This is a genomic window from Sphaerisporangium sp. B11E5, from assembly GCF_039871875.1.
Lineage (GTDB): Bacteria > Actinomycetota > Actinomycetes > Streptosporangiales > Streptosporangiaceae > Sphaerisporangium.
On record NZ_JBDPMD010000060.1, the window covers coordinates 1 to 51991 of the forward strand.

The 51991-nt window shown below is 70.9% G+C and carries 44 protein-coding genes and 1 pseudogene; 26 read left to right on the plus strand and 19 right to left on the minus strand.

Annotation, left to right across the window (positions count from 1 at the left end; genetic code table 11):
* A pseudogene (locus ABGB17_RS34155) lies at positions 1 to 1017 on the plus strand (hypothetical protein); the annotation flags it as partial.
* On the opposite strand, the gene ABGB17_RS34160 reads toward ABGB17_RS34155, so the two are convergent.
* Positions 1014 to 1520 (minus strand): GNAT family N-acetyltransferase, encoded by a 507-nt coding sequence (locus tag ABGB17_RS34160; RefSeq protein ID WP_347637601.1) that lies wholly within the window; start codon positions 1518 to 1520, stop codon positions 1014 to 1016. The pseudogene ABGB17_RS34155 and the gene ABGB17_RS34160 sit on opposite strands and share 4 nt — an antisense overlap.
* 145 nt (positions 1521 to 1665) lie before the next feature.
* Positions 1666 to 4974: a S8 family serine peptidase gene (locus ABGB17_RS34165; RefSeq protein ID WP_347637603.1), complete on the minus strand. Its 3309-nt coding sequence runs from the start codon at positions 4972 to 4974 to the stop codon at positions 1666 to 1668.
* A gap of 360 nt (positions 4975 to 5334) precedes the next feature.
* Between ABGB17_RS34165 and ABGB17_RS34170 the strand changes: the two genes are divergently transcribed.
* Both ABGB17_RS34170 and ABGB17_RS34175 read left to right on the plus strand, forming a co-directional pair.
* Positions 5335 to 5589 carry a Smr/MutS family protein gene (locus ABGB17_RS34170; RefSeq protein ID WP_347637605.1) on the plus strand — a complete coding sequence of 85 codons (255 nt, stop codon included), beginning with the start codon at positions 5335 to 5337 and terminating at the stop codon, positions 5587 to 5589.
* A gap of 132 nt (positions 5590 to 5721) precedes the next feature.
* Positions 5722 to 6330, plus strand: coding sequence for a pyridoxamine 5'-phosphate oxidase family protein (locus ABGB17_RS34175; RefSeq protein ID WP_347637689.1), 609 nt, complete (start codon positions 5722 to 5724; stop codon positions 6328 to 6330).
* Between the two features lie 170 nt (positions 6331 to 6500).
* Here the strand turns inward: ABGB17_RS34175 and dhaM are convergent, their stop codons facing one another.
* The 3 genes from dhaM to dhaK are packed head-to-tail and all read right to left on the minus strand — an operon-like array spanning position 6501 to position 8536.
* The gene (gene dhaM, locus ABGB17_RS34180; protein ID WP_347637607.1) at positions 6501 to 6878 is read right to left on the minus strand and encodes a dihydroxyacetone kinase phosphoryl donor subunit DhaM; all 378 of its coding nucleotides are present in this window, start codon (positions 6876 to 6878) and stop codon (positions 6501 to 6503) included.
* Positions 6875 to 7534: a dihydroxyacetone kinase subunit DhaL gene (gene dhaL, locus ABGB17_RS34185; RefSeq protein WP_347637609.1), complete on the minus strand. Its 660-nt coding sequence runs from the start codon at positions 7532 to 7534 to the stop codon at positions 6875 to 6877. Before dhaL ends, dhaM begins: the two co-directional genes overlap by 4 nt.
* Positions 7535 to 7540: 6 nt before the next feature.
* Positions 7541 to 8536 (minus strand): dihydroxyacetone kinase subunit DhaK, encoded by a 996-nt coding sequence (gene dhaK, locus ABGB17_RS34190; protein WP_347637611.1) that lies wholly within the window; start codon positions 8534 to 8536, stop codon positions 7541 to 7543.
* Positions 8537 to 8748: 212 nt separating this feature from the next.
* Here dhaK and ABGB17_RS34195 point away from each other — a divergent pair, with 212 nt between their 5' ends.
* Both ABGB17_RS34195 and ABGB17_RS34200 read left to right on the plus strand, forming a co-directional pair.
* Positions 8749 to 9522, plus strand: a complete 774-nt coding sequence (locus ABGB17_RS34195) for a cyclase family protein (RefSeq protein ID WP_347637613.1) — start codon at positions 8749 to 8751, stop codon at positions 9520 to 9522.
* Complete coding sequence (locus tag ABGB17_RS34200) at positions 9519 to 11243, plus strand: thiamine pyrophosphate-binding protein (protein ID WP_347637615.1); 1725 nt, start codon at positions 9519 to 9521, stop codon at positions 11241 to 11243. The genes ABGB17_RS34195 and ABGB17_RS34200 overlap by 4 nt, the downstream gene beginning before the upstream one ends.
* Before the next feature lie 11 nt (positions 11244 to 11254).
* On the opposite strand, the gene pruA is transcribed toward ABGB17_RS34200, so the two are convergent.
* Together pruA and ABGB17_RS34210 are read right to left on the minus strand one after the other, a co-directional pair.
* Positions 11255 to 12892, minus strand: coding sequence for an L-glutamate gamma-semialdehyde dehydrogenase (gene pruA, locus ABGB17_RS34205; protein ID WP_347637617.1), 1638 nt, complete (start codon positions 12890 to 12892; stop codon positions 11255 to 11257).
* 23 nt (positions 12893 to 12915) lie between these two features.
* On the minus strand, positions 12916 to 13833 hold the full coding sequence (locus ABGB17_RS34210) for a proline dehydrogenase family protein (RefSeq protein WP_347637619.1): 918 nt from the start codon (positions 13831 to 13833) through the stop codon (positions 12916 to 12918).
* A gap of 94 nt (positions 13834 to 13927) precedes the next feature.
* On the opposite strand from ABGB17_RS34210, the gene ABGB17_RS34215 reads away from it, so the two are divergent.
* Positions 13928 to 15001, plus strand: coding sequence for a helix-turn-helix domain-containing protein (locus ABGB17_RS34215; RefSeq protein ID WP_347637621.1), 1074 nt, complete (start codon positions 13928 to 13930; stop codon positions 14999 to 15001).
* A 69-nt stretch (positions 15002 to 15070) separates the two neighbouring features.
* On the opposite strand, the gene ABGB17_RS34220 is transcribed toward ABGB17_RS34215, so the two are convergent.
* Entirely contained in the window at positions 15071 to 16144 is a 1074-nt protein-coding gene (locus ABGB17_RS34220; protein WP_347637623.1) for a glycoside hydrolase family 16 protein, read from the minus strand.
* A 172-nt stretch (positions 16145 to 16316) separates the two neighbouring features.
* Here ABGB17_RS34220 and sthA point away from each other — a divergent pair, with 172 nt between their 5' ends.
* Positions 16317 to 17720 (plus strand): Si-specific NAD(P)(+) transhydrogenase, encoded by a 1404-nt coding sequence (sthA, locus tag ABGB17_RS34225; RefSeq protein WP_347637625.1) that lies wholly within the window; start codon positions 16317 to 16319, stop codon positions 17718 to 17720.
* 82 nt (positions 17721 to 17802) lie between these two features.
* On the opposite strand, the gene ABGB17_RS34230 is transcribed toward sthA, so the two are convergent.
* Together ABGB17_RS34230 and ABGB17_RS34235 are read right to left on the minus strand one after the other, a co-directional pair.
* Positions 17803 to 18987, minus strand: a complete 1185-nt coding sequence (locus ABGB17_RS34230; protein WP_347637627.1) for a glycosyltransferase — start codon at positions 18985 to 18987, stop codon at positions 17803 to 17805.
* A 154-nt stretch (positions 18988 to 19141) separates the two neighbouring features.
* Positions 19142 to 21028 carry a SpoIIE family protein phosphatase gene (locus tag ABGB17_RS34235; RefSeq protein WP_347637629.1) on the minus strand — a complete coding sequence of 629 codons (1887 nt, stop codon included), beginning with the start codon at positions 21026 to 21028 and terminating at the stop codon, positions 19142 to 19144.
* Positions 21029 to 21173: 145 nt separating this feature from the next.
* On the opposite strand from ABGB17_RS34235, the gene ABGB17_RS34240 reads away from it, so the two are divergent.
* Positions 21174 to 21890: a GAF and ANTAR domain-containing protein gene (locus ABGB17_RS34240; protein WP_347637631.1), complete on the plus strand. Its 717-nt coding sequence runs from the start codon at positions 21174 to 21176 to the stop codon at positions 21888 to 21890.
* Positions 21891 to 21924: 34 nt separating this feature from the next.
* On the opposite strand, the gene ABGB17_RS34245 is transcribed toward ABGB17_RS34240, so the two are convergent.
* Positions 21925 to 22293 (minus strand): STAS domain-containing protein, encoded by a 369-nt coding sequence (locus ABGB17_RS34245; RefSeq protein WP_347637633.1) that lies wholly within the window; start codon positions 22291 to 22293, stop codon positions 21925 to 21927.
* A gap of 226 nt (positions 22294 to 22519) precedes the next feature.
* Between ABGB17_RS34245 and ABGB17_RS34250 the strand changes: the two genes are divergently transcribed.
* Together ABGB17_RS34250 and ABGB17_RS34255 are read left to right on the plus strand one after the other, a co-directional pair.
* Positions 22520 to 23299: a SigB/SigF/SigG family RNA polymerase sigma factor gene (locus ABGB17_RS34250; RefSeq protein ID WP_347637635.1), complete on the plus strand. Its 780-nt coding sequence runs from the start codon at positions 22520 to 22522 to the stop codon at positions 23297 to 23299.
* A gap of 326 nt (positions 23300 to 23625) precedes the next feature.
* Positions 23626 to 23988 carry an ATP-binding protein gene (locus ABGB17_RS34255; protein ID WP_347637637.1) on the plus strand — a complete coding sequence of 121 codons (363 nt, stop codon included), beginning with the start codon at positions 23626 to 23628 and terminating at the stop codon, positions 23986 to 23988.
* Positions 23989 to 24400: 412 nt separating this feature from the next.
* Here ABGB17_RS34255 and ABGB17_RS34260 read toward each other — a convergent pair whose 3' ends face one another.
* From ABGB17_RS34260 to ABGB17_RS34270, 3 genes are all read right to left on the minus strand, one after another.
* On the minus strand, positions 24401 to 24592 hold the full coding sequence (locus ABGB17_RS34260; RefSeq protein ID WP_347637639.1) for a hypothetical protein: 192 nt from the start codon (positions 24590 to 24592) through the stop codon (positions 24401 to 24403).
* 2 nt (positions 24593 to 24594) lie between these two features.
* Complete coding sequence (locus ABGB17_RS34265) at positions 24595 to 25341, minus strand: hypothetical protein (RefSeq protein ID WP_347637643.1); 747 nt, start codon at positions 25339 to 25341, stop codon at positions 24595 to 24597.
* Between the two features lie 65 nt (positions 25342 to 25406).
* A complete protein-coding gene (locus tag ABGB17_RS34270; RefSeq protein ID WP_347637645.1) occupies positions 25407 to 26069 on the minus strand; it encodes a hypothetical protein in 663 nt (220 codons plus the stop codon).
* Positions 26070 to 26507: 438 nt separating this feature from the next.
* On the opposite strand from ABGB17_RS34270, the gene ABGB17_RS34275 reads away from it, so the two are divergent.
* The 5 genes from ABGB17_RS34275 to ABGB17_RS34295 all read left to right on the plus strand — a co-directional run bounded on the left by ABGB17_RS34275 (position 26508) and on the right by ABGB17_RS34295 (position 31067).
* Positions 26508 to 26861 carry a hypothetical protein gene (locus ABGB17_RS34275; RefSeq protein ID WP_347637647.1) on the plus strand — a complete coding sequence of 118 codons (354 nt, stop codon included), beginning with the start codon at positions 26508 to 26510 and terminating at the stop codon, positions 26859 to 26861.
* Positions 26862 to 27013: 152 nt separating this feature from the next.
* Complete coding sequence (locus ABGB17_RS34280; RefSeq protein ID WP_347637649.1) at positions 27014 to 27229, plus strand: hypothetical protein; 216 nt, start codon at positions 27014 to 27016, stop codon at positions 27227 to 27229.
* Between the two features lie 152 nt (positions 27230 to 27381).
* Positions 27382 to 29232 carry an ABC transporter ATP-binding protein gene (locus ABGB17_RS34285; protein ID WP_347637651.1) on the plus strand — a complete coding sequence of 617 codons (1851 nt, stop codon included), beginning with the start codon at positions 27382 to 27384 and terminating at the stop codon, positions 29230 to 29232.
* Positions 29233 to 29307: 75 nt separating this feature from the next.
* Entirely contained in the window at positions 29308 to 30012 is a 705-nt protein-coding gene (locus ABGB17_RS34290) for a ThuA domain-containing protein (RefSeq protein WP_347637653.1), read from the plus strand.
* Complete coding sequence (locus tag ABGB17_RS34295; protein ID WP_347637655.1) at positions 29997 to 31067, plus strand: Gfo/Idh/MocA family oxidoreductase; 1071 nt, start codon at positions 29997 to 29999, stop codon at positions 31065 to 31067. The genes ABGB17_RS34290 and ABGB17_RS34295 overlap by 16 nt, the downstream gene beginning before the upstream one ends.
* 331 nt (positions 31068 to 31398) lie before the next feature.
* Here the strand turns inward: ABGB17_RS34295 and ABGB17_RS34300 are convergent, their stop codons facing one another.
* On the minus strand, positions 31399 to 31542 hold the full coding sequence (locus tag ABGB17_RS34300; RefSeq protein WP_347637657.1) for a hypothetical protein: 144 nt from the start codon (positions 31540 to 31542) through the stop codon (positions 31399 to 31401).
* A 78-nt stretch (positions 31543 to 31620) separates the two neighbouring features.
* Complete coding sequence (locus tag ABGB17_RS34305) at positions 31621 to 31764, minus strand: hypothetical protein (protein WP_347637659.1); 144 nt, start codon at positions 31762 to 31764, stop codon at positions 31621 to 31623.
* 414 nt (positions 31765 to 32178) lie between these two features.
* Here ABGB17_RS34305 and ABGB17_RS34310 point away from each other — a divergent pair, with 414 nt between their 5' ends.
* Entirely contained in the window at positions 32179 to 32868 is a 690-nt protein-coding gene (locus tag ABGB17_RS34310; RefSeq protein ID WP_347637661.1) for a histidine kinase, read from the plus strand.
* A gap of 36 nt (positions 32869 to 32904) precedes the next feature.
* Here the strand turns inward: ABGB17_RS34310 and ABGB17_RS34315 are convergent, their stop codons facing one another.
* Genes ABGB17_RS34315 through ABGB17_RS34325 form a run of 3 tightly spaced genes read right to left on the minus strand, consistent with a single transcriptional unit; the run spans position 32905 to position 37194 of the window.
* On the minus strand, positions 32905 to 33096 hold the full coding sequence (locus ABGB17_RS34315) for a hypothetical protein (RefSeq protein ID WP_347637663.1): 192 nt from the start codon (positions 33094 to 33096) through the stop codon (positions 32905 to 32907).
* A gap of 41 nt (positions 33097 to 33137) precedes the next feature.
* The gene (locus ABGB17_RS34320; protein WP_347637665.1) at positions 33138 to 34865 is read right to left on the minus strand and encodes a glycosyltransferase; all 1728 of its coding nucleotides are present in this window, start codon (positions 34863 to 34865) and stop codon (positions 33138 to 33140) included.
* 49 nt (positions 34866 to 34914) lie between these two features.
* Positions 34915 to 37194 (minus strand): aminotransferase class III-fold pyridoxal phosphate-dependent enzyme, encoded by a 2280-nt coding sequence (locus ABGB17_RS34325; RefSeq protein ID WP_347637667.1) that lies wholly within the window; start codon positions 37192 to 37194, stop codon positions 34915 to 34917.
* A gap of 659 nt (positions 37195 to 37853) precedes the next feature.
* Here ABGB17_RS34325 and ABGB17_RS34330 point away from each other — a divergent pair.
* From ABGB17_RS34330 to ABGB17_RS34375, 10 genes are all read left to right on the plus strand, one after another.
* A complete protein-coding gene (locus ABGB17_RS34330) occupies positions 37854 to 38876 on the plus strand; it encodes a LacI family DNA-binding transcriptional regulator (RefSeq protein WP_347637669.1) in 1023 nt (340 codons plus the stop codon).
* 181 nt (positions 38877 to 39057) lie between these two features.
* Positions 39058 to 41190: an alpha/beta hydrolase-fold protein gene (locus tag ABGB17_RS34335; RefSeq protein ID WP_347637671.1), complete on the plus strand. Its 2133-nt coding sequence runs from the start codon at positions 39058 to 39060 to the stop codon at positions 41188 to 41190.
* Positions 41191 to 41394: 204 nt separating this feature from the next.
* A complete protein-coding gene (locus ABGB17_RS34340; protein ID WP_347637673.1) occupies positions 41395 to 42783 on the plus strand; it encodes an extracellular solute-binding protein in 1389 nt (462 codons plus the stop codon).
* Positions 42784 to 42859: 76 nt separating this feature from the next.
* The gene (locus ABGB17_RS34345; RefSeq protein ID WP_347637675.1) at positions 42860 to 43801 is read left to right on the plus strand and encodes a sugar ABC transporter permease; all 942 of its coding nucleotides are present in this window, start codon (positions 42860 to 42862) and stop codon (positions 43799 to 43801) included.
* A complete protein-coding gene (locus ABGB17_RS34350; protein ID WP_347637677.1) occupies positions 43801 to 44682 on the plus strand; it encodes a carbohydrate ABC transporter permease in 882 nt (293 codons plus the stop codon). Before ABGB17_RS34345 ends, ABGB17_RS34350 begins: the two co-directional genes overlap by 1 nt.
* Positions 44683 to 45474: 792 nt before the next feature.
* Positions 45475 to 46617 carry a lectin gene (locus ABGB17_RS34355; protein ID WP_347637679.1) on the plus strand — a complete coding sequence of 381 codons (1143 nt, stop codon included), beginning with the start codon at positions 45475 to 45477 and terminating at the stop codon, positions 46615 to 46617.
* A 33-nt stretch (positions 46618 to 46650) separates the two neighbouring features.
* Positions 46651 to 48072, plus strand: a complete 1422-nt coding sequence (locus ABGB17_RS34360) for a PHB depolymerase family esterase (protein ID WP_347637681.1) — start codon at positions 46651 to 46653, stop codon at positions 48070 to 48072.
* Positions 48069 to 49643: a ricin-type beta-trefoil lectin domain protein gene (locus tag ABGB17_RS34365; RefSeq protein WP_347637683.1), complete on the plus strand. Its 1575-nt coding sequence runs from the start codon at positions 48069 to 48071 to the stop codon at positions 49641 to 49643. Before ABGB17_RS34360 ends, ABGB17_RS34365 begins: the two co-directional genes overlap by 4 nt.
* Before the next feature lie 158 nt (positions 49644 to 49801).
* A complete protein-coding gene (locus tag ABGB17_RS34370) occupies positions 49802 to 50635 on the plus strand; it encodes an SAM-dependent methyltransferase (protein WP_347637685.1) in 834 nt (277 codons plus the stop codon).
* Positions 50636 to 50842: 207 nt separating this feature from the next.
* Positions 50843 to 51763: a PHB depolymerase family esterase gene (locus ABGB17_RS34375; protein ID WP_347637687.1), complete on the plus strand. Its 921-nt coding sequence runs from the start codon at positions 50843 to 50845 to the stop codon at positions 51761 to 51763.
* Positions 51764 to 51991: the final 228 nt, after the last annotated feature.

Here is a 51991-nt window from a genome sequence, read left to right on the forward strand (position 1 = left end):
GAGGCCAGTACGGCGGCGGTGCTGACGGTGTACCCCGGGGGCGGGGTGTCGGTGGCGCGGGCGTGGCGGGGGAGGGTGGCGGCGGGGTCCAGTGGGAACGGGCCGGCGCTGCTGGGGCTCAAGGCGGGGTGGGAGGGGACGTTGACGGTGTCGTACGCGTTGCGGTTCGACGAGGACATGGCGCCGCGGCAGCTCAGTGTGGTGACCGAGACGCGGGCGGGGGACGTGCTGACGCAGACGACGCGCATCCTCGATCTGCGGCGGCCTCGGAACGCGGCGTTGCTGGAGGCGGCGTGGCCGGAGTTGCTGGTGAGCCCGTTCCCGGCGGTGGCGCACGGCGCGGGGATCTTCCTGACGTCGGCGTCGGCGGCGTTGTGGCGGCGGATGGAGACGGCGGGGACGACGGTGCGGGCCGTGTACGCGCTGACGGGGGACGATCGCGAGTACGCCCTGGCTTACGGGTTCTTCGGCGGTTCACTGCAGACCGGGACGCTGGACAGCAGACTCCAGTCGCTCCGCATCACGCGGGCGGGGGTGGTCGTCCCGCAGCAGTGCGTCGTGGTCCCGGCGCCGCCGCGTCCTCCTCTCAAGCACCCGGCGCGGCTTCTGGTCCTGCCGCCCGCCTGCCTCCCGCCGCCCGTCCCCGCGCCCGCCCCGTCTCCTGGAAGCCTCCCCACAGCGGACGGCACCCCTGGAGCGGTCCCTGGCCCGGGAGCGACGCCGGCCCCGGACGTGACCCTGGCCCCGGATGTGACGCCGAGCGGTGACGCCGCCACGGACCCCGCCACCGGGCAGGGCTGCGGTCAGGTGACCTCGCCGTCGCCGCAGGACTCCCCGACCCCCACGGACACGCCGACCCCCACGGACACCCCCACGCCGACGGACACCCCCACGCCGACGGACACCCCCACGCCGACGGACACCCCGACGCCGAGCCCGTCGGTCACGGACACCCCGGGCCCGGGGGTCACGACGGCCGGGCCCACCGTGCCGTCGCCGCTCCCGGCCTCCGGCTAGGCGTCGGGCAGCCGTTTCTCGAAAAGTGTGACCGGGTACCGGGAGCCCAGGGACAACGGTTGCTCGCCGACCTCGGTGTAGCCGGCGTCGATGTAGTACCGCCGCAGGCGGGGGTTGCCCGCGGCGCAGTCGAGGCGGGCCAGAGGTCTCCCCGATTCGGTGATGCGTCTCTCCGCGGCGGCGAGCAGGACCCGCCCCGAGCCCGGGGGAGCGGACGAGCGGTCGATCATGAGGCGGTGGATGTAGCCGGCGGACGGTGGCTGAGGGCCCCACGTCAGGGGGTCGTCCCACCACAGTTCCCAGGCACCGACCGGCACATCCTGCCCGGTGAGCGCCAGCCACACCTCCCCGAGCCGCATCCGCTCACGGAAGTGGTCCGCCCCCATGTCGCCGGGCCGCCACTGCGCGACCCCCCGGGCGGACTGCCAGCGCGCGGCCTGGTCGCGCAGGGCGACCAGCGCCTCGGCGTCCCCCTCACCGGCACGTCTGAACCACAACGACACGGCTCGGTACCTTACCGGGCGGGTGGTACCGGACGAACCAGTCGTGGCTGAAACGGAGAACGGGTCCCGCGGAATGACTCCGCGGGACCCGTTCCCGTCACGCCGGTCACTCCCGGGCCGGTGGCTCACCGGCCCGGGAGGTGACTCACTGGACGGTGATCTTGTCCACTTCCAGGGTGATGCCCTTCACCTGGTCCGTGGACGTGGCGGTGGTGACGGAGCCGACGCCGGTGGAGACGCCCTTCACCTTCATGGTGTAGGTGAGGGTGCCGCCGGGGGCGCCGGGGGTGCTGGTGACGCGGTAGTCCTCGACCGGCGGGCCGCTGATCTGGTCACCGGCCGAGCCCTCGGCGTTCTCGGCGCCGACGGTCAGGCCGTAGGCGGCGCCGGGGTCGCCGGGGAGGTTGCCCGGGTCGTAGGCGTAGGTGATGTCCTCGGCGCCGTTGACGCCGATCCACTGCTGGAAGACCTTCAGGTTGCTGGTGCCCCACAGGTTCACCCGCCACTCCAGGACGAGCCACGTGTCGACGCCGTCGGTCAGCGTCGCCGCGTAGATGCCGGGTGTCCCGGTGCCGTCCAGGTCGGTCCAGTACGCCGCGAGCGTGTTGTTCGGCGGCGTCGCGTCCGGCAGCGTCTGCGGGAGGTAGTCGACGTCCGCCGAGCTCGTCGTCCCGCCCACGACCGAGTAGCCGTTGGAGGTGACGCCGATCCGGTTGTACGTCTGGCCCGCGTACACGTAACCGGGGACGTTGAAGTTGAGCGCCTGCTCGTCCCCGATGGCCGCCGGGGTGATGCCGAACGCGTCCAGCGGCAGGTAGCCCGCCGGGCCGGTGCCAGGGTTGATCTCCGGCCGGTCCGGCTCGCGGCCGGGCAGGTCGGCGGTGACGGTCGCGATCTGCGTGCCGACCTTGGTGGCCCCGGTGACGCTGTTGAGGCGCAGCTTGCTGTCCAGGGTGGACAGCGCGGTCACCTTGGTGTCGTTCAGCGTGGAGTTCTGAACGGTGACGGTGCAGGTCGACTCACCGGTGTTCTTGGGGATGGTGGCCGGGGCGCAGGTCTGGTCGACCGGCACCACGCCCTCCTTCCGGAAGAACGCGACCGGCAGGTGCAGGTCGCGGCTGCCGCCGATCTGCTTGAGGTCCACCTGCCCGAAGTACTGCCCGTCGGGCAGTTCCGGCGCGGTGATCGCCACGGTGAGCTCGACGGTCTTGCCGGGCTTCACGGTGAACAGCGGAGGCAGCACCGTGACGTTGGCCCCGCTCGGCGCCTTGCCCGTGGCGGTGTAGGTGAGCGTCTTGTCGGTGACGTTCTTGACCTTGCGCTTGGCGGTGATGATGCCCGGCATGACCGGCGCGTTCACCGACGGCACGTTCAGGTCGATGCGGTTCAGCGGGTCGGCCGCCGAGGCCGCGTAGTTGGCGGCGGTCTCGTCCAGCGTCAGGCCGGGGTCGCCCGCCTTGGTGAGGTCGATGCGGCCGCCGCCGTGGTCGAACGGGTCGGCCGGGGTGACCCGGTCCTGCTTCTTGACGCCGGTGTTCTTGGCGGTGGTCTCCAGCGCCGACTTGACCTGGCCCGGCGTCCAGTCCGGGTGCAGGGCGAACAGCAGGGCGCCGGCGCCGGCGACGTGCGGCGCGGACATCGAGGTGCCCGCGATCGCCTGGTAGAGGTTCCCCGGCGGGCCTTCGACCGGGGACTCCGGCGTCGGGGTGGTGCCAGCGAGGATGTGCAGGCCCGGCGCGGTGACGTCCGGCTTGAGGAAGTCGCCGGCGGGGCCGCGCGAGGAGAACGAGGTGATGACGTCGCCCTGCCACGTCGTCTTGGTGCCCTGGGGGAACTTCGCGGTGGCGCCCGGGTTGGCGGCGAGGAAGTTCAGCAGGGTGGTGCTGTCCGGCTGGTCGATGTGCACCGTCGGCAGCCAGTGGTTGTCGGTCATGATGTCGAGCGGCGTGGAGTTGTACAGGATCATGCCGGCCGCGCCGCCCTGCTTGACCGAGAAGCCCTTCAGCACGCGGTTCGGGCCGCGCTGGCAGGCGACGATCTTGCCGGTGAACAGGCCGGGCGGTGCCGGGGTGAGGCACAGCGCGTCGTTGTACGGCGCCGCCGCGGCCGACACGATCGGCAGCGGCGAGGCGACGCCCGCGGTGATGGTGGCGCCGGACACGGTGGCCGTGGCGCCGCCGCTGCCGGCGAGCGTCACCGTGGAGCGGAACGTGCGGCTCTGGGTGGAGGCCGCGACGGTGGTGACCCACGGGCTGTGGTGGTCGGTGGTCGCCGCGCCGGGGCCGGAGTTGCCGGCGGAGGCCGAGACGAACACGCCGGCCGCGTAGGCGTCGAGGAACGCCAGCTCGACCGGGTCGCTGTAGGGGTCGCTGCCGCCGGAGATCGAGAAGTTGATCACCCGGACGCCGTCCAGGATGGCCCGGGCGACGGCCGCCGCGGAGTCGGACGGGAAGCAGCCCTCGGCGCCGCAGACCTTGTACACCGAGACCATCGCGGCCGGCGCGATGCCGGCGATGGGGCCGCGGTCGATGCCGAGCGGGTTGGCGTTGGCCACCGGCCCGCCCGCCGCGGTGCTCGCGGTGTGCGTGCCGTGGCCGTTGGAGTCACGTGCGCTGTCGGGGTACACCTCGCCGCCGAACACGGCGTTGTAGGTGTCGAGGAACGGCGCGCCGCCGATGAGCTTGCGGTTGCAGACGAAGACGTCGGCGGCCGGCGTCAGCGGGTTGTCGCCGAAGTCGCAGACGCGGGGCGTGCCGTCCTTGGTCGGCGGGACCGCGGGCAGGCCGCCCGGGTCGGCGAACGACGGGTGCTCGGGCCAGGCGCCGGAGTCCAAGCTGCCGAAGATGATGCCCTTGCCGGAGTTGGCCTTGCCGCCGAGCTTGCTGTAGATGGCGGGAGCGCCGATGAAGTCTCCGCTGGAGTCGGTGAGCGGCTTCTGGAGCTTGTCCTCCTGCACCGCGGCCACACCGGGCATCTTCAGCAGCTCGGCCGCCTTGTTGGCGGGCAGCCGCACCGCGACGCCGCCGAAGACGGTGCGCAGCTTCTGGCCCACCCGCGCGCCGGGCACCCGCTTGCCCAGCTCGCCGAGGAACTTGCTCTCGACGCCTTCGATGTACTTGGTGTACTCCTTGGCGGCGGTGCTCTTGAGGTCGAGGTTCTTGCCGGTCGCCTGGGGGCTGGTGGGTGCGAGGCCGTCCAGGCCGCCCTTGTATCCGGCGAGGGAGTCGTAGTCGAGCTTGACCACGACGTTCACCGGGTTGGCCGAGGTGGCCTTGAACAAAGCCGTGTCGCTCTTCGCGAGCTTGCCGCTCGGGGACTTGGCCCCCTGGACGACGTCGGCCACGCTGAGCGGGGTCGCCTTCCACTTGCTGGTCGAGGCGGTCGCGGGACCCGGGGTCGGTTCCGCGGACGCCGGTACGGCCGGGCTCATCACGCCGACGACCGCGAGACTCACGCCCACCGCCGCCACGCGGCGCGTTCGGGATAACAGGGTGGGCAAGGGCTTGCTTGGCACGACACCTCCTGGAGAGCCGCTGGGACTCGCCGCCGCCAGGGCATGGAGGAGTCGCGTCACCCGTCGACGGGCACAGGAGTGGACCCCGCCCTCCCCGTCGGGCGACACTGCGCCGAGCAGCCCTCTCCAAGGCGACCCGGCACGTGAGGGAGTCTAGATGCGATGCCACCTGCCGCCTAGATCAAGACAAGGACGGAACTGCGGCAATATGTGACTAAAAATGGACCCTTTCCGGTAAATCGGTGTCGTCGGCGCAGTTAGGAGAACGTTCCAAATCCGGAGGTGCGTACAATCGGCCGCGTGAAGCTGAAGCTCGATCTCCACGACATCTACAACAAGGGCGGCCAGATCGACCGCGCCCTCCACGGGATCATCCAGGAGGCCGTCCGGGTCAAGGCCACCGAGGTCGAGATCATCCCCGGCAAGGGCTCGGGCCAGTTGAAGAAGAAGGTCCTGCGCTTCCTGGACCAGAAGGAGATCAAGGCCCTGTACCACCGCATCGACAAGGACGCCAAGAACCACGGCCGCCTGTTCGTCTATTTCCGCTGGAAGTGACCACGGCGGCCGCTGCCGTCCAGAGGGCCCCGGTTAGGATTGTTGACAGTTTCTCGCCCCTAGCCGAGGAGACGTGCAGTGACCGTCACCCCCGAGATCGCCGAGATCACCTGTCAGGCCGAGCTGCGCGAGATGATCGGCGCCCCCGTCCCCCGTGCGGTCACCAAGGAGCGCGTCGCGCTGCACGAGCGCGACAAGGAATGGCTGTCGCTGTCCCCCTTCTGCCTCATCGCCACCGCCGCGGCCGACGGCACCTGTGACGTCTCCCCGAAGGGCGACCCGCCGGGCTTCACCCTGGTGCTCGACGACACCACCATCGCCATCCCGGACCGCCCCGGCAACCGCCGCGCGGACGGCTTCTTCAACATCCTGGAGAACCCGCACGTCGGGCTGATCTACCTGATCCCCGGCCGCACCGAGACCCTGCGCGTCAACGGCCGCGCGCGCCTGGTCCGCGACGCCCCGTTCTTCGACCGCATGATCGTGAAGAACCACCGTCCCCGCCTGGCGCTGGTCGTGGAGATCGAGCAGATCTTCTTCCACTGCGCCAAGGCGTTCATGCGTTCCGGCCTCTGGGCGCCCGAGACCTGGGAGCCCGACGCGCTGCCGTCCCACGCGCAGATCCTCAAGAGCCTGGCGCAGACCACGGAGTCGCTGGCCGAGCTGGAGCGCTACTACGGCCCCGACTACGCCAAGCAGCTCTACGCCCAGCCGGAGCGCCTGCCGCTGCCGGGCGACTGACCCGGGACACAAGGCGAGGAAGCGGTCGGCCGTGCGCAGCACCCGCCTCTGCGGTGCCGGCCGCTGCGCGGCACCCGCGGGTCGAAGGCGTTCAGGCGTTCGATCGCTTCCTCCTCCTTATGGTAACGCCCGGCCGGCCGGGCACACCGGGTCACCCCGCGGGGCCGGGGTCAGAACTTGGACCGCGTCCGGGTGTCCTCGGCGGCGGCGAGCACCTCCGTCAGGTCGGCGCCGGTGGCGGCGATGACGGCCGCGCTGACGGCGCCCTCGACGAACGGGACGTCGGCGACCACCACGGTGCCGGGTTCCTCCAGGACCCGGGCGGTGAGGACGGCGCTGCCGAGGTCGGGGATGAGCAGGACGCCGGCGCCGCGGTCCACGGCGCGGACGGCGGCGGCGATCTTGTCCACGCTGGTGCCGAGCCGGCCGTCGTCGGTGCCGCCCGCGGCGGCGAGCGGCACATCGGGGCCGCCGAACCGCGCGGCCATCGCCACCGCCGCGTCCGCCAGCTCCGCGCTGTGCGAGATCAGCACGATGCCGACCGTCATGCCGGGCCCGCCGGGCCTGAGCCGGCTCCTGGCGAGCCGGGGCCGCAGGCCGCGCGCAGGGCCGCCAGCAGCAGGGACGTCGAGGCGGCGCCGGGGTCCATGTGGCCCACGCTGCGTTCGCCGAGGTAGCTGGCTCTGCCCTTCCTGGCCCGCAGGGGGACGGTCGCCTTGGCACCCGCCTCGGCGGCGGACATCGCCGCGTCCAGTGCCGCCTCGGGACTCGCGCCGGCCCGTACGGCCTCGGTGAGGGCCCGCGCGGCGGGGGCCAGGGCGTCCACCATGGTCTTGTCGCCCTCGGCGGCGCCGCCGAGCCGGCGCACGCCGTCCACCCCGGCGGTCAGCGCCTCCGCCAGGTCGGCGAGGGAGACCTCGGGCGTGTCGGGCAGCGCGGCGCCCATGCGGCGCAGCGCGGTGCCGTACAGGGGGCCGGACGCGCCGCCGACCTTGCGGATCAGGGTGGTGCCCGCCGCGGTGAGCACCTCGCGGGGGGTGGCGGCGGCGGGCGGCGACTCGGTGACGGCGGTGAAGCCGCGGTCGAGGTTGGTGCCGTGGTCGGCGTCACCGATCGCGGCGTCCAGCCGGGTCAGCTCGTCGCGGGCGGCGGCGACGGCGTGGGCCGTCTCGGTCATCCAGGCGGCGAAGAAGCGGGCGTCCATGGGCGGTCAGCGGCCCCAGCGCAGCGCGGCGGTCTCCACCGGCGCGTCCCAGAGCCGTTTGAGGTCGTCGGTGAGCAGGCACGCCGTCACCGAGAAGCCCTGCATGTCCAGGCTGGTCACGTAGTTGCCGACCAGGCTGCGCTCGGGTGTGGCGCCCTTGCGCGCCAGGTACTCGGCGACCTCGCCGAACACGCCGTACAGCTCGATGAGCGGCGTGCCGCCCATGCCGTTCACCATCACCAGCACCTCGCCGGACAGCGGCATGTCCTCGTGCAGCGCGTCCATGGCGGTCCGCACCACCTCGCGCATCGGCGCGGCGGGCACGCGGCTGCGGCCGGGCTCGCCGTGGATGCCGATGCCGAGCTCGATCTCCGACTCGCCGAGGTCGAACGTCGGCTTGCCCGCCGCGGGCACCGTGCACGCCGCCAGCGCCACGCCGAACGACCGGCTGCGCGTGTTGACCTGGCCCGCGAGCCGGGCGACCTCGCCGAGCGACGCGCCCCACTCGGCGAGCGCGCCCGCGATCTTCTCCACGAACACCGTGGCGCCGGTGCCGCGCCGCCCGGCCGTGTACAGCGAGTCCTTGACGGCCACGTCGTCGTTGACGAGCACGGTGGCCACCTCGATGCCGTCCTCGGCGCACAGCTCGGCGGCCATCTCGAAGTTCAGCACGTCGCCGGTGTAGTTCTTCACGACGTGCAGCACCCCGGCGCCGCCGTCCGCCCGGTTGGTCGCCTCGATGATCTGGTCGGGCACCGGGGAGGTGAAGATCTCGCCGGGGCAGGCGGCGCCCAGCATGCCGTACCCCACGAACCCGGCGTGCAGCGGCTCGTGCCCCGAGCCGCCCCCGGACACCAGGCCCACCTTGCCGGGTGTGGCGCCCTGGCGGCGGTAGACGACCCTGGTGGCGAGGTCGACGCCGAGCAGGCGGGGGTGGGCCACGGCCAGCCCTGCCAGCGCGTCGGTGACGACGGCGTCCGCGTCGTTGATGAGCTTCTTCATGACCTCGCCTTCGGGGTGAGTGCTCCTTTCGGCCAATCTCTCCCCGTTCGCCGCGTCCCGCAAGCGCGGCGGGTGTCACCGTCCCCGGTGTCCGGAAGAGGGCGGATGCGGCCGCGGTGGGGCCGATGATGCCGGAGTGACACCGGATGGTGGCGGGAATCCCCCCGGCGCGGGAAGATCTGTGCGGGTCACCACGAAGCGGAGGCGGGCACATGTCGGTGTTGAGCGATCTCGTCCAGGGCATCCGGAGCGGCGCGATCGAGGTGATCGACCTCACGGCGCCGTTGAGCGAGGCGACGCCGATCCTGAGGCTGCCCGAGCCGTTCGGCAACACCGTGCCGTTCCGGCTCACCGAGATCAGCCGGTACGACGACCGCGGCCCGGCGTGGTACTGGAACGACATCACCACCGGCGAGCACACCGGCACCCACTTCGACGCGCCGGTCCACTGGGTGACCGGCCGGGACGGCGAGGACGTCTCCCAGGTGCCGCCCGCCCGCCTCGTCGCCCCCGCGGTCGTGCTGGACCACGCCGCCGAGGCCGCGGCCGACCCTGACTTCCTTCTCCAGATCGAGCACGTCAAGGAGTGGGAGAGCACCCACGGGCCGCTGCCCGAGGGCGGCTGGCTGCTGTACCGCACCGGCTGGGACACCCGGGCGCACGACCAGGCCGAGTTCCTCAACGCCGACGCGACCGGGCCGCACACGCCTGGCGTGTCGGTGGAGTGCGCCAGGTGGCTGGCGGAGGAGACGCCGATCGCGGGGCTCGGCGTGGAGACGGTCGGCACCGACGCCGGGACCGCCCACTCGTTCGACCCGGCGTTCCCGTGCCACTCGTTCCTGCTCGGCGCGGGCAAGTACGGCCTGACCCAGTTGCGCAACCTCGACCGGCTGCCGGTCACGGGCGCCGTCGTGGTGGCGCCGCCGCTGCCCATCGTGGGCGGCTCGGGCAGCCCGGTCCGGGTGCTCGCGCTCGTCGAGCGATGATCGTCGCACGTGCCGTGGGGGCCGCCCTCGCCGGCCTGGGCGTCCGCACGGTGTTCGGCCTGGTCGGCAGCGGCAACTTCCACGTCACCGGCGCCCTCGCCGAGCACGGCGCCAGGTTCGTCGCCGCCCGGCACGAGGGCGGCGCCGCCACCATGGCCGACGCCTACGCCCGGCTGAGCGGCGAGGTCGGCGTGCTCACCGTCCACCAGGGCCCCGGCCTGACCAACGCGCTGACCGGCATCACCGAGGCCGCCAAGAGCCGCACCCCTCTGCTGGTGCTGGCCGCCGAGGCGGACGAGCCCCGCTCCAACTTCCACATCGCCCAGAGCGCCCTCGCCGAGGCGGTCGGCGCGATCCCCGCCCGCCTGGAGTCCGCCGGGACGGCCGTCGCCGACGCCATCCACGCCTACCGCCTGGCCGCCCGCGAACGCCGCACCGTCCTGCTGAACCTCCCCCTCGCCCTGCAAGGCAGGGAAGCCGGGGACCGGCCCGGCGCGACGGCAGCGGCCCTGTCCGGGGTGTCCGGTGTCCGGGAAGCGGCCCTGTCCGGAGTGCCCGGCGGCGCGCTTGGGCCATCCACCGTGCCGGACATATCCGGCATGGCAGGTATGCCTGCTGCTCCCGAACCGTCCGCCGCGTCCGTGCGGGCGCTGGCGGAGGTGCTGGCGGGGGCGCGGCGGCCGGTGTTCATCGCGGGGCGGGGGGCGCGGTGGGCCAGGAGGGAGATCGAGGCGCTGGCGGACCGCGCGGGTGCGCTGCTGGCCACCTCGGCGGTGGCCCGCGGCCTGTTCAACGGGTCGCCGTGGAACCTCGACGTCAGCGGCGGCTTCGCCTCACCGCTCGCCGCCGAGCTGATCCGCGGCGCTGACGTCGTGGTCTCCTTCGGCTGCGCGCTGAACATGTGGACCACCCGGCACGGCGCCCTCATCGGCCCGTCCGCCACGGTCGTCCAGGTCGACCTGGACCCCGCGGCCATCGGCGCCCATCGGCGCGCCGACCTCGCCGTGACCGGCGACGCCGCCGCGACCGCCCGTGCCGTCGCCGCCCTGCTGGGGGAGACCCCGCGATGGCGCACTCCCGAGCTCGCCGGGCGCATCGCCAGGGAGGTGGCCTGGCGCGACGTGCCGTACACCGACACCACCGGCGGTGGCCGCATCGACCCGCGCACGCTGTCCATCGCCCTGGACGACCTGCTGCCCGCCGAGCGGGTGCTCGCCGTGGACTCGGGCAACTTCATGGGCTACCCGTCGACGTTCCTGTCCGTCCCCGACGAGAACGGCTTCTGCTTCACCCAGGCCTTCCAGTCGATCGGCCTCGGCCTCGCCACCGCGATCGGCGCCGCGCTGGCCCGCCCGGACCGCCTGCCCGTCGCTGCCCTCGGCGACGGCGGCGCGCTGATGGGCATGGCGGACCTCGAGACGGTCGTCCGCCTCGGCCTGCCCATGGTGATCGTGGTCTACGACGACGAGGCCTACGGCGCCGAGGTCCACCACTTCGGCCCGCACGGCCACCCCCTGGACCAGGTCCGCTTCCCGCCCACCGACTTCGCCGCCATCGCCCGCGGCTTCGGCTGCGACGCCGTGACCGTGACCCACCCCGGCGACCTCGGTCCGGTGTCCGCCTGGCTGGCCGGCCCGCGCGACCGCCCCCTCCTGGTCCACGGCAAGATCACCGCCGACCGCGGCTCCTGGTGGCTGGAGGAGGCCTTCCGCGGGCACTGAGGACGCCGGGCTTACAGCGGGATGTCGCCCCGGTAGGGCCCGGTGACCGGCTTGAGGGCGAAGGTCTCCTTGATGGCGCGTGGGCTGGTCCACCGGATCAGGTTGTAGATCGATCCGGCCTTGTCGTTAGTGCCCGAGGCCCGGCCGCCGCCGAACGGCTGCTGTCCGACCACCGCGCCGGTCGGCTTGTCGTTGACGTAGAAGTTGCCCGCGGCGAAGCGCAGCCGCTCGGACGCCGTCTCGATGGCGTACCGGTCGCGGGCGACGACCGAACCGGTCAGCGCGTACGGCGACACGCTCTCCATCTGGTCAAGCATGGCCTCGAAGCGGTCGTCGTCGTACACGTGCACCGCGAGCACCGGCCCGAAGTACTCCTTGACGAAGATCTCGTCGGCGGGGTCGGTGCCGGTCAGCACCGTGGGCCGCACGAAGTAGCCCGTGGAGTCGTCGTAGGACCCGGTGAGCACCTCGACCGAGGCGGTGGCCCTGGCCCGGTCGATGGCCGCCTTGTTCTTGGCGAACGCCCGCGCGTCGATCACCGCGCCCATGAACATGGACAGGTCGGCCGCCACGTCGCCCACGCTCAGCGACTCGGCGGTGCCCACCAGTTCGTCCTTGATCCGCCCCCACAGCGACCGCGGGACGTACGCACGGGACGCCGCCGAGCACTTCTGGCCCTGGTACTCGAACGCGCCCCGCACCAGCGACGGGACCAGCACGGCCGGGTCGGCCGAGGAGTGGGCGACCACGAAGTCCTTGCCGCCGGTCTCGCCGACCAGCCGCGGGTAGCTCCGGTACCGGGCGATGTTGGCGCCGACCGTGCCCCACAGGTGCTGGAACGTCGGCGTGGACCCGGTGAAGTGCACCCCCGCGAGGTCGGGGTGGGTCAGCGCGGCCTCCGACACCCCGGCGCCGTTGCCGGTCACCATGTTGATGACGCCCGGCGGCAGCCCGGCCTCCTCCAGCAGCCGCATCGTGTGGTGCGCGGCGAACTGCTGCGTCGGGGACGGCTTCCACACCACGACGTTGCCCATCAGCGCGGCGGACGCCGGGAGGTTGGCGGCGATGGCCGTGAAGTTGAACGGCGTGATCGCCAGCACGAAGCCCTCAAGGGGGCGGTACTCCATGCGGTTCCACACGCCGGGCGACGAGATCGGCTGCTCGGCGAGGACGCGCCGGGCGAACGCCACGTTGAACCGCAGGAAGTCGATCAGCTCGCAGGCCGCGTCGATCTCCGCCTGCTGGGTCGACTTGGACTGCCCGAGGATGGTGGCGGCGTTCAGCGTCGCCCGCCACGGCCCGGACAGCAGGTCGGCGGCCCGCAGGAAGATCGCGGCGCGCTCGTCGAACGGCAGCGCCCGCCACGAAGGGGCCGCCGCCAGCGCCGCGTCGATCGCGGCCCGCACGTCGCCGGCCGAGGCGTCGCCGGTGCGGCCGAGCACGTGGGCGTGGTTGTGCGGCTGCACGACGTCGATCAGCGGGCCGGACGCCATGCGCCGCTCCCCGCCGATGGTCATGGTCAGCTCGGCGGGCCCGCCGCCGGACAGCTCCTTGACGCGGCTCTCCAGGGCGGCCCGCTCGGCGCTGCCGGGGGCGTAACCGCGCACCGGCTCGTTGGCCGGGACCGGGACGTTGCTTACGGCATCCATGGCAGACCTCACTTGGACGGACATCACTTGGAGCGGAGGGAACGCAGGAAGAAGGCGACGTTGGCCGGGCGTTCGGCCAGGCGGCGCATGAAGTAGCCGTACCAGTCGTCGCCGTAGGGCACGTACACGCGGACGGTGGACCCGGCGCGGGCCAGGGCCTGCTGCTTGTCGGTCCTGATGCCGTACAGCATCTGGTACTCGAAGGTGTCGCGGCCCCGCCCGGTGCGGTCGGCGAGCATCTCGGTGACGCCGATCAGCCGGTCGTCGTGCGTGGCGATCATCGGGTACCCCGCGCCCTCCATGAGGACCCGCAGGCACCGGGCGTACGCCTTGTCCACCTCGTGCTTGCGGCGGAAGGCCACGCTCGCGGGCTCGGCGTAGGCGCCTTTCACCAGCCGCACCCGCGAACCCTCGTGCGAAAGGTCGCGCAGGTCGCCCTCGCTGCGCCGCAGGCACGCCTGCACGGCCACGCCGGTGGCGGGGAAGTCCTCCCGCAGGGCCCGCAGCACCGACAGCGTGGAGTCGACGGTGGTGTGGTCCTCCATGTCCAGGGTCACGGTGGTGCCGGCGTCCCGCGCGGCGGCGCAGATCTCCCTGGCGTGATCCAGCGCCATCGCCTGGTCCAGCACCTGCCCGACCGCCGACAACTTCACCGACACCTCGGCCCGCGTGCCGAGCCCGAGCGGCCGCAGCGCGTCCAGCACCGTGATGTACGCCTTGACCGCCTCGGCGGCGGCCCGGGCGTCCCGGGTCTCCTCGCCCAGATGGTCCAGCGTGACCGTGAGTCCGGCCCTGGTGAGCCGCCGGACCGCCGCCAGCGCGTCCCCGGCGTCCTCACCGGCCACGAACCGGTCCACCACCCGCCGGGTGACCGGGAAGCCGGAGACCGCGCGGCGGGCCAGCGGGCTGCGCGACGCCGCGAGAAATACCTGACCGAGCATGCTCACCAGCCTAAATCCGCAGTTCAACGGCATCCATCGACAGACGCCACGCTCAACGGCTACCCGGTTCATACAGATGTATGACAATTGAACCGTGGACCTGCAGGAACTCGTGGAGGACGTCGCGCGCGTCCTCGGTGCCCCGGCGACGCTGGAGGACCGGGCCTTCCAGTTGCTGGCGTACGCCGCGCACAGCGGGGACATCGAGGGGGAGATCGACACGGTGCGGCGGGACTCGATCCTGCGGCGGCGGGCCTCCGACGAGGTGCGGGCCTACTTCGAGGGGTACGGCATCGCGGCGGCCGCCGGTCCGGTGCGCATCCCCGCCGACCGGGGGCTCGGGGTGCTGGCGCGGGTCTGCGTGCCGCTGCGGCACGGCGGGGTGACGTACGGGTACCTGTGGCTGCTGGACCCCGGGGAGCTTTCCGACGAGCGGCTGGCGCGGGCCGCGCCGCTGGTGGAGCGGGCCGCGGCGGCGCTGGCCCGGGAGGCGCGCAGCCGGCAGGACCTCGGGGAGCGGCTGCGCGACCTGCTGTCGGCCGACCCCGAGGTGCGGGCCGCGTCCGGTCTCGACCTCGTGCCTCCGGTGGCGGCGATCGCGGTGCACAGTGCCTACGGGCGGGTGGTGCCGCTGTGGACGCTGCCGCGCGGCGTGCTCGCCGACCCCGGTGACCCGCTCACCGCGGTGCTCGCCCCCGCCGGGCAGGCCCGCGCGGTCGCCGAGACCGTCCAGGCGATGTACGGCACGGCCGCCGGGGTCGGCGCGCCCCGCGACGACCAGAACGAGGTGTGGCGGAGCTGGCGCGAGGCCACGCTCGCGCTGCGCGCCGCCCAGCGGGTGCCCGCGTTCGCGCCGGTCGCCGAGTGGGCCGCGCTCGGCGCGCACCGCCTGCTGGTGCGGCTGTCGCCCGCCGAGCTCACCGAGCTGGCCGGCGCCGCCGAGCCGCTGGACGCCGAGCTGGCCCGCACCGTCGAGAAGTACCTCGACCACGGCGGCCGGGCCAGGGAGACGGCCGAGGCCCTCGCCGTGCACCGCCAGACGCTCTACTACCGCCTCGCCAAGGCCGGCCGCCTCACCGGCCTCGACCTCGCCAACGGCGAGGACCGGCTCACGCTCCACCTCGCGCTGAAGGCCGCGACCCTGCTCGGCGGACCCGGCCGGACCTGACCCGGCCGGACCTGACCCGGGCGGCCCGGTGCCGCGGTCGCCCGAGTGCCTGTCCGTGCCCCGGGCCGGTCAGCTCAGCGCCGAGCCACCGCCTCCCGCGCCGCCCGGGGCGCGGAAGACCCGCACCCAGTCGACCCACATGGACACCGTCTTCGGGGTGGAGGCGTTGCGGCACGGCGACCACTCGTTGCACACCACGTCGTTCTGCAGGGTGAGCTGCATCGGCTGCTCGGGGACCAGCGGCCCGGTGTACTCCCACACCTGGCGGCCGTCCAGCCAGAACACCAGCCGCCCCGGCAGCCAGTCGAGGGCCACGGTGTGCCACTTGGTGAAGTCGGCCCGCATCAGGCTCTGTGCCTGCGGCGCCTCGCCCCGGTGGACGTAGAGGCCGCTGGTCTGCCGGGTCGGGTCGATGACCTCCGCGAAGTTGACCTCGGCGTAGCCGTCGGCGTCGTCGCTCGCCCACAGCAGCGCGACCAGCGAGTACCCGGCGCCGGCCTCGCCGCGGAAGCGGACCTCGTAGCGGCCGTAGGTCTGGCTCAGCGTGTTGGCGACGCCGCCGGACAGGTCCTTGCCGCCGTAGAAGCCGCCGATCATGTGCAGCGTGCCGTCGTGCACGGAGGTGGCCTGCGAGGTGCGCGGGTTCACCCGGGCGTCGGGGGAGTGGTACACCTCCCAGCGGCTCCGGTCGATCTGGGTGCCGTCGAAGTTCTCCACGAAGACCGGGTCGCCCCACTTGGGGTCGGTGCGCTCCGGCGTGCCGCCGGACGGTGGGGCGGACGGCGCCGGGGGAGCGGACGGACCGGGCGACGGCGGGCGGGGCGCGGGGGACACCGGACGTCCCGTGGGGGTGGGCCACCGGTCGGGGCCCCCGGTCAGCGGCGGCGAGCCGGGGACCCAGCCGCCCACGGGGGGCGGCGGCTTGTCGGGCGCGGCGGGGGTGTCGCGGCTCCCGGCCGGGGGCCGCTCCCCGGGGCCGCCGTACACGGGGGGCGCGTGCGGCGGGTACGTCGGCGGCGCCGCCTCCTTGGCGTGCGACCGGTCGGCGGGGCGGCCGGGATCGCGCCCGTCGGCCCAAGGGCTGGGGCACAGGCTCAGTGTCGTCGCCGCCGCGGCGATCAGGTGTGCGCTACGAAACGCCATGCGCCCATGAAAGCAAGTGACGCGTCCCGATCACAGAGTTATCACCATTCGGTGTTCCGCCCCGCGATGAATTCGTATGACCGCTTTCGGCCCCTGACAGGAAAACCGCTGTTCACCCGGTGGCCGATCGCACAGCTTCACGTATTCCGTCGTTAGCCGCACACTTGGCGTTGTGTCCGATTTCGAGGTTCTTGTCCTGGGCTCCGGGCCCGGGGGTCAAAAAGCCGCCATCGCGGCCGCCAAACTGGAACGCCGAGTGGCGATCGTCGAACGACGCGACATGATCGGCGGGGTGTGCATCAACACCGGCACCATTCCCTCCAAGACGATGCGCGAGGCGGTGCTCTACCTCACCGGCCTCAACCAGCGTGAGATGTACGGCCAGAGCTACCGGCTGAAGGAGGAGATCACGGTCGCCGACCTCACCACCCGCACCGCGCACGTCGTGGGGCGCGAGGTCGACGTGATCCGCAGCCAGCTCGTACGCAACCGGGTCACCGTGCTGCCCGGCCTCGGCCGGTTCCTCGACCCGCACACCGTCGAGGTGGTGGACGAGCGCGGCAAGGAGCTCAAGGTCACCGCCGACAAGATCATCATCGCGACGGGCACCCGGCCGGCCCGGCCCGCCAGCGTCGAGTTCGACGACCGCACGGTCATCGACTCCGACGGCATGGTGCGGCTGGAGCGTGTGCCGGATTCGATGGTGGTGGTCGGCGCCGGGGTCATCGGCATCGAGTACGCCTCCATGTTCGCCGCGCTCGGCACCAAGGTCACGGTGGTGGAGCGGCGCGAGCGCATGCTCGACTTCTGCGACCTCGAAGTGGTGGAGGCGCTCAAGTACCACCTGCGGGACCTCGCGGTCACCTTCCGGTTCGGCGAGACCGTCGCCGCCGTGGAGCGGCGGGCACGCGGCTGCGTCACCGTCCTGGAAAGCGGCAAGAAGATCCCCGCGGAGACCGTGATGTACTCGGCGGGCCGCCAGGGCATGACCGACGGCCTCGGTCTGGAGGCGGCTGGGCTGGCCGCCGACGAGCGCGGCCGCATCGGCGTGGACGAGAACTACCGCACCTCGGTGCCCCACATCTACGCCGTGGGGGACGTCATCGGCTTCCCGTCGCTGGCCGCCACCTCGATGGAGCAGGGCCGTATCGCCGGTCACCACGCCTGCGGCGAGCCGATCAAGGCACTGTCCCACCAGCAGCCGATCGGCATCTACACCATCCCGGAGATCAGCTTCATCGGGAAGACCGAGGACGAGCTGACCCAGTCGCACATCCCGTTCGAGGTCGGGGTGTCCCGGTACCGCGAACTGGCCCGCGGCCAGATCATCGGCGACACCTACGGCATGCTGAAGCTGCTGGTGTCCCCGGAGGACCGGGCGCTGCTCGGCGTGCACGTCTTCGGCACCGGTGCCACCGAGCTGCTGCACATCGGGCAGGCCGTCATGGGCTGCGGCGGCACGGTGGACTACCTGGTGGACGCGGTGTTCAACTACCCGACCCTCGCCGAGTCCTACAAGGTGGCCGCCCTGGACGCGATGAACAAGATCCGCCGGATGGCCCGCTTCGCGGAGTGAGCGGGGCCGTCCCGGTGACGCGGGCCGGACATGACGGAGGCCGCCGGGCCCGGGCCCGGCGGCCTCGCGTCGTATACAGGGATCAGGCGGCCTCGGACTCCTCGCCGTCCATGGCGTCCATGGGCTGGGCCTGACCGGTGGCCTGCTCGTACACCCGCACCAGCTCGCGGGCGATGCGCTCCAGCGAGTAGCGGGACTTGGCACGGTCGGCGCCCGCGAAGCCCATGGCCGTGCGGCGGGTCAGGTCGCCGAGCAGGCGGCGCGCCCGCAGGGCCAGCAGGGCCGGGTCGCCGGGGCGGACCAGCAGGCCGGTCACGCCGTCCACCACCGAGTCGGCGTGCGCGCCCACCGCGGTGGCGATGACCGGGACGCCGCAGGCCATGGCCTCCAGCACCACCTTGCCCTCGGGCGCGGTGGCGGGCAGGGACAGCACGATGTCGGCGCCGCGCATCATCTTCGGCAGCGAGTTCGGCGGCACCGAGGAGAGCAGCGTCACCCGGTCCTCGACCCCGGCCTCCTTGGCCAGGATCCGCAGCCGCTCGATGTGCTCCTCACCGGTGCCGTCGCCCGCGACGACCAGCTCGGCGTCGGGGATGGCGTCCAGCGCGCGGATCGCGACGGCGGCGCCGCCCTCGGGAGCCAGCGGGCCGACCAGCAGCAGGCGGTGCCGCTCGCCGTGCGGGGCGGCCGGGCCCTGCCGGCGGAAGCGCTCGACGTCCACGCCGTGCGGGACGACGACGATGTGGCCGCGCGGCACCCCGAGCCTGATCAGCTCGGCGGCCTCGGCGGCGCAGGTCGCGACCACCGCGTCGGCGCGGCGGCCGATCGCCCGCTCCACCCGCACCCGGGCCGCGGTGGCGCGGTCGGCGGCGGCGCTGCGGGAGACCGCCCGGCGGCGCGCGCTGGTGCCGAGCGTGGGGAAGCTCTGCACCAGCGGGATGCCGAGGCCCTCGCCGGCGGCGACGGCGGCGAGGCCACCGGTCCAGGACCAGGCGTGCACCACGTCCGGGCGGTCCTTGCGCCACCGTGCGGCCAGGTGGGCGCTGAACTCGGCGATGTGCGGCGTCAGGTCGTGCTCGGCGACCGGGTGGGCGGGACCGGCGGCGACGTACTCGACGGTCACCTTGCTCGACGCCTTCACGCGGGGCTTGCGGTCGGCACTGTCACGCCGGGTGTAGACGGTGACCTTGTGCGCGCCGGGGAACTCGCGGGCGATGGCCGGGATGTCGGCGGGAAGCTCGTGCAGCGCAACGATGGCGATCTTCACGGCACACCTCAGGGGAATCAGGCCTCGTGGGCCGATGTACTTCTGAGTTGTGCCTGCGTCTTAGGCACTGAGTAATACGTGACTCAGTGTACCGATCTACCGGGCGCTGCAAACCCCTTTGCGGAAAAAAAATTCGGGAATCGCTGTACCTCGGTCAGCGGACGCGGCGCAGGGCGAACACCGTCGTCTCGTCCAGCACCTGCCCCCCGCAGAAGACCTGATGGTCGTCGTCCACGGCCTTGATCACGGCCGAGGCGGACTGGCCGGCGCACCGGGCCAGCACCTCGGTGAGGCGCCCCTCGCCGTACGGCAGCTCGGCCTGCCCGGCCCGGCCGCGCGACCCGGCGAGCCCGTCGGAGTACAGCACCAGCGTCTCACCCTGGGCCAGCGCCACCTCCTCCACCGGGAAGTCCGCGCCGATCTCGATGCCGAGCGGCATGCCGCCGCCCGCGGTGAACCGCACCCCGCCGTCCCCGCGCAGCACCGCCGGGGGATGGTTGCCGGCCGACGCCAGCCGCACCCGCCCGGTGCGGCCCCCGCTGGGGACGAACCCGGCGGCCACCATGACGAACATGCCGGTGTCCTGCGTCACCAGGGCGTCGTTGAGCCGCGCCACCACCGCGCCCGGGTCCTCCTCGCCGACGCTCAGCGCCCGCAGGCCGCCGCGGATCATCGCGGTCACCGACGCGGCCTCGTCACCCTGGCCGACCACGCCGCCCACCGCGAAGCCCCAGCCGTTCTTGATGCGGAACACGTCGTAGAACTCGCCGCCGACCGCCCGCGGGCCCGCGCCCTCGTGGTACGCCGCCGCGGTCTCGTAACCGGGGATGTCGGGAACCGTGCGGGGGAGCACCCCGGTCCTCAGCGTGTCCGCCGCGAGCGACCGGCCCTGGAAGATGCGCTGAGCGCGCAGCGCGAGGCCGATGTGGGCGCCGGCGTCCTCCATCAGCGCCAGATCGGCGAGGCCGAACGGCGGGCGGTCGCGCAGCCGCACCAGCGTGATCGCGCCCTGCGTCTCGTCGCCGGCCGTGATGGGCACGCTGAGCATCGACCCGGCGCGCATGGCGTTCAGCACGGGGGAGCCGTCGGGCAGCACGCCGAGCAGCGAATCGTCCTCCACCATCTCGTGCACCACGCCGCCCTGGCCGGTCAGCGCCCTGGCCACCAGCGGCGCGGACGTGGGGTCCATGCGCTCCAGCGCCCCCACCAGGCGGCCGGTGGGCTGGTTGGTCGGGCCGATCACCAGGGACCGCCGCGCGGCGCCGTCACGCAGCACGTCGGCCAGCACCCAGTCGGCCGTGTGCGAAGCCAGCAGGCGGCCCGCGCGGATCAGCGCGACCGGCTCGCTCAGGCTCTCCTCGTCCAGCAGCAGGCGCGTGAGCTGCGACATCAGCTCCCTGCGGCGCGCCGCGGCCACCACCACCGACTCCTCGGGGCCCTGCTCGTGACCCTCCGCGCGGCCCGAGTCGGGCACCCGCACCTCGATGGGCAGCGCCATCGCGGCCACCATCTCCTGCCGCTCGCCGGGCATGCGCAGCCGCGTGAGCACCAGCCGCACGTCGTGCGCGCGGCCCTGGTGGGTCAGCCGGGTCGGGAAGGCCGCGGGCTCCCCGGTGTGCAGCACCGAGGTCAGGTGGGAGCGGAACGCGGCCCGGCGGGAGACGTCCACCAGCAGCGGGAACGCGCGGCCGGTGAGGTAGCCGTCCGGGCTGCCGAGCAGGCGTGAGGTCTCGGCGTTCACCCGCCGCACGGTGCCCGTCGAGTCGAGCACCGCGATCGGGACCGGCAGCGCGCGGTACAGCGTGCGCAGCAGCTTCAGCTCACGGCCCGCGCCGCTGTCCTTGCCGCTCGACCGGCGGCGCGACCCGCCGAGCGCGGACTGCAGCAGCTCCCGGGCGAGCTCCAGCTCGGCGAGGGCGGCGTCCGCGGTGGGACCGGGGTCGTCCGGATACGCCGCCCGCGCGTCGCGCAGGGACGCGATGCGGTCGGTGAGGTCGCTCAGCGACTGTTCCAGGGCCGGAAGATCGGTCGGGTCGGTCAATTGGGGTCCTTCGTACGGCTCGTGAGGGGGTGCGGCTCCCCGCTAGACGGTACGCCAACGGCCACCCTCCCAGAGACGAGCATCCGCCGCGTGGACTTAACCTGGCAACCCAGGGAAGCGGTAGCCGTGTATGGAGACGATGCCGATGTTCAGTCCGGCGCTCGCCCGTGATCTGGCGGCGCTCGGCCGTGTGACCGAGGGCACCTCGATAGAGAGTGTCCTGCGGGGCATCACCACGGCCGTCGCGGTGGGGGTGCCCGGCTGCGCGGGGGGCACCGTCGAGCTGCGGCGCGAGGAGCGGCTCATGCTGGCCGCCTCGCACAGCGACCTCATCGCGCTGGTCGACCACGAGCAGGCCCTCGGCGAGGGACCCTCGGCCGAGGCGCTCGCGACCGGGCGCGACGTGCTGGTGCAGGACGTGCTGCACGACACCCGCTGGCCACGCTACTCCGCCACCGCCGTCCGGCACGGCGTGCGGTCCACGTTGGTGCTGCCGATCCGCATCGACGGCGCGGTCCTGCTGCTCGGGCTGTACGCCGTGCGTCCCGGCGCGTTCTCGCTGGTGTCCGCCGGGCCGCTGTCGGCGCTGCTCACCGAGCACCTCACCGTCGCGCTCGCCAACATCAGCGACTACGACCACGTGCTCACCGGCGCCGCGCAGCTCCAGGAAGCGCTCGCCGGCCGTTCGGTGATCGACCAGGCCAAGGGCATCATCATGCACGCGAGCGGTTGCTCGGCCGAGGCGGCGTTCGACGAACTGCGCCGGCTGTCCCAGCACCACCAGGTCAAGGTGGCCGACCTCGCGCGGTTGCTGGTCAGCGAGCACCAGAGCAAGCACGGCGGCGCCGCGCCCACGGGGTGATTCCGGCCGGTCCGGATCCGTGACTTTCAGGCCGTCACGCACGGAAGGCGGCCAGCGCCTCCTCCAGCGTGTCGTACAGCGGGAGCCGCTGGGCGAGGCCCGTGACCCACATGACCCGCGAGTTCGAGTACTGCACGCCGACCAGGGCGAAGTGGCCGTCCGCCGCCCTGGTGCGCTGCCAGTGGTGCACGATCAGGCCGAGGGCCCGCGAGTCCATGAACGTGACGCCGGACAGGTCCAGCACCAGGTCGGGCCCGTGTTCGTCGGTGATCCCGGCCAGCCTGTCGGTGAACTGCGTGCGCGTCGTCGCGTCGAGGACGCCGTTCACGGCGACCACGGGCACTCCATCGGCGACCCTGGACTCTAGGGTCAGGGCCGCACCCGCCCTATCTGGAACGGTCACCACGCGCCTCCTCGCCGCTTCGCTCTGGCGCATGGCGCCTCCCCCGTCGGGGGTCACTCGCAACATTACTGTTGCCCGGGGGGTAGCAATACTCTTGATTTTCGGGCAATACTGGATGCGAGGTCCAGCAGAGGGCCTCGTCTCGACAGTAGTACGCGAGGCGATGCCGGCTCTGCATGCCCTGGGCCGGTCCCGCCTCGCCGCAGGGCATAAGAGGAGAGCAGCAATGGCTGCCGAGGACCGCACCTTCCCCCAGATTGACGTCACCGCCGAGGACCTCCTGCGCGAGCTCGCCGAGCCGGGCATCACGGAGGACCACAAGGCCCGGCTGCGCGAGAAGATCGTCGAGATGCACCTGCCCATGGCGCGGGAGATCGCACGGCGATACCTGCACCGGGGCGAGCCCATGGAGGACCTGCTTCAGGCGGCCTACGTGGGGCTCATGAAGGCGATCAACGGGTTCGACGCCGAACTGGGGCACAGCTTCAGAGGCTATGCCATGGTCACCATGACAGGCGAAGTGAAGCGGCACTTCCGCGACCGCACCTGGGCGGTCCGCGTACCGCGGCTGTACCAGGAACGGCGATCCGAGCTCAACCGGCTCGTCGCCGACTTCACGCAGGAGCTCGGCCGGTTCCCCACGGTGGCCGAACTGGCCAAGCGCATGGGGATCTCCGAAGAGGACATGCTCCTCACCATGGACGCGTCCGCCGCGTACAGCACCCTGTCGCTGGACGCCCCCATGGGGGCCGACGACGACGCCGCGGCGCTCGGCGACGTGATCCCCGACGAGGACGACGACCTCAGCACCCTCGTGGACCGTGAGGCCGTCAAGCCGCTCATCGACGGGCTGCCCGAGCGGGAGCGCAACATCCTGCTCCTGCGTTTCTACGGCAACCTGACCCAGGCCGAGATCGCCGCCGAGTTCGGCATCTCGCAGATGCACGTCTCCCGGATCCTGCGCAAGGTACTGGACCAGCTCCGCGCTCAGCTCGTGGCCGCGTAACCAGATCGTTTCCCCGGATCCGGGCGCCGTTTGATTAGGGGCCCGGATCCGGGGCACTGAACGGCGACGAAGCCCGATTATCCATCCGGATCCAGGGCACAGAACGGCGAGCAGGGGTAACGCGCAGGGTACCTTCACTGACGTCCTGGTATGGGGAGGTATCTTCGTCGATGTACGTGGGCGGTGGTATCGGGGTTCGCGCCCTGCCGTGGTTGATCGCTCTTGGAGGCGGTTATCGGGTGAACGAGGACCAAGTCCCGCCTCCCCGTTTCCGCGCGAACGGGGAGTCAGACCGGCCGTTTGCCTTCGGCACGGCGGTCTCGGAGATGACGTTCCGCGTGGGCGACCTCCCTGACGTCCGCGACTTCGCCGCCCACCAGGCCCGCCGCGCCGGCATGTCCGAGACCGCCATAGGCGACTACCTGGTGGCCATCAACGAGGTGGCCACCAACGCCGTGACCCACGGCACCGCCAAAGCCTGGCTCCGCGTCTGGTGCGACGCCGGCGACCTCGTCGTCCACGTCCACGACGACGGCCACTGGATCCTCACGGAAACCCCTGGCATGACCGCCCCCCACGACTACTCCACCAGCGGCATGGGCCTGTGGGTGGCCCGCCGCCTGGCCAAACACCTGACCCTCGACACCGGCACCACAGGCACCAACTTGATCATGCGCTTCTCCCTGTAGCCCCACCAGGAACCCCCCGATGGGCCACCACAGGCGACAAATGCGCCGCCCCCCGGGGCAACCTCCCCGAAGACCGCGCTCCGCGCGAAGACCACCTCGCCGCCCTTGACGGCGGCACCCCCACACCACCCCGAAGGCGCTCCGCGCGGTGTCCGCACGGGGCCTTTCCTATGTGTGGGTGAGTCTCTACACCTGCCGAGGGACCCGTGCCGGGCTGGGGTGGGAGGAAATGCCAGGGCCCTTCGGCATGGTCCGTGCGCGGCGGCGCTTCTCCGTCAATCAATCGACACCACCACCTCCCGGGCGGAGAGGGCCGGACATGTGAGAGGGCGCCGTCGCCGGGGGACGACGGCGCCCTCTCTCGCCGGGCGGGCCCGAGGCCCGGAAGGGCCCGCGCGGCGGGACTCGGGGGTCAGCGGCGGGCGCGGCTGCGGCGGTAGCCCTGCCAGGCTCCGGCTGAGGCGGTGCCGATGCCGCCTTGATGGAGGGCCAGGAGGCACAGGCCCAGGGCCAGCAGGGCGGTGGTGGAGATGCCGATGCTGGTTCCGATCAGGGCGAAAAGGAAGGCGATTCCGAAAACGATCGCTGCGGCGATGGCCAGCATGTCTACCTCGCTATGTGTCGGGCCGGACGGGATTCCGATCCGGCGGGATCGTTGGCTATGTCGACAAGTTCGTCCAGCAGGGAGCGGTACTCCCGAAGCGTGACGCGCAGGCGTTCTGTGTCGCCCTGGTCGCTGTCCTTCCAGCGGTCGGTGAGGTCCTGCTTGCGCTTCACCACGTGGCTGAAGACCTCGTCCACCAGTTCGTCGGCCTGGCGGACGGCGTCACGCGGGTCGTCCACGAAGCTCGCCTGCACCTCCCGCCACCGCTGCCGGAAGTCCACTCCGGGCTCCGCGGGGGGAGTCGGCGGCACGACGTCCGGCACGGGCTCGGGGATCTCCGCCGCGGGGGCGGTGAGGTCGGCGGGGTCCGGCTGGTCGGACACCTCCGGATAGTCGACCAGATCGGCCGTCCGGTCCCGTTCCGTCGTGTCGGCCTCCTCGGGGCCGTGCTCGGGGTCGGGGGCCGGGGAGGAGCCGGCGACCAGCAGATCGCCTTCGTGCTGCGGCCGGTGGACGGGGCCGGGCTTGTCGTCCGGCGCGATGCCGTGGTCCGCCGGGGCCGCGCGGTCGTTCAACGGGGTCGCGCCGTCGTCCGCCGGGGTCGCGTCGTCGTTCACCCGGTCGCTCTCCTCACGCACCCGGTCGCCCTCTTCGGCCGTCACCGGGTTCGCCGCGTCATCGTCGTTCTTTCCCAGTCGATCGAAGTCACTGGCGCCGGTGAAACCGGTCGCCTCGTCTTTGTCCCTCACCCCGGAGTTCCTCTCCCTGTCCTCACCATCACCCGCCGGATCACGGCGATAAGGCTCCACCGCCGTCACCCCCTCTGCCCGTCACGCTCGGCCCCCCGCCCCTCGGGCGTCACCGCGGTGTGCTCCCGCGCGCGCTCGGCCGCCACATCGGGCCGGCCGGCGGCGCGGCGTTCCCCGGTGCCGTCCACACGGGCCGCCGGCTCCGCGCCGAGCAGTTCCTCGAACAGTGCCCGGTAGTGCACCATCGCCTGCCGGAGTTCCTCGGTCGACGCCTCCTGACGTGCCGCCCGGCTGCTGATCTCGTGGGCCGCGCGGTAGTGGTCCAGCGTCGCCCCGTGGGCGACCGACAGGTCGGCCACCTGCTGCTCGAACCCCTCGGTCGGGTACCCGCGGTCCGACATGACGGACGTGACCAGGTGGTCGGCTTCCGTCACCGCGAACCCCGGCGCGTCCACGAACCGCTCCTGCACCTCGGTCCACTTCTTCGCGTACATCGAGCGGGTCTCCGGCGCGAGGTCCTTGATGTCCAGCCGCGCGTGCCGCTGCTCCCGTTCCCGCAGGTCCTGTTCCGCTTCCCGCCGGCTCTCCCGCTCCTGGACCGCCCGCTCGTACTCCGGCCCGAACCGTTCCTGTAGCCTCCGCCTGCGCTGCTGCCGCGTCGCGAAGTATCCGACCGCCACGATCGCCACCACCGCGGCAACAACAACGGCCACCCAAGTGATGGTCATGTCTGCCTCCGGGTCAAGTCGTCTGCCTAACCACCCACCGACTGCCCGAGAACCCACCCCCAAAACGAAGTCGCTTCAGGTCAACCTGGGGTGGTGCCCAGGGAGTGTCAGGGGTGGCTTTCAGCGACGAGAGGAGATCGGGTGGACGCCGATCTCGAGGAATTCGTGCGGCGCCGGGGCGGCCACCACCTGAGAACGGCGGTTCTGCTCACCGGCGACCGGCACGCCGCGGAGGACCTGGTGCACTCGTGCCCTCGGGAAGTCACACCGGGTGTGGCATCGGCTGGACACCGGTGGCGGGAACCCCGACGCCTCCCTGCGCCGCGTGCTGGGTCAACACCCACCGCTCGTGGTGGCGTGCCCGGTGGCGCAGGGAGATACCGCGCGGGCCGCGGGCGATGCGGCGGCTGGTCTCGCCGGGGGCGGCTGTCAACCGCGGTGGGCGTCGCCGCCGCGGTGGGGACGACCGTGCTGGTCGTCCTGCCCGGCGGCCGGCCTTCGGCGCAGGCCCAGGTGGCGGCCGCGGCCGAGCACACCGGCAGGGACAGCTTCCGCGTCCGCGTCACCGCCGGCGCGCGAACCTTCGAGGGCGCCTTCGATCCCGCCCGGCGCGTGGGCGTCATCACCGAGGAGGGCGGCGCGTCGGAGACGCGCTTCATCGGCGACCTGATGTACATGCGGAAGTCGCCGGCCACGGGGTGGGAGGTCCACCCGCGCAACGGGATGAAGAACGACACGCCGGCCGCCACCGCCCTGGTCAAGCTCGCCCCCAGGATCGTCAGACAGCCCTGAGCCGGCTCCGGTCCGCCACCGGCGTCCGTGAGACCGGACCTGCCTCCGGCCCTGCCTGGACCGGCCTGCGGTTCACGTTCTCCCTGAAGGACGAGCGGTGGCCCGGCTCCGCCGCGTCGGCCAAGCCCACGCAGGCCTCGGGCAGCGTGGACGTGGACGATCAGGGACGGGTCCGGCGCATGGAGGTCACCTTCCAGGACAACGGCCAGAGTGACGTCATGGACCTCGGCGACTTCGGCACCCGGGTGACGGTCACCCCGCCGCCGGCCGGCCAGGTCGAGCGGAAGCCGGGCGACGACCCGGACGTCAAGCCGGCCAAGAGGCCGGACGGAGAGGCCGCCGAGCGGCCGGCCGTCCCGGCCTCCTGACCGGCGGGCGGCCCTGGCCGAACCTGAACTGGTCAGAGCGGGATTATCACGCTCTGACCAGTTTTGTGTGATGTAAAAAAGGCTGCACGCGCACCACGCCACCGAAAATCATTCGCTCCCCGTGCCCACGCTGCGCCAACATGGCCATAGTCGTGGGTATTCAGAAGGGGCGGGTGGTCGTGCTCGGATTTGTCGATTCTCCCGAGGAAAAATCGTCCGTCCGCAGGTCGGCCGTTCTGCTGGCGCTGCGGTATTACAGCAGGACGTTGCTCGACCTGTGGCGGGTCGCCGTGCCCGCGCTGATCGGGCCGGCGCTCGGAAACATCTGCCTTTACTACCTGGCGCCGCTGATGGTGGGCGGCATCGTGGGCCGGCTGGCCGCGGGCGGGGGCGGCGCCGTCGCCGAGCTCGTTCCGTACGTGCTCGGCTTCGGGGCGCTGATGCTCACGGGCGAGGTGTTGTGGCGGGTGGGCATCCACTTCCTGAACCGCACCGACGCCCGGGGCATCGAGCGGCTCGGGGTGACGGGCATGGACAAGTTGCTGGCCAAGGACGCCGCGTTCTTCCACGACAACTTCGCCGGCTCGCTGACCAAACGAGTGCTGAGCTTCTCCAGCGGGTTCGAGAACTTCATGGACACCATGACGTTCTCGATCGTGTCCAAGGTGGTGCCGCTGGCGTTCGCCTCGGTGGTGCTGTGGCGGTACCACCCGCTTTTGGTCCTCGTGCTCATGGGCCTCATCGTCATCACGGCCTTCCTGGTCGCCCCGCTCATCCGCCGCCGCCAGAAGCTGGTGGACCAGCGGGAGGCCGCCAAGGTGCGGGTGTCCGGGCACGTCGCCGACGTGCTGTCCAACATGGACACGGTCCGCGCGTTCGCCGCCGAGGACCGCGAGGCGGTGGAGAACCGGGCCAGGCTCGCCGAGCAGCGCAAGCTGTCGCTGCGTTCCTGGGACTACGGCAACCTGCGGGTGGACACCGTCGTCGCGCCGCTGGCGGTCCTCACCAGCACCCTCGGCCTGCTCCTCGCCGTCGTCCTGCGCGGCGGCCTCGGCGTGGAGGCCATCGTGGTGACGTTCACCTACTACGCGCACGCGATCAGCATCATGTTCGAGTTCAACCAGGTCTACCGCCGCCTGGAGAGCGTGCTCACCGAGGCCGCCCAGTTCACCGAGCTGCTCCTCACGCCGCCGGCCGTCGTCGACCCGGACGAACCGCAGCCGCTGCGCCCGGCGGACGCCGGCGTCCGGTTCGAGCGGGTGACGTTCGCGCACGCCGGCAATCCGCGCCTGTTCGACGGCCTGGACCTGCACATCCCCGCCGGCACCAAGATCGGCCTGGTCGGCCGGTCCGGCGGCGGCAAGACCACCCTGACCCGGTTGCTGCTGCGTCTCATGGACATCGAAGGCGGCCGCATCCTGATCGGCGGCCAGGACATCAGCCGGCTCCGCCAGGCGGACCTGCGCAGCCTGATCGCGTACGTCCCCCAGGAGCCCGCCATGTTCCACCGGTCGCTGCGCGACAACATCGCGTTCGCCCGGCCGGGCGCCACCGACGCCGAGATCCAGCAGGCCGCGCGGGCGGCGCACGTCACCGAGTTCGCCGAGGCCCTGCCGGACGGCTTCGACACACTGGTGGGGGAGCGCGGCGTCAAGTTGTCCGGCGGCCAGCGGCAGCGCGTCGCCCTCGCCCGGGCCATCCTGCGGGACGCGCCGATCCTGCTGCTGGACGAGGCCACGAGCGCGCTGGACTCCGAGAGCGAGATCCTCGTCCAGGAAGCCCTGTGGCGCCTGATGCGCGACCGCACCGCCCTCGTGGTCGCGCACCGGCTGAGCACCGTCGTCCGCATGGACCGCCTGGTCGTCCTCGACCAGGGCCGCATCGTGGAACAGGGCGACCACCGCGAGCTCCTCGAGGCCCAGGGACCGTACGCCCGCCTGTGGCACCACCAGTCGGGGGGCTTCCTGCTCGAAGAGGACGCCTCGGACGCCGTCCGCAGCTAGCCCGCACCCCCTGGTGACTAACGGGTGCGAAATGTGAAGATTGGAGGCGTTTGTCGACATAACGATAGGTGGAACATGACAGGCGATCACGCCCGCAAAGCACTGGTGGTCCGCGGAGGCTGGGAGGGGCACGTCCCGGTGGAGGCCACAGAGCTCTTCATCCCCTTCCTTGAGAAGCACGGATTCGAGGTGCACCGGGCGGACTCGCCCGCGCCGTACGCGGACCCCGCGTTCATGTCCGGTGTCGACCTCATCGTGCAGTGCTACACCATGGGCACGATCGAGCCGGGGGAACTGCGAGGGCTGGAGAGCGCGATCCGGGCCGGCACGGGACTGGCCGGCTGGCACGGCGGCATCGCCGACTCCTTCCGCAACTCCTCCGACTACCTGCACCTCATCGGCGGCCAGTTCGCCTGCCACCCCGGCAAGGACCCGGTGGAGCGGGACGGATCGCAGGCCGACAACTTCGTCCCCTACACCGTGAACATGCTGCCCCCGGCGAGCACCCACCCCATCACCGAGGGCATCGCGGACTTCGACCTGGTCACCGAGCAGTACTGGGTGCTGGCCGACGACTACATCGACGTGCTGGCCACCACGACGCAGAAGATCCGCCCGTGGGACCCCTGGCACCGGGAGGTCACCTCGCCGGCGATCTGGACCAGGGAATGGGGCAACGGGAAGATCTTCGTCGCCACACCCGGGCACAGCCTCGACGTCCTTCAGGACGGCAACGTGCGCACCGTCATCGAGAGGGGAATGTTGTGGGCCAGCCGGTGAACGTCGGCGTCGTCGGCTGCGGTGTCATCTTCACCCAGTACGCGCAGACCATCGAACGCCTGCCGGAACTGCGCCTCGTCGCCGTGGCCGACCTGGACCCCGAGCGGGCCAGGGAGGCGGCGCGGCCGTACGCGGGCGTCGAGGTCCTGAGCGTGCCGGAACTGATGGCCGACCCGCGCGTCGACGTCGTGCTGAACCTGACCATCCCGGCCGCGCACGCCGAGATCGCGCTGCTGGCCATCGCGGCCGGCAAGGACGTCTACAGCGAGAAGCCCCTGGCGGTGACCGCCGCCGACGCCGCGCGGGTGCTGAGCGCGGCCGCCGCCGCGGGCGTGCGCGTGGGCTGCGCCCCCGACACGGTGCTCGGCACCGGCACCCAGACGGCCCGCAAGGCCATCGACGACGGCCTGATCGGCCGGCCGGTGTCCGCCACCGCCACCATGATCACCGCCGGCCACGAACGGTGGCACCCGAACCCTGACTTCTACTACGCCCCCGGCGGCGGCCCCCTGATGGACATGGGCCCGTACTACATCACGTGCCTGGTCACCCTGCTCGGCCCGGTGACGACGGTCATCGGCGCCGCCAGCCGCACCCGCCCCAAGCGGACCATCGGCTCGGGCCCCCGCGCCGGCGAGGAGGTCCCGGTGACCGTCGACACCCACGTCACCGGCGTGCTGTCCCACGCGTCAGGAGCACTGTCCACCCTGGTGATGAGCTTCGACGGCGAGGCCACCACCGCCCCCAACATCGAGGTCCACGGCGAACGAGGCTCCCTCACCGTCCCCGACCCCAACCACTTCGACGGCCCCGTCCTGCTCGCCAGACCCGGCCAGGACGGCTGGCAGCCCATCCCCGCCACAGCCGGCCACATCGGAGCCGGCCGCGGAGTAGGCCTGATGGACTTCGCCACGACCCCCCCAGGCGGAGAGCCCCGCGCCGGCGGCAGACTCGGCTACCACGTACTCGACATCATGGAGTCCCTGCTGTCCTCGGCCCACTCCGGCACCGCGATACCCATCACAAGCACATGTGAACGCCCCGAACCTGTGTGACAACGACGGAAAAGCCGTCCCCGCCCGCCGGGGACGGCCCCGCCGGACGTGAGCCCGGGGTCGGTTCTCTTCGTGAAGAAGGCCACCTGCTTCCTGATGCCCCTGGGCGAGGAAGTCGCTCCTGGAATACCGTTCCACCAGGTCACCGATTATCACGAGCGTTACCGCCTTTTCGGTGTCGGCACGCCGCGTGTCATCTCAGGCAAGCTCCTCGACGAGTACCGCGCCGCCGAGCTTTTGTCGAAATTCGGCGAATGGATCTGCCCGTCTGTCTCAGGACCCGCGCCCTCACCGGTGGGCCGGCGAAAAAAGAATACGAGAATGTGGACGCTCAGCGGATCCCGGGGACGACCCCCGAGGCGAGCAGGCCGACGACCATGCCGGGGTCGGGGATGTCCTGGCTGTCGACGTAGGTGACGGTGAAGCCGGGGGTGCGCAGGTCCAGGAGGCGGCGGGCCAGGGTGTGCTGAAGCACCGTCTCGGTGTACGCGGCGAGGAGACCGAGCGTGGTGTACGCCTCCGGCGTCTCGTTCTCGCAGGGGCCGAGACCGCCTCAGAGTTGCCAGAAGCGGTCCATGACCGTGATGTGGCCGATGCCGGCGGCCTTGGCGTCCCGTGCGGTCCGCGCCAGGCTGGGTCCGAGCGCGGCGGCGCCTCCGGGGCAGGTGGAGCCGGCGATGTGCGGGCCGGGTTCCAATGCGAGGCTCCCTCGCGAGTTACCGCGGTATTCGCTGATCTTGCTGCGCCGTCCGGCCCGCGGTATCGGATCCCTGAGTATCCCGGCTGCGTCTGACATCTGTATTGACACCGTGGGGGACAGCGGATTCGAGTCCGAGAGTGGAATGACGCCGTGTGTTCTCCGCGTGCCGCTCAGGTGAAACTTTCACAGGCTGCTCGCCGGCTCGGCGAAGGACATCTGCCGAGGCTGTCGGCGGGCGGCCGCCGGTCGTGGTATGCCGTCATGCCGGGCGCGGGCCTTTCCTCGCCTCGGTGGCGCCCTTATATGCGGCAGGAAATGCATCGGTGGAGGCCGAAATGCCGTCCGGGTGCCTGAACGCGCATGCTGTGGAATAGAGCGAACCGCGAAATGCGACGATCGGGGAGGTACCTCGTGCCGAAGAAGGCGGAGTGGGCGGGCTACGGCCAAACCAGGGAACTGGTGGACGACATTGTTTCGGCCTGTCTGCTGCGGGGGTGGCAGGGGGAGACCTCCGCCCCCGCCCCTCCGGCGCTCACACGCTGGATGACAGAGGTGGTCGACGGCGTGCTGGAGCGTGTGCGTTCGCATCCGGACGAGGAGCAGGACGGACGCCCCGGCGCGGAGTCCCGCAGGTCCTTCCCCGGCGGGAACCTCTGGATGACGGCGGCGCTGTACGAGGTCGCGCTCGGCGCTCTGGCGTCACGTGAGGCGGTGACGGCGCGGTGGACCCTCGCCGAGTTGAGCGCCACGCTCCACCATGTGCTGGTCGAGCGGCTCACGCTCGCCGCGCTCGCCTCCGAGAGCGCGCGGTTCGAGCGGCTCCGCGCGTCGGCGCGGGAGGAGCGCAGACGCGTCGCCAGGGAACTCCACGACCGGGTGGGCCACGGGGTCCACCTCGCGCTCCGGCAACTGGACCTGTACGAGCGTTACGCGGCGAACGACCCGGACCAGGCGGCCGCGAAGCCGGCCGGGGCCGTCGACATGCTCGGCGAGGCACTCGTGACGACCCAGCAGCTCGCCACGGAGCTGCGGCGGCCCACGCGGGCGAGGACCTGGAGTACGCCTTGCGTGCCTACCTCGACATCTGCGCCCCCACAGTGAGCACGCAGGTCGCGTTCTCCGGCGACACCACCAGGCTCACCCCCGCCTCAACGAGGAGCTGTACCTGATCCTGCGCGAGGCGATCAGGAACGCGCTGCGCCACGCCGACCCCGGCGGGGTGACGTCACGCGTGGAGGTCACGGCGACGGAGGTGCGCGCGACGGTCTCCGACGACGGGGCGGGCTTCGACCCGGCGGGCACGGCGCGGGCCGGCGGCCTCACGGCCATGCGTGAACGGGCGGAGTCGCTGCGCGGCACGCTGACCGTGCTCAGGTCGCCGGCGGCGGCACCCTGGTCACCCTGGTGGTGCCGCTGGAGCGACCGGAGGAGCGGGGGGCGCTGGAGCGGCCGGAGGAGCGGGTGCCGCTGGAGCGGCCGGGGCCGCCGGAGACACAGGAGCCGCAGGAGGAGGAACCGCGATGCCGCGGGACCGTCTCGTGACCCCCATCAGGGTGGTGCTCGCCGACGACCACGCGTTGTTCGTCGAAGGGATGACGGAGGTCCTCTCCTGCCACGCCGGTGTGGAGGTGGTGGGCGAGGCGGCGACGGGGGAGCGCGCGATCGCGGTGACCCTGGAGACCCGGCCGGACGTGCTGCTGCTCGACGTCGAGATGCCGGGCCCCGGCGCCGCGGCCGTGATACGGCATCTGCGTGACGCGTGCCCGGAGACCTCCGCCGTCGTGCTCACCATGCACGACGACGCGGTGGTCATGCGTGAGCTCATCGACTGCGGCGCCGCCGCCTACCTCACCAAGGCGGTCCGCTCCGACGGCCTGGTCGCGGCGATGCGGGCGGTCCGCAGCGACCCCGCCACCGTGCCTCTGTCGGTCTCCAGGCGCACCCTCGGGCTGCTCGTCGCGCGCAGCGAGGAGGCGGCGCCCGTCCCGCTGACCGCCAGGGAGCGGGAGATCCTCGGCCTGGTGGCCCGCGCCATGAGCAACTCGGCGATCGCGGCCCTGCTCCCGCTCGCGCGCGGGCAGCCGGGCGAGGTCCAGGATCGCGTCCAGCAACGCCGCCGGGTCGCGGGGCGGGACGACACGGCCGAATCCCGTCGCCATGACGGGGTGACGTCCCCCGGGCAGGTCGGTGGTGACGCTCGGCACCCCCGCCATCATCGCCTCCGCCTGGACGATGCCGAACGACTCGGCGATCGAGGGCGGCGCGAAGACGTCGATCGACGCGTGGAAGTCCCGGATCGCCTGCCCGCGCAGCAACCCGAGGAAGCGGATGCGGCCGTCGTCGCCCGCCTCGTGCCGCAGCAGGCCGACGTTGCCGCCGCCGGCGACGTTCGTGTAGTCGCCGCCGATCAGCAGCCGGGCGTCCGGGTCGTCGAGCGCCCTGAACGCCCTGATCAGATACTCGATGCCCTTCTCGTCGGCGATCCTGCCGAGGAACCCCACGTGCAGGCCCGGCGTCTCACGCAGGGTGGGGTTTCCTCCGCCGCGTTCCTCGCACGGCGCGGGGATCGCCTCGACCGGCCGGGTGCGCAGCACCGGCCACAGCCGTGACCCGCGCGCCTGGTCGTCGCTGTTCACCACGACCAGGTCGGAACGGCGCAGCGCCACCCTCGCCGACGCGTCGGCGAAGCGCATCCCGAAGGCGTTGAGCACGCCGGGCGGCAGGAAGGCGTCGATGTGATAGGTCGTCACCGTCGGGACCCGCCGGGCACCCCAGCGGACCACCGCCGCCTCCGGCATCGGCACGTGCAGGTGCAGCAGCGACGAGCGGGCGGCCAGCCGGGCGGCGAGCAACGGCAGGCCGGGGCTGAGCACGCCCTTGCGCACCGCCGCCACGACCGGCGCGCGGAAGACGTGCACCCCGTTGATCACCTCGTGGTCCGGCAGGCGGCGGTCGTGCCGGGTGCAGGCGACCGCGACACCGCGGCCCCGCCCGGCCAGCCCTTCGGCGATGATCCGGGCGGACTCGGTCAGGCCGCTCACATAGGGCGCGTAGCAGTCCAGGGCCACAGCGACGTCGAAACGGCTCGGCGTCTTCATGATGCACTCCTAACGGCGCGGGTCGCGGTGTCGGGGCCGTGTCCGCGGCTCAGCGCACGGCCACGGAGAACACCTGGCCGAGGTGGTCGGAGAGCGTGCCGGCGGGTTCGAAGCGGTAGTCGCCCACCTGGGCTCCGGAACCGGCGAAAACCCAGTCCAGGCGCCACACCCGGGGGAACGGGTAGTCGGACGTCGGCCAGGACGAGGGGTACAGCGAGGACGAGGGGTACAGCGAGGACGAGGGGTACAGCGAGGACGAGGGGTACAGCGAGGACGAGGGGTCGGCGCGCCGGAAGCGCGGCCCGAGCCCGGCCATCCGGTCCAGCCCCATCCACGGGGAGTTGAAGTCGCCCGCGATCACGGCCGGATTCGGGTTGCGGGCCGTGTCGGCGCGCGACGCCGACAACTCGCCCTGCCGCGGCGCGTCCTGCTCGCCCGCGAAGCGGTAGAACTCCGCGCTCAGCGGGCTGTTCTCCCGGCGCCACGGCACGAACAGGTGCACGTTGTAGGCCGACAGGGTCTTCGCGCCCACCTTGATGTCGACGCGCTGGGCCTTGTTCCCCCGCCAGTACCAGTCCGTCCCGCCCGGGGGCACGGCCCGCGGGTACGTCGCCACGACCGGCAGCCGGGACAGCGTGACCAGCTCGCCTTCGGCCACGACGTGGTAGCCGGGGAACTCGGCCCGCAGGCGGGCGGTGTCGTCCACCCTGACCGGTCCCCGCACGTCGTCCCGGTGCAGGTACTCCGGCAGCAGGTAGACGTCCGCCCGCCGGCTGCGCAGGTAGGCGTAGAACTCGCCGGGGTCCTTGTCCTTGGTCCAGACGTCGGTGTTCCAGGCGAAGAACGTCACCCGGTCGCCCGAGCCCGCCGCCCCCGCCTCCGGCACGCCGAAGGTCAGCCCCGACATCGGCACACCCAGCGCGAGCACGGCCACCAGCAGCACCGACAGCGGGCGGCGCACGGGCCGCGTTGCCTGCCACAGCGACGACATCCGCTCGCGCACGAACCGGGCCAGGAGCTTCGGCACGCCCACGCTGAACGTCGCGTCGAGGCAGTCGAGGAAGTGCTTCACGTCGACGTCGGAGACGACCAGGGGCGGCCCTGCCACCAGAGGGCTGCGGCCGTTGAGGGTGTAGTAGGTGTAGATGTCGTGATCGCGGTAGAGGGCGTCGATCACCGCGCAGGTGACGAGCTTGGTCGCGAACAGCGGGTCCTTGGCCGGCCCCGCCGGCGCCAGACGTCCCACCAGGTCCAGGACCTTGACGTTGTTGCGCAGGAACACCCCCCACAACGCCCCCGCGGCGGTGACGTCGGCGACGATGCCGGGATGGTCGTGCTGGAGCCGCCGCGACCCCGGTCCCAGCATGCGCTCGATGCGGCGTGCCCGCCCGGGGAAGTCCTCCTCGACGGCGATGTTGATCGCCTCGATGGCCGTGGCGGTCTCCTCGCCGAAGCCGTAGTAGGTGGTGCTCGTGCTCTGCAACAGGGCGTCGGTGAGGTTCCCGTACGCCTTGGCGAAGATCGGGTCCCGCGCGACGTAGGCGGAGATGGATGATTTGCCGCCGCCGAAGGACTTGCTGGTGGTGAGCACGTCCGGGATCAGCCCGGGGTAGCGCATGAAATGGAAAAGCGTCCCCGTCTTCCCCCACCCGCTGTATATCTCGTCGAATATGAGCACGATGTCCTCCGCCGTGCAGAGCTCACGCAGCCCGCGGAGGAACTCCTCACCGCATCTGCGCATGGTGGAGGCGCTGAACGGCTCGATGAGAATGGCGTACACGTCGCACTTTCCCTTGGCGTTGCGCGCCCGTTTCACGGCGGCGCGCACCGCCTCCAGGTCGTCGTAGGGAAAGCTCACCACACCGGGGATCCCGGGAAAGGCGAAATGGTTCTGCGCGCCACCGGTGACGCTCCCCGAGCCGAGCAGTTTTCCGTGGAAACTGATGTCCGCGTGCATGATGGTGCCGCGCCGGCCGCCGTGGTACTTGTAGGCCAGCTTGATGGCCCCCTCGACCGCCTCGGCGCCCGAGTTGGGCAGGAAGGACTTGTTGAGGTCGCCGGGCAGCACCGCCGCGAGGTTGTGGCCGAGCGCCGCCAGGTAGGGCGAGAAGTAGGTCTTGTGCACCTCCATCCGCCTGGCTTCCTGAAACGCCTTCCTGGCCGCCAGGATACGCGGATGATTGTGCCCGTGGTTCAGCACGCCGACGCCGCCGGTGAAATCGAGGACCCGGCGCCCGTCGCGCATGTACAGATAAGCGCCCTCGGCGTGGTCGACGAGTTCCCGGCCGAAGCCGAACGACGTCATCAACGTGACCTGGCTCGAATTCACATGTGCGCGGTAAAGATCGTGGACCTCTCCGACGGAGAGCGCTTCGGCGTCCGCGACGGTCAGAAGCGCAGGAGCCGGAATTGTCATGCGTCCGCCTTCCAAATGCGTTGGAGTTGCACCGGAAATGTTCAGGCTTTTCGCATGCTAAAACGCCCGCCGACCGCCGCCTAGGTGGCAAATCACGCCCTACGACCCCTTGGCCCGCCCCCTCCCGCCCCCGGCGTGCCCCCTCGCGCGCACGTTGCCGGGGACGGCCACCGCCACCCCCGAGATCCTCAGGAGCTCCCCGGGCGGGTGGCGTGGCTCCCCTCCGGCAGACCTACGGCACGGCCGTCGGCCGCCGGCCGGCCTACGAGATCCACCGCGCGAAGCTGCCCGTGGCGGTCCACCGCGCGAAGCTGCCCGTGGTGGCGCCACGCCGGGCTGGGCACGTTAACATCCGCGCCGGCGCCGGCCGCCGCCGCTCACTGTTCGTGCACCTGGGCACACGCGTTCGAGTTTGTGCTGGTAGAAGCCCCATATCTGGTCGGTTCGCACGACGCCGACATGGCATTTAGGGCATGTCCGCAAGGTCGAAAAGGGTCTTGTGTGCGCAAACATTCTCAGTTACGTTAAGCGCCGGAAACGTAATCGATAACGTTTGCAATGGAAAGGGCCACATGGCCGAGGTGGGTGCGCCGGTGACGATGAGCGACGTCGCGCGAGCGGCGGGTGTCTCCACCGCGACCGTTTCGCGGGTGGTCAACGGGCGTTACGGCGTCAGCGCCAGCACCATCGCGCATGTGCGTTCGGCCATCGAGCGGCTCGGCTACGAGTCGAGTCTGGTGGCGACGAGCCTGCGGCGCAGCCGCACCAACGTCCTGGGCCTGGTGACCCACACCTTCCAGTCCTACACGGCTGAGGTGCTCAAGGGTGTGATGCGGTCGTTGAGCCGGTCGGGCTTCGATCTGATCATCTACGCCAACAGCGACCTCTACGAGACGTACTCAGAGGGCTGGGAGCAGCGCCACCTGACCCGCCTGTCGGGCACGCTCACCGACGGGTGCATCGTGGTCACGCCCTGGGGTGAGATGCGGAGCAGCACGCCGGTCGTGGTCATCGACCCGGTGCGGGGCTCGACGGTGCCGTCGGTGACGGCGGACAACCTCTCGGGTGCGACCTCGGCGGTCGAGCACCTGCTGGGCCTCGGTCATCGGCGTATCGGATTCATCGCGGGCCGTTCCAGCCTGGAGGCCGCGTGGTCGCGCGAGGAGGGGTACCGGAAGGCGCTGACCGCGGCCGGTGTCCCGGTCGACCCATCGTTGATCTGCAGAGGGGACTTCAATCCCGAGTCCGCCGTCCCGCTGGCGCACGCGTTGCTGGACAGGCCGGACCGCCCGACGGCGATCTTCGCGGCGAGCGACGGGATGGCGTTGAAGGTGCTGGATGTCGCCAGGGAGTTGGGGCTCGACTTACCCGGCGACCTGTCGGTGGTCGGGTTCGACAACATCCCGGAGGGGGCGTTCGCCGAGCCGGGGCTGACCACGGTGGACCAGTCGATGTACCGGCTCGGATACGAGGCCGCGCGCATGCTCAAGTCACTGGTGACCGGCGAATGGGAGGGCCGCAGTCGGATACAGCTCCCGACCAACCTGGTGGTCCGTGGCTCCACCGCACCACCGAGGAGCACTCCGAGACCATGACCCGCCCGCACAGACCCACTGTCCAGAAGCACCACAGGGGCAGGTGAAAGGCCCCACCCCGTGACGGAGGTGAGACACAGAAGTCAGGGCTACACACAGGAAAAACTAGGTCGGCAGCCGGGTCGCATCCGCTGCCGACCGTTACAGAAAGTGTGATTCGATGAAAGTCTATCACGGGAGCATGCGCCGCGATGACGTGCGCCGGTTCTCAGCGATGATCCTCGCCGGAGTGATGGCGATCGCGGCGGTGCTCCTCGCGCCGCGGCCCGCGGCGGCGGACACGCCGTGGCTGAGCGTGTCCGCGGACCGCTACGCGACGTTCAGTGTGCCCGCGGCCTGGGTCCAGGCCAACGTGGGCCAGGTGTCGCAGGTCGTCGTCGAGGGGAACTTCGGCCCCTCCTCCGCCTGGACGGAGTTCGGGCTGACCCGCCGGGGCGACGCCTGGTCGGGTGTCCTCGGCGCGCTCAAGCCGGGGCTGTACTACTACCAGGTCACGGCCGACGACACCAAGAGCTTCAAGGACCCGACGAACAGCGCCGGCGTGGCGTCCAAGCCGCTCTGGAGCACCTTCTTAGTACCGGGTGACTCGGCGCGCCTGCTCGCGGACGCGACTGAGGGACAGGGCGGCAAGGTCGGAAGCCTGGCCTACCGGACCGGTGCCGAGGAGCGCTCGGCTGTGGTGTGGACGCCGCCGGGGTACGCGGCCGGCGGCAAGCGGTACCCGGTGCTGTACCTGCGGTCCGGTGACGGCATGAGCGCCACCGACTGGTTCGACCTCGGCCGGGCCAAGCAGATCCTCGACAACCTGTCGGCCCAGGGTGACATGAGGCCGGCGGTGGTCGTGGTCAGCGACGGCGGGACGGACGACAAGGAGTCCAAGGACCTCCGGAAGGCGGTCGCGGACACCTACCGTGTCCATCACGACCGGGCGAACCAGGCGATCGCCGGTGTGTCCGAGGGCGGGACGCAGGCGCTGCGCGCCGCGCTGTCCGACCCGGGGCAGTTCGCCTACGCCGGCTCGTTCTCGGGTCTTCTGACGGAGAACACCGGCCGCGGGCACGCGCACGGGCTCAAGCTGCTGCGTCTGTACACCGGGAACGTGACCGACCCCGCGTACAACGCGACCGTGGCGCTGACGAAGTCGCTGGCCCGTGCCCATGTCAAGTACGAGTTCGACGGCGTCAACCCGGACGCCGGAGCGAACTGGAACGCCTGGCAGGAGAACCTGATCGACTTCCTGCCGCGCCTGTTCCGCAACGTGCGGGACCACGGTCCGAGCGACGGTCACGGAGCGCTGAAGGGACGGTTCGACCCGCCGGCGCCCGGCACCACGCCGACGCCGTTCGTGAAGGACGGCTTCGTCACCTTCGAGACCACGACGGACTACAAGGACGCCAAGCACGTCACGGTGTGGGGCAACTGGGCTCCCGGCGGGAGCTGGCTGCGCGTCCCGATGACCCGTGACGGCGACCGGTGGCGGGTGACCGTGGGACCGCTGGACCCGTGGTTCTACTACTACCGGTGGATCGTGGACCGGGTGGGGGTCAAGGACGCGTCGAACCCGACGAAGATCACCACCGAGCCCGCGTGGAGCACGTTCTTCATCCCCGGAGAGGCGGCGCGCCTGCTGTCCGACGTCCCCGCCGGGCAAGGCGGGAAGGTCGAGAGCCTGACGTACCAGAGCACCGTGGCCAACCAGGCCAGGACCGCGCTGGTGTGGACCCCGCCTGGCTACGACCCGAACCGCGCGGAGAAGTACCCCGTCCTCTACCTCCAGCACGGTGGCGGCCAGAACTACACCGACTGGACCGAGATGGGACGCGCCAAGCAGATCCTCGACCACCAGTTCCTCGACGGTGACCTGGTGCCGATGGTGGTCGTGATGGGCAACGGCAACTCGTCCAACTTCAACAAGGAACTGCTGGAGAACATCGTCCCGGCGGCCCGTGCCGGTTACAACATCTCCAGCGACCCGTCGCGGCAGGCCCTCGCCGGCCTTTCGATGGGCGGTGGGCAGTCGTTCGGCATCCTCAAGGCGTACCCGGGGCAGTTCGCCTACGTGGCGGCGTTCTCTGCCGGGTTCGGCAGCGCCACCGGCGTCGACGCGGCGGCCATCAACAACGGCACCAAGATGCTGCGCGTGTACGTCGGCGACCAGACCGACTTCGTGTACCCGTCGTTCATGGCCTCCCTGGCCACGATGGACAACCTCGGCATCCGGTACGAGTTCGACGGGGTCACCCCCGGGCCGCACGGCTGGGACGTGTGGCAGAAGAACCTCATCGACCTGGCGCCGCGTTTGTTCAAGCGCTAGGCAGGGCCCGTCGAGGGCGGCACCATCGGGGCCCCGGCGCCCCGGTGGTGCCCGCCGGGCACGGCAGCCTGCCGGGCGTTCACCTGAGGATCGGCACCGAGGACCGGGCGCGGGGGTGTGTCACCCGCGCCCGTCCCGGTCGATCACTCGGTCTCAGCGGTGGCGCACGAACCTTTGTGCGCTGCGATCCCGAAGGGGAGAACAATGAAAAGAAGAAGAAACCTGATAGCCGCCGCGGCCCTGCTCGCCGCCGTGGGCGCGCTCACCGCCTGTGCCCCCGACGCGGGCAAGAGCACCGGCGCCGGCGCGAGCGCGGGCGCGGGCAACGCCGGCGGGAACAACGCGAGCAGTTGCACGAACACGATCACCAAGAAGGAACTGCCGGTCGTGACGATGTGGGGCTGGTACCCCAACATGCAGCTCGCGGTCGACAACTTCAACAAGCTGAACGGCGAGGTGCAGATCTGCTGGACCAATGTCGGCCAGGGTGGTGACGAGTACCAGAAGTTCCAGACGGCCATCTCGGCGGGCACCGGCGCGCCCGATGTGATCATGGTCGAGATGGACCGTATCCCGACCTTCCAGATCCAGAACGCGCTCGTCGACATCAAGAAGTACGGCTACGACAACGTCAAGGCCAACTTCAGCGAGGGCGCGTGGAAGGACGTCTCGGTCGGCGACGCGGTCTACGGCGTGCCGGTCGACGGCGGCCCGCTGGCGATGATCTACCGGAAGGACATCTTCGACAAGTACAAGATCACGCCGCCGAAGACCTGGGCCGAGTACGAGCAGGCCGCGCAGAAGGTGAAGGACGCGGGCGGCCCGCTGTTCGGCGATCTCGGTGCGAACGTGTCGGCCCTGACGATGGCGCTGCAGATCCAGAAGGGGGCCGTTCCGTTCACCTATGACCCGACGCAGCCGAAGTCGATCGGCGTCAAGCTGAACGACCAGGCGTCCAAGGACGTGCTCGACTACTGGGGGCGTCTCGCGAAGAACGGCTTGGTCGGCACGCAGGACCAGTTCACCCCGGAGTACATCGCCGGCGTGATCAACGGCAAGTACGCGACGTACATCTCGGCGGCCTGGGCGCCCGGGTACCTCACCGGCGCCGGCGTCGGCAAGGGCAAGGACACCGGCAAGTTCGCGGTGGCGCCGCTCCCGCAGTGGGACCCCGCCAACCCGGTGCACGTGAACTGGGGCGGGTCCGCCTTCTCCGTGACGAGCCAGGCGAAGAACCCCGAACTCGCGGCCAAGGTGGCGTACGGCTTCTACGCCGACAAGGAGACGCTCACCGACGGCTGGAAGAACCAGATCATCTTCCCGCTGAACCTCACGGCGCTGAAGTCCCCCGAGTTCGTGGACGCGAAGGTGGAGTTCTTCGACGGCCAGCAGGCGAACAAGGAGGTCTACGTCCCCGCGGCGGACGGCTACAAGGGCATGACCTACAGCCCCTTCGGCCAGTACTACTTCGACGCCATGACGAAGCAGGTCAGTGCCATGATCGAGGGCTCCGTCACCGGTTCGCAGGCCGCCGACAAGCTGCAGGAGGACGTGGCCGCGTACGCCAAGGAACAAGGATTCACCGTTCAGTGACGACCAGGGTGGGCCACGCCGTCCTCGGCCGGCCGGCCCACCCGAGATCCTCTAGCATCACATCCCGGAGCCCGAAATGACCCTCCTGATCGAGGAGAGCGCACCGCGCACTCAAGAGAAGACACAAAAGGCCCACAGCAAGGTGCGCCTCCGTGAGCACCTGATGGGGTGGCTCTTCGTCGGGCCGTTCGGGCTCGTCTTCCTGGCGCTTCTCATCGCGCCACTCGGGTACGCGCTGTACATCAGTCTCTGGCAGAAGAAGCTGATCGGCGGCACCAGTTTCGTCTTCCTGGACAACTACGTGAAGGCGTTCACCGACCCGAGCTTCCTCACCGGGACGTGGTTCGTCATCCGCTTCTCGCTGGTCGCCATCCCGCTGCAGATCGTCGTGGCGCTCGCGATGGCCCTCATCCTCGACGCCGTGACGACCAGGTTCACCCGCTTCTCCCGCCTCATGATCTTCCTGCCCTACGCGATCCCGACCGTCATCGGGGCCGTCATGTGGGGTTTCCTGTACAGCAAGAGCTTCGGCCCGCTCACCGACATCTTCGGGTTGTTCGGCACCGAGGCACCCGACTTCTTCAGCAGCAACCTCATCTTCTACGCCCTGATCAACGTGGTGACCTGGCAGTGGGCCGGCTACTACATGATCATTATTTACGCGGCCCTGCAGGGCATCGACCCGGCGCTCTACGAGGCCGCCCGCATCGACGGCGCCGGGAAGTGGCAGGTCGCGCTGCGGATCAAGATCCCGCTGATCGCCCCCGCGCTGCTCCTCATCCTGGTCTTCTCGCTCATCGGCACCCTGCAGTTCTTCAACGAACCGCAGATCCTGCGTTACCTCGCGGCCGGCACGATCGGACCGGAATTCACCCCCAACATGTACGCGTACCAGCAGGCGTTCGCACTCGCGAACTTCAACTACGGATCGGCGATCTCCTTCGCTCTCGGCGGGATCGTATTCGTCTGCGTCTACGCCTTCCTGTTCTTCACCCGCAAGCGGAGGAGTTTCCTCTGATGACCGCCCCCTCCCGCACCGCCGGACGCCAGAGGCCGCAACGCCACCTGCCCCTGCAGGTGCTTCTCGGCTTCCTCGTCGTGTACTTCCTCGTGCCGTTCTGGTGGGTCATCGTCAACAGCTCCAAGGACGCCCCCGGCCTGTTCGGCGGCGGCAACACCTTGTGGTTCACCGATCAGATCGACTATCTCGGGAACCTCACCAAGCTGTTCACCTACGACGGCGGCATCTACGGCAGGTGGATCCTCAACTCCACGCTGTACGCCCTGGCGGGCGGCGTCGGCGCCACGATCCTGTCCGTCCTGGCGGGCTACGGATTCGCCAAGTACCGTTTCGCCGGCAGGCGTTTCAGCTTCTCCGTCATGCTGGGCGCGCTGATGGTCCCCTCGACCGCCCTGGTGATCCCGACCTTCATCATGTTCTCCGGGCTCGGCCTCACGAACACGATCTGGGCGGTGATCCTGCCGTCGCTCCTCAACCCGTTCGGCGTCTACCTGATGCACATCTACGCCCGCGACGCCGTCCCCGAGGAGATCCTCGACGCCGCCCGGGTCGACGGCGCCGGTGAACTGCGCACCTTCTTCCGGGTCGCCTTCCCGCTGATGCGCCCCGCCGTGGTCACCGTGCTGCTGCTGTCGGCCGTGGCCTCCTGGAACAACTACTTCCTGCCCCTGGCCATGCTCTCCGACAACCGCCTCTTCCCGGTCACCGTCGGACTCGGCGTCTGGCAGGGGATCGCCTCGGCGAACAACGCGGGCAGCACGTCGCTGTGGAGCCTCATCATCCTGGGCGCCCTCGTGTCCGTGATCCCCCTCATCATCGCCTTCTTCACCCTCCAGCGACACTGGCGCGGCGGCTTGTCCGTCGGAGGTCTGAGGTAGGCGACGGACAGCCTCAAACCGTCGCCGGCGTACCGCGGCAACGTCAACGCGCACGCGTGGACACCGCCGTGGACGCCGGCGACGGCGCGTGTCGGCCCGGTTTCTTGTCGCCGGTGGCGGCGTCGTTCCCCGCCGTCGCCGATGCCGGCGTCGTTCCCCGCCGGCGGGAACACACCATCTGAACGTCGCGGACGGCGGCACCTGCCGTGCACCACCACTGGCAGCAGAGGAACCGCCTCGCGGACTCAGTGTGGAAATCTCGCCGACATGTGTCAAGCCTGCCCGAAGGTCGCGGCGCGCCCTGCCCGGCCTTCCCCCCGCGCATCTCTGTGCCACGGCGTCCGGGGCCTCCCGTTCTGATCGTCACGTCAGGCGGCGGGAACGGTGAAATTTTCATCACTACACCGTCACCAGGCGGAGGGGGCGACCTGTGAAGACGTCAGGTGATCCGAGCCCGCCGCCGCCTCCCCGCCGGCACGCCGTGTGACGTCTCTTGACGGCTCTTCCTCTCGCGGTATTAGATCCGCTCCACCACCACGACGACCATCCGGCGGAATACGTCACACGGCATCGGAGGGCAGAGTGTTAGCGCTCACATTGCAAGGGTCGCGTCTGGGGCGTTAGCCCAGGATCGTGAACGAGAGCGCCGGCAGTGCGCCGAGGTCGCCACGTCCGTCCGGGGGCCCGCCACCTATGACCTTCGTGGTAAGCGAGCCGAAGTTCGAGCTTCGCTGTTAACGCTAACAGAAATAGCCGGGCGGGCAGCGATTTCAACTCCCGGAAGAGGTTGACATGCGTAAGCGGAGACGGTGGTTCACGGCGGCCCTCCTGGTTGTGGCCACGGCGGCCCTGAGCGCCGTGCTGGAGACGGGCGTCGCGGGCGCGGAGTCCAACGGCGGGGTGCGGGTGATGCCGCTGGGTGATTCGATCACCGAGGGCACGCAGGTGCCGGGCGGGTACCGCATCGGGTTGTGGCAGCGGCTGGTGGGGGGCCGGTACACGGTGGATTTCGTGGGGTCGCAGTTCAACGGGCCGTCCAGCCTGGGGGATCATGACCATCAGGGGCATCCGGGGTGGCGTATCGATCAGATCGACGCGAACGTCGTGGGCTGGTTGCGTACCCAGAACCCGCGGACGGTGCTGGTGCACATCGGGACCAACGACGTGCTGCAGAACTACAACGTCGGTGGGGCGCCGGGGCGGTTGTCCACGTTGATCGACCGCATCACCGCGACCGTGCCGAACGCGGACGTGTTCGTCGCGACCATCATCCCGCTGTCGAACTCCGGTCAGGCGGCGGCGGCGCGTACCTTCAACGCGGCCATTCCCGGGATCGTGCAGAGCAAGGTGAACAGCGGCAAGCGGGTGCACCTGGTCGACATGCACGCGGCGCTGACCACGGGCGACCTCATCGACGGCGTGCACCCGACCGCGGGCGGCTACGACAAGATGGCCGCCACCTGGTACCGGGCCCTGCAGTCGGTGCCCGGCAGCATCGGCGAGCCCGGCACCGGCACCCCGACGCCCACGCCGACCCCCACCTCCACGTCCACCAGCGCGATCCGGGGAGTGGGCTCGGGCAGGTGCCTGGACGTCGCCAACGTCGCGCAGACCAACGGCACACCGGTGCAGATCTGGGACTGCAACGGCCAGGTCAACCAGCGGTGGACACCGACGAGCGCCGGTGAGCTGCGGGTGTACGGCAACAAGTGCCTCGACGTGGCCAACATGGCGACCGCCGACGGCAGCCAGGTGCACATCTGGGACTGCAACGGGCAGAGCAACCAGAAGTGGCGGTTCAACAGCGACGGCAGCATCACCGCCGTCGGAGCGAACAAGTGCCTCGACGTGCCGAACTACTCCACCGCCAACGGCGTGAGGCTCCAGATCTGGTCCTGCAACGGCGCCGCCAACCAGCGCTGGACCCGTGTCTGAGCCGGCACGTCCTTCGATGACAAGGACCCCCTCGTGAAACGGAAGCTCAGCGCGATACTCGCCGTGACCGTCCTCCCCTTCGTGGTCGCGAGCGTTCTCCTCGGCATCAACCCCGCCACGGCCGCCTCGCTCACCCGGGTGACGAACTTCGGCAACAACCCCACGAACCTGAACATGTATTGGTATGTCCCGGACAACGTGGCCGCACGGCCCGCTCTGCTGCTCCTGGTCCACTACTGCGGCGGTTCGGCCGGCGGGATCTTCAACGGCAACGGCCACGACTTCGTGACGGCGGCGGATCGGTACGGGTACGTGATCGTGCTGCCGGAGGCGACCCGTGAGGGACGCTGCTTCGATGTGTCCACGCCGGCCGCGCTGCGGCGTGACGGTGGCGGGGACTCCACCGGGATCATGTCGATGGTGGCCTATGCCCGGCAGCGCTACAACGTCGACCCGGCCCGTATCGTGGTCGGCGGGTTCTCCTCCGGTGCGATGATGACCAACGTCCTGGCCGCGCAGTACCCCGATGTGTTCTCCGCCGCGTCCGCGTTCTCCGGGGTGCCGGCCGGGTGCTTCGCCACCACCAACGGGTCGCTGTGGAACAGCCAGTGCTCGGGCGGCAACCTCATCAAGACCGCCCAGCAATGGGGCGACCAGGCCCGCGCCATGTACCCCGGCTACACCGGCCCCTACCCCCGCATGCAGACCTGGCACGGCACCACCGACACCACGCTCGCCTACCCCAACTTCGGCGAGCAGATCAAACAGTGGACCAACCTCCACGGCCTCAGCCAGACCCCGGCCTACACCGACCGCCCGCAGTCCTCCTGGACCCGCACCCGCTACGGCGCGACCGGGACCAGGGCCACCGTGGAGGGAATCAGCATCAGCGGCGTCGGCCATCAGCTCCCCATGGCCGGCATGCTGAACTACGCCGTCTCCTTCCTCGGCCTCGACTCCACCGGCACGCCGACGCCGACGCCGACGCCGACGCCGACGCCGACCCCGACGCCGACCCCGACCGTGACTCCGACCGTGACCCCGACCCCGACGCCGACGGGTGGCGGTAGCGGCCAGATCAGAGGTGTCGGCTCCGGCCGTTGCGTGGACGTGCCGGGCTCCAGCACCACCGACGGCACCCAGGTGCACCTGTGGGACTGCCACAGCAACGCCAACCAGCAGTGGACCCACACCTCCGCCCAGGAGTTCCGCGTCTACGGCAACAAGTGCCTGGACGCCGGCGGCTCCGCCAACGGCGCCAGGGTGCAGATCTACGGCTGCCACGGCGGCAACAACCAGAAGTGGCGCCTCAACGCCGACGGGACCATCACCGGCGTGCAGTCCGGCCTGTGCCTGGACGCCTCCAACGCGGCGACGGCCAACGGCACCCTCATCCAGCTCTACACCTGCCACGGCGGCAACAACCAGAAGTGGACGAGGAGCGGGGTCCGATGAAAAGGATCCTGCGTTACGCGCTGGCGGCCACGCTGGCCGCCGGTTCCCTGGTCGGGGCCGGCGGCGCGGCGTCGCCGGCCGCGGCCCTGGACAACGGCCTGGCCCGTACGCCCCAGATGGGCTGGAACGACTGGAACACCTTCGGCTGCAACGTCAACGAGACCCTCATCCGGCAGACCGCGGACGTCATGGTCTCCAGCGGCATGGCGGCGGCGGGCTACGAGTACGTCAACATCGACGACTGCTGGTCCACCCGCAGCCGCAACTCCAGCGGGGACCTGGTCGCGGATCCGCAGAAGTTCCCCAGCGGGATCAAGAACCTCGCCGATTACGTCCACTCGAAAGGACTGAAGCTCGGCATCTACTCCTCGGCGGGAACCACGACCTGCGCGGGGTACCCGGCCAGCCTGGGCTACGAACAGCGGGACGCGGCCCTCTGGGCGTCCTGGGGGATCGACTACCTCAAGTACGACAACTGCGGCGACCATCAGGGCAGGAGCGGGCAGCAGAGATACACGGCCATGCGTGACGCGCTGGCCGCCACCGGCCGCCCGATCGTGTACAGCCTGTGCAACTGGGGCCAGGAGAGCGTGTGGACCTGGGGGATGCCCGTGGGCAACTCCTGGCGGACGACCGGGGACATCCAGGCCAACTGGAGCTCCGTCATGGGCATCCTGGACCGCCAGGTAGGGCTCGAGGCGTACTCGGGGCCGGGCGGCTGGAACGACCCCGACATGCTGGAGGTGGGCGTCGGCTCCATGACCGCCACGGAGTCGCGGGCGCACTTCAGCCTCTGGTCGCTGCTGAACGCTCCGCTCATCGCGGGCAACGACATCCGCTCGATGAGCGCCGAGACCCGGGCCATCCTCACGAACACCGAGGTCATCGCCGTCAACCAGGACTGGGGCGGCCGGCAGGGCCACAAGATCAGCGACAACGGGAACCTGGAGGTGTGGCGCAAGCCGATGTCGAACGGCTCGGTCGCGGTCGTGCTGCTCAACCGGGGCAGCGGTACGGCGACGGTGTCCACCACCGCCTCCGCCCTCGGGCTCGGCGCCGCGTCCTCCTACTCCGTGCGCGACCTGTGGGCGCACACGACCGGTACCTCGTCCGCGACGATCAGTGCGTCGGTGCCCGGTCACGGAGCCGCCATGTACATCGTGAGCGGAGGGGGCACACCTCCGTCCACGTACACGATCCGGACCGCGACCTCGGGCCGGTGCCTGGACGTCACGGGTGCCTCGCAGGCCAGTGGCGCTCAGGCGCAGATCTGGGACTGCAACGGGCAGAGCAACCAGCAGTGGACGCCGACCAGTACGGGTGAGCTGCGCGTGTACGGCGGCAAGTGCCTGGATGTGTACAACCGGGGCACCGCCGACAACACATCGGTGATCATCTGGGACTGCAACGGCCAGACCAACCAGCAGTGGAGGTTCAACGCCGACGGCACCGTCACCGCCGTCGGAGCGAACAAGTGCCTGCACGTGCCGAACAACGCCGGCGCCAACGGCACCGAACTCGTCATCTGGTCCTGCAACGGCGGCACCGGCCAGCGCTGGAATCGCGTCTGACGCGACGGCCTTCTGCCCGGCATTCTCCTGGCCGAGCCAGGCCGGGCAGAATGCCGTCCGCGACGGCGCCGGCACCCCGGAAACGGCGCCGCAACTGAGGTGAAAGCCGGTCCGTTACCGCTAACATCAGAGGGCTAGAAGAAAGAAAGGGGTCATATATGTCGGATTCGGTGGATTCTACGGCCACTGAGCTCCTTAAACGGCTCAACACCAAGATCCCGCACTCGGCACGCATATACGACTACCTGTTGGGCGGCAAGGACAACTTCGCGGCCGACCGCGAGGCGGCCGAGCAGCTCGTCAAGCTGTCGCCGGGCACCCGTGAAGGCGTTCTCGCGCACCGCGCCTTCCTCCGCCGGGCGGTGCGTCACCTCGCCGCGGACGCGCAGATGACACAGTTCCTCGACATCGGCACAGGCATCCCCACCCAGGGCAACACCCACGAGATCGCCCAGCAGGTCAATGCTGAGGCCCGCATCGCCTACGTGGACAACGACCCCATCGTCCTGGTGCACGGCCGCGCCCTGCTGGCCGGCAGCCCCACCGGGATGACCACGGTGATCGAGGCGGACCTCCGGGAGCCCAAGGCGATCCTCTCCCATCCCCAGGTCCAGGCGGCGATCGACTTCGATCGCCCGGTGGCCGTCATCCTGGCGGGGGTCATGCACTTCATCACCGACGAGGAGAATCCGTACGACCTGGTCGAGCAGTACAAGGCCGCTGTGCCCAGCGGCAGCCATCTGCTGCTGTCGCACATCACGCTCGACTTCGCCCCCAGCCTGCCGAACGACGAGTTCACCAAGCCCTACGACAAGAGCACCGCCCCCATGGTCCCCCGCACCCTGGCCGACGTGGTGCGGTTCTTCGACGGCTGGCGCGTCATCGACCCCGGTGTGGTGGAAGTGGTGCGGTGGCGCCCGGACCGCAACCAGGCGTCGATCCCCGGCGGCGGCCATGCCTGGGCGTACGGCGGCATCGCCGTCAAACCCTGAACAAAACGATTAGCCGCCACCGGCCGGCCCCGAGGCGCCCGACACACGCACGGCGAACTCGACAGAGAAAGAAATCTCCGTAACGGCGGCGTGTTAGCGCTCACCGGCAATGGCCGGCAGAAAGCAGCTCCGTGACCTGTGAATCCTTGGCGGCTGCCGCGTCGGCGAGCCGGTTCTCACAGCCGCGAAGGTGGGGGTGGAGGCAGAGTGGAACGGCATACCGGATTCCTCATCGGCGTCGACGTCACGACCATGGTCACGGTTGTGGCCACGGCGTTGTCCATGGTCGTGGCACCCGTGCCGGGGGCGACGGCGGCGGCCCTCACCCAGGTGACCGGCTTCGGCCCCAACCCCGGCGACATCGAGATGTACCTCTACGTCCCGGACAAGGTGGCACCTCGCCCGGGAGTGCTGGTGGCGATGCACGGCTGCGACGGCTCGGCCGTCGCCTTCCACCAGGACACGGAGTTCGCGTCGCTGGCCGACCGCTACGGCTTCATCGTCATCTATCCGCAGGCGAACAAGAGCGCCAACGGCCTGTCGAAATGCTTCGACGTGTGGTCGGACGAGGCCCTGCGCCACGGCGGCGGCAGCGACCCCGTGTCGATCGTCTCCATGGTGGACCACGTGGTCCGGCGCCACCACGCCGATCCGCGGCGGGTGTTCGCCACCGGCTTCTCCTCCGGGGCGATGCAGACCAACAACCTGCTCGCCACCTACCCGGACGTGTTCACCGCCGGCGCGCCGTTCTCCGGCGTGCCCTACGGCGGCCTCGGACCCGGCGGCTGGGGCGACAGGACGCCACAGGAGTGGGGTGACCTGGTGCGCGGCGCCTACCCCGGCTACTCCGGTCCCCGGCCCCGGGTGATGGCATGGCACGGCACCGTCGACTCCGTGCTGCCCTACGCGCTGCTGCGGAGGCAGGTCGACCAGTGGACGAACGTGTGGGGGCTGAGCCAGAGCCCCGCCTCCACCACCTCCCCGCAGCCGGACTGGACCCGGCGGGTCTACGGCTCCGGCCAGGTCGAGGCGTACACCGTCACCGGAGGCGACCACAACCTGCCGCTGCCGGGGATGGCCGCCCACGCCATCCGCTTCTTCGGCCTGGACCGCGCCAGGACGCCGTAGTCGCGAGCACCGCCGCCACGGCCGGACCGGCCCGTCGCGTCGTCACCTCCGCGCCGGCCCGGGTCGCCCGAGCTCGCCCGGGGAGACGACCGGGCCGGCGCGGCTGTCGGTTCAGCGGTAGCCGGCGGTGGTGATGTTGGCTTGGATGGCGTTCTCGGTGGCGTCGGTGGGGTAGCCGGTGACCATGGCGCCTTCGTAGAAGGTGCCGGCGCTGAGGTTGGCGCCGCC

Coding starts and splice junctions, on each gene's coding strand:
- ABGB17_RS34220 (WP_347637623.1), bottom strand. CDS start 16,144: ATGGCGTTTCGTAGCGCACACCTGATCGCCGCGGCGGCGACGACACTG.
- ABGB17_RS34355 (WP_347637679.1), top strand. CDS start 45,475: ATGCGTAAGCGGAGACGGTGGTTCACGGCGGCCCTCCTGGTTGTGGCC.
- ABGB17_RS34345 (WP_347637675.1), top strand. CDS start 42,860: ATGACCCTCCTGATCGAGGAGAGCGCACCGCGCACTCAAGAGAAGACA.
- ABGB17_RS34175 (WP_347637689.1), top strand. CDS start 5,722: ATGATCGGCGCCCCCGTCCCCCGTGCGGTCACCAAGGAGCGCGTCGCG.
- pruA (WP_347637617.1), bottom strand. CDS start 12,892: ATGGATGCCGTAAGCAACGTCCCGGTCCCGGCCAACGAGCCGGTGCGC.
- ABGB17_RS34250 (WP_347637635.1), top strand. CDS start 22,520: ATGGCTGCCGAGGACCGCACCTTCCCCCAGATTGACGTCACCGCCGAG.
- ABGB17_RS34340 (WP_347637673.1), top strand. CDS start 41,395: ATGAAAAGAAGAAGAAACCTGATAGCCGCCGCGGCCCTGCTCGCCGCC.
- ABGB17_RS34200 (WP_347637615.1), top strand. CDS start 9,519: ATGATCGTCGCACGTGCCGTGGGGGCCGCCCTCGCCGGCCTGGGCGTC.
- ABGB17_RS34330 (WP_347637669.1), top strand. CDS start 37,854: ATGGCCGAGGTGGGTGCGCCGGTGACGATGAGCGACGTCGCGCGAGCG.
- ABGB17_RS34315 (WP_347637663.1), bottom strand. CDS start 33,096: ATGGCCGTGAGGCCGCCGGCCCGCGCCGTGCCCGCCGGGTCGAAGCCC.
- dhaL (WP_347637609.1), bottom strand. CDS start 7,534: ATGGACGCCCGCTTCTTCGCCGCCTGGATGACCGAGACGGCCCACGCC.
- dhaK (WP_347637611.1), bottom strand. CDS start 8,536: ATGAAGAAGCTCATCAACGACGCGGACGCCGTCGTCACCGACGCGCTG.
- ABGB17_RS34240 (WP_347637631.1), top strand. CDS start 21,174: ATGTTCAGTCCGGCGCTCGCCCGTGATCTGGCGGCGCTCGGCCGTGTG.
- ABGB17_RS34210 (WP_347637619.1), bottom strand. CDS start 13,833: ATGCTCGGTCAGGTATTTCTCGCGGCGTCGCGCAGCCCGCTGGCCCGC.
- ABGB17_RS34195 (WP_347637613.1), top strand. CDS start 8,749: ATGTCGGTGTTGAGCGATCTCGTCCAGGGCATCCGGAGCGGCGCGATC.
- ABGB17_RS34255 (WP_347637637.1), top strand. CDS start 23,626: ATGACGTTCCGCGTGGGCGACCTCCCTGACGTCCGCGACTTCGCCGCC.
- ABGB17_RS34290 (WP_347637653.1), top strand. CDS start 29,308: ATGACAGGCGATCACGCCCGCAAAGCACTGGTGGTCCGCGGAGGCTGG.
- ABGB17_RS34270 (WP_347637645.1), bottom strand. CDS start 26,069: ATGACCATCACTTGGGTGGCCGTTGTTGTTGCCGCGGTGGTGGCGATC.
- ABGB17_RS34365 (WP_347637683.1), top strand. CDS start 48,069: ATGAAAAGGATCCTGCGTTACGCGCTGGCGGCCACGCTGGCCGCCGGT.
- ABGB17_RS34335 (WP_347637671.1), top strand. CDS start 39,058: ATGCGCCGCGATGACGTGCGCCGGTTCTCAGCGATGATCCTCGCCGGA.
- dhaM (WP_347637607.1), bottom strand. CDS start 6,878: ATGACGGTCGGCATCGTGCTGATCTCGCACAGCGCGGAGCTGGCGGAC.
- ABGB17_RS34350 (WP_347637677.1), top strand. CDS start 43,801: ATGACCGCCCCCTCCCGCACCGCCGGACGCCAGAGGCCGCAACGCCAC.
- ABGB17_RS34370 (WP_347637685.1), top strand. CDS start 49,802: ATGTCGGATTCGGTGGATTCTACGGCCACTGAGCTCCTTAAACGGCTC.
- ABGB17_RS34320 (WP_347637665.1), bottom strand. CDS start 34,865: ATGAAGACGCCGAGCCGTTTCGACGTCGCTGTGGCCCTGGACTGCTAC.
- ABGB17_RS34260 (WP_347637639.1), bottom strand. CDS start 24,592: ATGCTGGCCATCGCCGCAGCGATCGTTTTCGGAATCGCCTTCCTTTTC.